General features: G+C 38.9%; 52 protein-coding genes and 3 pseudogenes. 30 read left to right on the top strand and 25 right to left on the bottom strand.

Features of this window, described 5'->3' with window-relative positions:
* Window positions 1–118: 118 nt before the first annotated feature.
* A pseudogene (locus WIW52_RS06895) lies at window positions 119–385 on the top strand (IS701 family transposase); the annotation flags it as partial.
* Here WIW52_RS06895 and WIW52_RS06890 read toward each other — a convergent pair.
* The 3 genes from WIW52_RS06890 to WIW52_RS11285 form a co-directional block, all read right to left on the bottom strand.
* Window positions 382–723 (bottom strand): hypothetical protein, encoded by a 342-nt coding sequence (locus tag WIW52_RS06890; protein WP_337709478.1) that lies wholly within the window; start codon window positions 721–723, stop codon window positions 382–384. The pseudogene WIW52_RS06895 and the gene WIW52_RS06890 sit on opposite strands and share 4 nt — an antisense overlap.
* Window positions 724–1,227: 504 nt before the next feature.
* On the bottom strand, window positions 1,228–1,701 hold the full coding sequence (locus tag WIW52_RS06885; RefSeq protein ID WP_337709476.1) for a hypothetical protein: 474 nt from the start codon (window positions 1,699–1,701) through the stop codon (window positions 1,228–1,230).
* Between the two features lie 45 nt (window positions 1,702–1,746).
* On the bottom strand, window positions 1,747–2,049 hold the full coding sequence (locus tag WIW52_RS11285; RefSeq protein ID WP_443295601.1) for a radical SAM protein: 303 nt from the start codon (window positions 2,047–2,049) through the stop codon (window positions 1,747–1,749).
* A 261-nt stretch (window positions 2,050–2,310) separates the two neighbouring features.
* Here WIW52_RS11285 and WIW52_RS06880 point away from each other — a divergent pair, with 261 nt between their 5' ends.
* From WIW52_RS06880 to WIW52_RS06870, 3 genes and pseudogenes are all read left to right on the top strand, one after another.
* On the top strand, window positions 2,311–2,484 hold the full coding sequence (locus tag WIW52_RS06880) for a TA0938 family protein (protein ID WP_337709474.1): 174 nt from the start codon (window positions 2,311–2,313) through the stop codon (window positions 2,482–2,484).
* Window positions 2,484–3,772, top strand: a pseudogene (merA, locus tag WIW52_RS06875) (mercury(II) reductase). Before WIW52_RS06880 ends, merA begins: the two are co-directional and overlap by 1 nt.
* 131 nt (window positions 3,773–3,903) lie before the next feature.
* Complete coding sequence (locus tag WIW52_RS06870; RefSeq protein WP_337709472.1) at window positions 3,904–4,440, top strand: PaREP1 family protein; 537 nt, start codon at window positions 3,904–3,906, stop codon at window positions 4,438–4,440.
* Between the two features lie 253 nt (window positions 4,441–4,693).
* Here the strand turns inward: WIW52_RS06870 and WIW52_RS06865 are convergent, their stop codons facing one another.
* Window positions 4,694–5,293 (bottom strand): hypothetical protein, encoded by a 600-nt coding sequence (locus WIW52_RS06865; protein ID WP_337709470.1) that lies wholly within the window; start codon window positions 5,291–5,293, stop codon window positions 4,694–4,696.
* A 127-nt stretch (window positions 5,294–5,420) separates the two neighbouring features.
* On the opposite strand from WIW52_RS06865, the gene WIW52_RS06860 reads away from it, so the two are divergent.
* A complete protein-coding gene (locus WIW52_RS06860; RefSeq protein WP_337701721.1) occupies window positions 5,421–5,885 on the top strand; it encodes a PaREP1 family protein in 465 nt (154 codons plus the stop codon).
* A 418-nt stretch (window positions 5,886–6,303) separates the two neighbouring features.
* On the opposite strand, the gene WIW52_RS06855 is transcribed toward WIW52_RS06860, so the two are convergent.
* The 3 genes from WIW52_RS06855 to WIW52_RS06845 form a co-directional block, all read right to left on the bottom strand.
* The gene (locus WIW52_RS06855; RefSeq protein ID WP_337701724.1) at window positions 6,304–6,492 is read right to left on the bottom strand and encodes a hypothetical protein; all 189 of its coding nucleotides are present in this window, start codon (window positions 6,490–6,492) and stop codon (window positions 6,304–6,306) included.
* Between the two features lie 197 nt (window positions 6,493–6,689).
* On the bottom strand, window positions 6,690–7,532 hold the full coding sequence (locus WIW52_RS06850) for an ABC transporter ATP-binding protein (RefSeq protein WP_337709468.1): 843 nt from the start codon (window positions 7,530–7,532) through the stop codon (window positions 6,690–6,692).
* Between the two features lie 162 nt (window positions 7,533–7,694).
* A complete protein-coding gene (locus WIW52_RS06845) occupies window positions 7,695–7,838 on the bottom strand; it encodes a hypothetical protein (RefSeq protein WP_337709467.1) in 144 nt (47 codons plus the stop codon).
* Window positions 7,839–7,983: 145 nt separating this feature from the next.
* On the opposite strand from WIW52_RS06845, the gene WIW52_RS06840 reads away from it, so the two are divergent.
* From WIW52_RS06840 to WIW52_RS06830, 3 genes are all read left to right on the top strand, one after another.
* Window positions 7,984–8,820 (top strand): hypothetical protein, encoded by an 837-nt coding sequence (locus WIW52_RS06840; protein ID WP_337709465.1) that lies wholly within the window; start codon window positions 7,984–7,986, stop codon window positions 8,818–8,820.
* Window positions 8,821–9,026: 206 nt separating this feature from the next.
* Window positions 9,027–9,518: a nucleotidyltransferase domain-containing protein gene (locus WIW52_RS06835; RefSeq protein ID WP_337709463.1), complete on the top strand. Its 492-nt coding sequence runs from the start codon at window positions 9,027–9,029 to the stop codon at window positions 9,516–9,518.
* On the top strand, window positions 9,508–9,936 hold the full coding sequence (locus WIW52_RS06830) for a HEPN domain-containing protein (RefSeq protein ID WP_337709461.1): 429 nt from the start codon (window positions 9,508–9,510) through the stop codon (window positions 9,934–9,936). Before WIW52_RS06835 ends, WIW52_RS06830 begins: the two co-directional genes overlap by 11 nt.
* Window positions 9,937–10,278: 342 nt before the next feature.
* Here the strand turns inward: WIW52_RS06830 and WIW52_RS06825 are convergent, their stop codons facing one another.
* Together WIW52_RS06825 and WIW52_RS06820 are read right to left on the bottom strand one after the other, a co-directional pair.
* On the bottom strand, window positions 10,279–10,830 hold the full coding sequence (locus tag WIW52_RS06825; protein WP_337701734.1) for a hypothetical protein: 552 nt from the start codon (window positions 10,828–10,830) through the stop codon (window positions 10,279–10,281).
* Window positions 10,785–11,078 (bottom strand): hypothetical protein, encoded by a 294-nt coding sequence (locus WIW52_RS06820; RefSeq protein WP_337709459.1) that lies wholly within the window; start codon window positions 11,076–11,078, stop codon window positions 10,785–10,787. The genes WIW52_RS06825 and WIW52_RS06820 overlap by 46 nt, the downstream gene beginning before the upstream one ends.
* Window positions 11,079–12,328: 1,250 nt before the next feature.
* On the opposite strand from WIW52_RS06820, the gene WIW52_RS06815 reads away from it, so the two are divergent.
* The 12 genes from WIW52_RS06815 to WIW52_RS06760 all read left to right on the top strand — a co-directional run bounded on the left by WIW52_RS06815 (window position 12,329) and on the right by WIW52_RS06760 (window position 21,387).
* The gene (locus tag WIW52_RS06815; protein ID WP_337709457.1) at window positions 12,329–12,973 is read left to right on the top strand and encodes a TenA family protein; all 645 of its coding nucleotides are present in this window, start codon (window positions 12,329–12,331) and stop codon (window positions 12,971–12,973) included.
* 277 nt (window positions 12,974–13,250) lie between these two features.
* A complete protein-coding gene (locus WIW52_RS06810; RefSeq protein ID WP_337709454.1) occupies window positions 13,251–14,375 on the top strand; it encodes a hypothetical protein in 1,125 nt (374 codons plus the stop codon).
* Window positions 14,376–14,486: 111 nt separating this feature from the next.
* Window positions 14,487–14,627, top strand: a complete 141-nt coding sequence (locus WIW52_RS06805) for a hypothetical protein (RefSeq protein WP_337709452.1) — start codon at window positions 14,487–14,489, stop codon at window positions 14,625–14,627.
* 286 nt (window positions 14,628–14,913) lie between these two features.
* The gene (locus WIW52_RS06800) at window positions 14,914–15,180 is read left to right on the top strand and encodes a GNAT family N-acetyltransferase (protein WP_337709450.1); all 267 of its coding nucleotides are present in this window, start codon (window positions 14,914–14,916) and stop codon (window positions 15,178–15,180) included.
* 129 nt (window positions 15,181–15,309) lie between these two features.
* Entirely contained in the window at window positions 15,310–15,534 is a 225-nt protein-coding gene (locus WIW52_RS06795; RefSeq protein WP_337709448.1) for an AbrB/MazE/SpoVT family DNA-binding domain-containing protein, read from the top strand.
* Window positions 15,503–15,688, top strand: a complete 186-nt coding sequence (locus WIW52_RS06790; RefSeq protein ID WP_337709447.1) for a hypothetical protein — start codon at window positions 15,503–15,505, stop codon at window positions 15,686–15,688. The genes WIW52_RS06795 and WIW52_RS06790 overlap by 32 nt, the downstream gene beginning before the upstream one ends.
* On the top strand, window positions 15,676–15,930 hold the full coding sequence (locus WIW52_RS06785) for a PIN domain-containing protein (RefSeq protein WP_337709487.1): 255 nt from the start codon (window positions 15,676–15,678) through the stop codon (window positions 15,928–15,930). The genes WIW52_RS06790 and WIW52_RS06785 overlap by 13 nt, the downstream gene beginning before the upstream one ends.
* 519 nt (window positions 15,931–16,449) lie before the next feature.
* Window positions 16,450–17,454, top strand: a complete 1,005-nt coding sequence (locus tag WIW52_RS06780) for a metallopeptidase TldD-related protein (protein ID WP_337709445.1) — start codon at window positions 16,450–16,452, stop codon at window positions 17,452–17,454.
* 391 nt (window positions 17,455–17,845) lie between these two features.
* On the top strand, window positions 17,846–18,376 hold the full coding sequence (rfbC, locus tag WIW52_RS06775) for a dTDP-4-dehydrorhamnose 3,5-epimerase (RefSeq protein WP_337709444.1): 531 nt from the start codon (window positions 17,846–17,848) through the stop codon (window positions 18,374–18,376).
* Between the two features lie 191 nt (window positions 18,377–18,567).
* Entirely contained in the window at window positions 18,568–19,392 is an 825-nt protein-coding gene (locus tag WIW52_RS06770) for an SDR family oxidoreductase (protein WP_337709442.1), read from the top strand.
* Window position 19,393: 1 nt separating this feature from the next.
* Window positions 19,394–20,428 (top strand): glucose-1-phosphate thymidylyltransferase, encoded by a 1,035-nt coding sequence (locus tag WIW52_RS06765; RefSeq protein ID WP_337709440.1) that lies wholly within the window; start codon window positions 19,394–19,396, stop codon window positions 20,426–20,428.
* On the top strand, window positions 20,425–21,387 hold the full coding sequence (locus WIW52_RS06760; RefSeq protein WP_337709438.1) for a dTDP-glucose 4,6-dehydratase: 963 nt from the start codon (window positions 20,425–20,427) through the stop codon (window positions 21,385–21,387). The genes WIW52_RS06765 and WIW52_RS06760 overlap by 4 nt, the downstream gene beginning before the upstream one ends.
* Window positions 21,388–21,899: 512 nt before the next feature.
* Here WIW52_RS06760 and WIW52_RS06755 read toward each other — a convergent pair.
* Both WIW52_RS06755 and WIW52_RS06750 read right to left on the bottom strand, forming a co-directional pair.
* The gene (locus WIW52_RS06755) at window positions 21,900–23,477 is read right to left on the bottom strand and encodes a hypothetical protein (RefSeq protein ID WP_337709436.1); all 1,578 of its coding nucleotides are present in this window, start codon (window positions 23,475–23,477) and stop codon (window positions 21,900–21,902) included.
* Window positions 23,478–23,724: 247 nt separating this feature from the next.
* A complete protein-coding gene (locus tag WIW52_RS06750) occupies window positions 23,725–23,907 on the bottom strand; it encodes a hypothetical protein (RefSeq protein ID WP_337709489.1) in 183 nt (60 codons plus the stop codon).
* A gap of 38 nt (window positions 23,908–23,945) precedes the next feature.
* Between WIW52_RS06750 and WIW52_RS06745 the strand changes: the two genes are divergently transcribed.
* On the top strand, window positions 23,946–24,086 hold the full coding sequence (locus tag WIW52_RS06745) for a hypothetical protein (RefSeq protein ID WP_337709434.1): 141 nt from the start codon (window positions 23,946–23,948) through the stop codon (window positions 24,084–24,086).
* Window positions 24,087–24,359: 273 nt separating this feature from the next.
* On the opposite strand, the gene WIW52_RS06740 is transcribed toward WIW52_RS06745, so the two are convergent.
* Both WIW52_RS06740 and WIW52_RS06735 read right to left on the bottom strand, forming a co-directional pair.
* Window positions 24,360–25,460 (bottom strand): MFS transporter, encoded by a 1,101-nt coding sequence (locus WIW52_RS06740; protein ID WP_337709432.1) that lies wholly within the window; start codon window positions 25,458–25,460, stop codon window positions 24,360–24,362.
* A 75-nt stretch (window positions 25,461–25,535) separates the two neighbouring features.
* Window positions 25,536–25,982, bottom strand: a pseudogene (locus WIW52_RS06735) (IS607 family transposase); the annotation flags it as partial.
* A gap of 257 nt (window positions 25,983–26,239) precedes the next feature.
* On the opposite strand from WIW52_RS06735, the gene WIW52_RS06730 reads away from it, so the two are divergent.
* The 6 genes from WIW52_RS06730 (at window position 26,240) to WIW52_RS06705 (ending at window position 30,754) form a co-directional block, all read left to right on the top strand.
* On the top strand, window positions 26,240–26,785 hold the full coding sequence (locus WIW52_RS06730) for a hypothetical protein (RefSeq protein ID WP_337709430.1): 546 nt from the start codon (window positions 26,240–26,242) through the stop codon (window positions 26,783–26,785).
* Between the two features lie 61 nt (window positions 26,786–26,846).
* Entirely contained in the window at window positions 26,847–27,020 is a 174-nt protein-coding gene (locus tag WIW52_RS06725; protein ID WP_337709429.1) for a hypothetical protein, read from the top strand.
* Window positions 27,021–27,023: 3 nt separating this feature from the next.
* Window positions 27,024–27,824, top strand: a complete 801-nt coding sequence (locus WIW52_RS06720; RefSeq protein WP_337709485.1) for a Gfo/Idh/MocA family protein — start codon at window positions 27,024–27,026, stop codon at window positions 27,822–27,824.
* 56 nt (window positions 27,825–27,880) lie between these two features.
* Window positions 27,881–28,810: a hypothetical protein gene (locus tag WIW52_RS06715; protein ID WP_337709428.1), complete on the top strand. Its 930-nt coding sequence runs from the start codon at window positions 27,881–27,883 to the stop codon at window positions 28,808–28,810.
* Between the two features lie 197 nt (window positions 28,811–29,007).
* A complete protein-coding gene (gene sfsA, locus WIW52_RS06710; RefSeq protein WP_337709427.1) occupies window positions 29,008–29,661 on the top strand; it encodes a DNA/RNA nuclease SfsA in 654 nt (217 codons plus the stop codon).
* Window positions 29,662–29,800: 139 nt separating this feature from the next.
* On the top strand, window positions 29,801–30,754 hold the full coding sequence (locus WIW52_RS06705; RefSeq protein WP_337709425.1) for a tetratricopeptide repeat protein: 954 nt from the start codon (window positions 29,801–29,803) through the stop codon (window positions 30,752–30,754).
* Between the two features lie 351 nt (window positions 30,755–31,105).
* Here the strand turns inward: WIW52_RS06705 and WIW52_RS06700 are convergent, their stop codons facing one another.
* From WIW52_RS06700 to WIW52_RS06660, 9 genes are all read right to left on the bottom strand, one after another.
* On the bottom strand, window positions 31,106–31,795 hold the full coding sequence (locus WIW52_RS06700) for a carotenoid biosynthesis protein (RefSeq protein WP_337709423.1): 690 nt from the start codon (window positions 31,793–31,795) through the stop codon (window positions 31,106–31,108).
* A gap of 479 nt (window positions 31,796–32,274) precedes the next feature.
* Window positions 32,275–32,499 carry a hypothetical protein gene (locus tag WIW52_RS06695; RefSeq protein WP_337709421.1) on the bottom strand — a complete coding sequence of 75 codons (225 nt, stop codon included), beginning with the start codon at window positions 32,497–32,499 and terminating at the stop codon, window positions 32,275–32,277.
* 294 nt (window positions 32,500–32,793) lie between these two features.
* Window positions 32,794–33,069, bottom strand: coding sequence for a hypothetical protein (locus tag WIW52_RS06690; protein ID WP_337701779.1), 276 nt, complete (start codon window positions 33,067–33,069; stop codon window positions 32,794–32,796).
* 337 nt (window positions 33,070–33,406) lie between these two features.
* Window positions 33,407–33,991 carry a prolyl oligopeptidase family serine peptidase gene (locus WIW52_RS06685; RefSeq protein ID WP_337709483.1) on the bottom strand — a complete coding sequence of 195 codons (585 nt, stop codon included), beginning with the start codon at window positions 33,989–33,991 and terminating at the stop codon, window positions 33,407–33,409.
* Window positions 33,955–35,157, bottom strand: a complete 1,203-nt coding sequence (locus WIW52_RS06680) for a hypothetical protein (protein ID WP_337709419.1) — start codon at window positions 35,155–35,157, stop codon at window positions 33,955–33,957. The genes WIW52_RS06685 and WIW52_RS06680 overlap by 37 nt, the downstream gene beginning before the upstream one ends.
* Before the next feature lie 218 nt (window positions 35,158–35,375).
* Window positions 35,376–35,795, bottom strand: coding sequence for a Zn-ribbon domain-containing OB-fold protein (locus tag WIW52_RS06675; RefSeq protein WP_337709418.1), 420 nt, complete (start codon window positions 35,793–35,795; stop codon window positions 35,376–35,378).
* Window positions 35,792–36,271 (bottom strand): Zn-ribbon domain-containing OB-fold protein, encoded by a 480-nt coding sequence (locus tag WIW52_RS06670; RefSeq protein ID WP_337709416.1) that lies wholly within the window; start codon window positions 36,269–36,271, stop codon window positions 35,792–35,794. Before WIW52_RS06670 ends, WIW52_RS06675 begins: the two co-directional genes overlap by 4 nt.
* Window positions 36,272–36,276: 5 nt before the next feature.
* Complete coding sequence (locus tag WIW52_RS06665; protein WP_337709481.1) at window positions 36,277–37,437, bottom strand: thiolase domain-containing protein; 1,161 nt, start codon at window positions 37,435–37,437, stop codon at window positions 36,277–36,279.
* Window positions 37,437–38,543: a thiolase domain-containing protein gene (locus WIW52_RS06660; protein WP_337709414.1), complete on the bottom strand. Its 1,107-nt coding sequence runs from the start codon at window positions 38,541–38,543 to the stop codon at window positions 37,437–37,439. The genes WIW52_RS06665 and WIW52_RS06660 overlap by 1 nt, the downstream gene beginning before the upstream one ends.
* A gap of 175 nt (window positions 38,544–38,718) precedes the next feature.
* Here WIW52_RS06660 and WIW52_RS06655 point away from each other — a divergent pair, with 175 nt between their 5' ends.
* The gene (locus WIW52_RS06655) at window positions 38,719–39,477 is read left to right on the top strand and encodes a dioxygenase family protein (protein WP_337709412.1); all 759 of its coding nucleotides are present in this window, start codon (window positions 38,719–38,721) and stop codon (window positions 39,475–39,477) included.
* A 49-nt stretch (window positions 39,478–39,526) separates the two neighbouring features.
* Here the strand turns inward: WIW52_RS06655 and WIW52_RS06650 are convergent, their stop codons facing one another.
* Window positions 39,527–39,874: a hypothetical protein gene (locus WIW52_RS06650; RefSeq protein WP_337709410.1), complete on the bottom strand. Its 348-nt coding sequence runs from the start codon at window positions 39,872–39,874 to the stop codon at window positions 39,527–39,529.
* Between the two features lie 261 nt (window positions 39,875–40,135).
* Between WIW52_RS06650 and WIW52_RS06645 the strand changes: the two genes are divergently transcribed.
* Window positions 40,136–41,599: an amino acid permease gene (locus WIW52_RS06645; protein ID WP_337709408.1), complete on the top strand. Its 1,464-nt coding sequence runs from the start codon at window positions 40,136–40,138 to the stop codon at window positions 41,597–41,599.
* Here the strand turns inward: WIW52_RS06645 and WIW52_RS06640 are convergent, their stop codons facing one another.
* Both WIW52_RS06640 and WIW52_RS06635 read right to left on the bottom strand, forming a co-directional pair.
* Window positions 41,600–42,406, bottom strand: coding sequence for an amidohydrolase family protein (locus WIW52_RS06640; protein WP_337709480.1), 807 nt, complete (start codon window positions 42,404–42,406; stop codon window positions 41,600–41,602).
* Complete coding sequence (locus WIW52_RS06635) at window positions 42,403–44,265, bottom strand: AMP-binding protein (protein WP_337709406.1); 1,863 nt, start codon at window positions 44,263–44,265, stop codon at window positions 42,403–42,405. The genes WIW52_RS06640 and WIW52_RS06635 overlap by 4 nt, the downstream gene beginning before the upstream one ends.
* 78 nt (window positions 44,266–44,343) lie before the next feature.
* Between WIW52_RS06635 and WIW52_RS06630 the strand changes: the two genes are divergently transcribed.
* Window positions 44,344–45,459: an acyl-CoA dehydrogenase family protein gene (locus WIW52_RS06630; RefSeq protein ID WP_337709404.1), complete on the top strand. Its 1,116-nt coding sequence runs from the start codon at window positions 44,344–44,346 to the stop codon at window positions 45,457–45,459.
* Window positions 45,460–45,671 lie beyond the last annotated feature (212 nt).

The raw sequence follows: 45,671 nt of genomic DNA, 5'->3' as shown, positions 1-45,671 counted from the left end.
TATTAATTCTTTTATTTTTTCCAGATTTATTCAATCCAGAGAATTTTACAATTAATGTAATTGAAACACTTATTTACACTATAGATTTATTATTAAGGAGGTGATTTTGGGTCTACCGAGCGAGGAGGAGATGGAGGAGGCTTGGAGGATGAGGTGGGAGATTGAGGAGCTCCACAGGGACGTGAAGGCCTTGGGACTGGAGGACTCCTCGTTCTGGAGGAGAGAGAGGCTTCAGGGTTACCTCACGATCTTCACCATCATGGTCAACGTTGTCAGGGAGCTGGTGAGGGCTCTTAACCTGAGGAGCGTGGAGGCGTTCCTCAGGTTCGTTGAACGTTATTTAGGTGGACCGCCGGGGCTGATGAAAATCTTTAAGTTACGTTAAAGTCCCATAACTGCTGTAAAAGTAAAAACTATTAAAGCGTAAATTGTCAATAAGCCAGAGACAACTCTTATTTTTGCAAGACGTTTAATCCCCCTCTTACTAATGACAAACTGGATAATCATGTAAATTGCAGTCTCTAACTCAACGCCTATTAGTATCAGAGAGCTGGGCATACCCATCATAACGCCGAGCTCAAAGACCATTCCCATCCAGAGGTATAGAAAGAACCAGTTGAAGGCTGCCAGTGTCGCAAGGGCCTTAGCTCTCTTGATTAATGATAGTTCTCCAGTGAAGAACTTCGGCTTAATTTCTGTCCTATTGAGGTAAGCAAAGTACAATAAAAAAAAAAAAGAATCCTAAGCTTGTAAGGATAGAGAGTATTATCAAGAAAACTAGTTTATTCTGAGTCAAATATGTAACAATAGGGGCCAGGAAGAATGCTAGGCCCTCTGATCCAGAAATTAGTGAGAAAAACTTTGAGGGATCTGATAAGCGCTTAGACCATGTAACTTCCAAACTATATACGTAACTCCCTGTGTACACACCCAATAGGGAAGAAACCAATATCCCAATAAGGTAAACCGTAATGTTGTCGAAGATTAAGGCTAGAGTGACCATTAGGAATAAGGCCAGTAAGTGAATGAACGGTAATGTTCTGAAGAGCCTTTTATTATGGAGAAATAGTGGGAAAAGCCCCCGTGTAACTATTACAATTCCGTAGATTGTGCCGAGGATTGGAGTTGCATTTGTATAAGCAATAAAGTTCGTTGAATATACGGCAAAGGCACCTATCATAGTGAGTAGTGTATCTAGATAGACTAAGTATGAAGTCAGATCCCTCATTAATCTTCCCACTTCATCGCGATTCTCTTAATCGTGTCTAAATATTCCTTGTTAAGGGCTTTACGTATATCATCTTTTCTTACGTTGTAGAAATATTTTACTCTACTAGGATCTTTTAATAGCTTAGGATAAACTGTTTCAAATGGTATTACAAATCCATCAGGTGTAATAACAATCTCAGTTATATCATTGCCTTCTCTTCCGTAATGAATAATTTCGACATCAGTATAATCCTCTAAATGTAGAAGAAGTGAGTTTAATAAGGGATCTCTATCTAAATTCTCATTTAAAATAGCTATCTCTAGAAGATCAATATTCTCAAAATAACCTTCCTTTCCTAATTTATCTATAATATCGAAAATAATAAAATCTTTTTTTGTGTTAATATTTACAGAGATTGCAGATATTCCAGAAGTTAATTTCTTATAATATGATAGTAAACTTAAGGTGTTACGGAATCTTTTTTCAATCATTGCATGATTAGGCATATAATAGAAATGAAAAGTAGCCAGTAACCCTTATAATCCGTTTTCGCCGAGTATATTGATTTTACTCATATTCAATAAAGTAGCATTCGATATCAATATTGATATTCTATCATGTTTTGAAAGTGAAGTAAGTATATGACTTAAAAGTTTGAAATTTAAGGTTGGTTCTCCGCCACTAATAAAAAAAGGAGTGCTCCTATTGAGAACTTCTGAAAGATTTTCGATTAAAGAGGACCATTCTTGAGATGTTAATAAATCTGAAATATATCTTAGATTATGAAGTTGACAATATGGGCAGTCTAAATTGCATTGATAAGTTAATACCAATGTCACTCTATCTACTAAGTCTATCAACCTTGATCACCAGAGTGTTAAAATTTCTCTCATATGGCAATTAAATGTTTCTCTACGTATCTAGTAGTTACAAAAAAAAAAAAAAAAAAAAAAAAAAAAAAAAAAAAAAAATCTTTTTATTTATCTCTTCTTTCGTTATTGTTTATCATTACTATCTCTTTTCTTCCTACTAGTTATTAAGTATATATGAACATATGTTCATATGAGAAAACTTTTTCAAGAAAAGAGAGTAAAGAAAGTTTGAGTAAAAATGAAAATAAGATAAAACAAAACGAATTGAAATGCGAACAATGTGGTGCACCTCTAAGTGAGGATAATATTTACGTTAGAGTGATAAATGGAGAAAAGCACTACTTCTGCTGTTCCCACTGTGCCGACAAATTTGAGGCCAGGTTAAAACGAAAGACCCAGTAATAATAGGCTACGGAGCGGCAGGTTTCGCTTCGCTTATTAAGGTAAATGAACTGGGAATTAAGTCGGTTTTAATAGGTTATGGCCCTATTGGAGGTACTTGCGTAAACGTAGGTTGCGTTCCTTCAAAGAGATTACTCCATTTGGGAGAAAAGGGAGGAGATTTTTTCTCATCTTTTGAGGACACAAGACAGTTCGTAAGGAAGGCTAGAAAAGAGAAATACGAGGACGTCCTCATTTATTATGACGTGGAATTAATAGAAGGTAAGGCTCACTTTATTTCTCCTCATGAGGTAAAAGTTGGAGATAAAGTAATAGAAGGTAAGAAATTCATTATAGCTACCGGGTCTCCTCCTTTTATCCCAGAAATTCCGGGATTAAAAGACTTGGAGTACTGGACTAACGTTGAGGCTCTAAACCCTGATGGGAGAATCTCCTCTTTAGTAATTATAGGCGGTAGGGCTGAGGCATTGGAGTTTTCTCAAATGTACAGAAATTTCGGCGTTGAAGTGGCGATCCTTCAGAGGAGTAAAACTCTTATCCCAGATTGGGAGCTGGAGATCTCTCGAGATACAGAGAGTGTTAGAAGAGGAAGGAATTTACGTAATCACAGACGTTAAGGTTAAGAAGGTAAAGTGGGGAGAAAGTGACAAGCTTGTAATTACGAACATGGGAGACATAGAAGCTGATTAGATCCTCATAGCTGCCGGAAGGAAACCTAACGTCGATTTGAATTTATCCTCAGCCGGAGTAGGACTAAACGAGAAGGGAGGAATAAAAGTGAATGACGAGCTTCAGACTACTAACCCTAACATTTATGCTGCAGGTGACGTAATAGAAGATAAGATGTTGGAAGCCTTAGCTGGTTATGAGGGAACTATAGCAGTGAGGAATGCAATTAAGGGAGAGCATAAGAAGATTGACTTCCTTAATGTTCCTCAAGTGATATTTACTCGTCCAAATTTGACAAGAGTGGGGCTTAATTCCTTTGATAGGGATTTTGATAGTAGAACTGTAAAGATGAAGGACATTGTAAAGGCTCAAATAATTGATGCAGAGAAGGGTCTAATAAAGATGGTAGTGGAGAGGCTCAAAGAGGATAATGGGAGTTCATGTAATGGCCTAGAACGGTGCAGAATTCATAGGCGAAGCAGCATTGGCAATAAAGCATAGGATGACAATAGATGATATTATAGATACAGTTCACGTGTTTCCTACAGTGGCAGAATCGTTAAGGATAGTTGCTTTAGCGTTTTATAAGGATGCGGAAAAGTTAAGTTGTTGCGTTTAATCAAGTATATGTTCGAAACAACTTAAAATACTTTTTATAGGGATAAAATAACTTCGATTTAGTGTAGAAATTCCTAGTTAGAGAAAATCATAAAATATGGCTTTTTTAAGTTATACGGAGTAAATTAAATTATGGAAGAGAAGTTATCTTCGCCTAAGATCGATAGAAAAGCTTACATAAGAGCTAGGATTTTAGAAATGTTAGATGATATTGACGTAGGAATAAACATGTGGCTTGCGGGAAGGACTAGGAATTCTGCTGGGAAAATATTTAATGCAGTTAAAGCTTTGTTATCAGCTTTAGTAACTAAAAACTTAGATAAACTATCGGCTAAAGACGAGTGGTATGCAAAAAGAGGTTATACTGCACCTACTCATGCATTAAAAGGCATTTCCATTGACCTGGCAAAGTTAGGCTATCGGGACGTTGAGAATATAACTAATTTAGCTTTTCTCCTTCACGATTATCAATATAATGGTTTTGATCCAGATTTTTCTAAATATAAAAATAAGGAAGAAGTATTGCACGATATAATTACGCTAGCGAGAGGCATTTTAGACAATATAAAGAAGGAGTGGTTTAAAGAGGAGTGGGATGAAAAGCTAGACGTTTTATATAGCATAGTTACGTCTGATTTAGAGAGAATGGAGAAAAACTCCGTAAAATAACCCTGTAAGCCAACTTGCATGAGAGAGTAACGCTACTTGCTGTTTATCTTTTCATTCAAGTCATATCATTTCGAGCTTAGAAGTTTTTATCTATAATTCTAATGTTTAAATATATGTAGTTAAAGCAACAATCCATAATATAAAGTCGAAGTTGAAGAAATAAGATCCTTGTATTATTCGATTTCATAAATAATTCCTATGTAGCCGAAGTCTGGAAAATCTATGAAAAATTCTGTAAGTCTCCTATTCACCTTTAAGAAGTCCAGAACCTAAAATTTTTAGGGAAACCTTTCTTGTTAAGGTATTTCGCCTCAATTGCCATTGCCTCTTTCAACCTTGGAAAGGATAAAGAGTGATGATATCTAAGGATAGGGGATAGCATAGCGTTAAAATTAATTGAAAATAGCCTTTTAGTACCGTAAACCTTCTCCTGAATTTCAAGGTATTTCTTAATATCTTTCAATAACTCGTTAGTGAAAACTACTTTGAATTCCAGTTCATAGACTTCCATCTCTTTTCCCTTACCGTTAAAAGTTATTTCTATTTCATTCTGAAAATTTCCCAAATCCTTGATCTTAACTTCACCTTTCCCTTCAGCGTTCATTTTAACTTGACTTTCCAATATTTTCGAAGAAGCTGATAGAAAGACCTTTTTAAAGGACAGACTGTTAAACAGTTTTAATCTAATGAATTTATAGTTTCCAGATGAGGTTACGCTTTCGGTATATTTTTCCTCGGAATTAAAGGAAATGACATATTGGATTGCTTTTGATGCCGATGATAATCTTTCCTCAATCTCTTCCTGTTTCATTTTACTTTCCTTAGAAAGTAACTTAATTAATGAAGCATCCATGAGTATATAATTTTTTTGAAGTTAGAAAAGTTTAACAAGAGTTATTAGTCAATAAAATCTTCTCGCAGTTTCTAAAGAGTACAAGGGTCTGAAAATACTTTAATTTCAGAACATCTAAATTTCATTCGTGGAGGAGTTAATTAAAAAGGCTGAGGAAGAAGGAATTGATGTTGAGGATATTATAATAAACGCTATTAGGAATAAAAGCGAAGATCCGTCAATTTCAATAAAGTTGAGAATTGAAATCGCCGAAAAATACATTAATGAAGCAAAGAAATATCTTGAAAACGGAGATATAACTCAAGCCTCGGAGAAGGCATATAAGTCTGCAGAAGAGGTAATAAAGGCACTAGGTGAGAAGCTTAATACTAAAGAATACCAGTTAGCAACTAAGGAAGGCAGGTGGTTTACTTATTATTTATCGTCTGTAGCTTCGTTAACGGAATGGAGTAGAAAGGGTTGGTCTTCAGCTTATATTCTTCACGTTTGGGGATTTCATGAAGGTAAATTAGATATAGATACCGTAAAACGTTATATTACAGACGTTGAAGAAATGGTTGATAAGGCTAAGAAGGAACTCCTAAAAGTATAAATTCCTCCTAACTAATCACATATGACAGTTAATCAGGCTGAAATTGAGGAGATACGCAGAGACTGTGATGCTTCTACGTAACTACTCGTTATTTTTAATTACTCCTAAATATCGTTTTTACAAGTTGTTTTTATATAGTATTACCGAAGTGGTTTTTATTGATGATCCCCCTAACTGATGACGGTCACTGCTCATGAGGATGGGAGTGATAAAAGTGTGGACGGGAGAGTAGTGGTGTTTCTCTCGACCAGCCCCAATGGGTGACTGTGTATGATCCCTTAAGAGGGGTGCCCTTGGTGGAATTAAAAGTAAGGAAAAGTTACGCCACGGGTAAACACATTTGCGGTGAACTAGTTAGAGTGTGTACGTCAGGTCTAAAGGGGGGTCAGACTTTCATTGAGGTTTCATGAATTTGTATTCAACCTCTCGTCCTCATTCCCCTTATTTCACTCCCCGTGCCGTCTACGGGAGCGGTAGTTAAACCACTCCCTTCAAGGACATAGGGAGCCTCATCGAACTCATCCTCCCCCTCACATTGCTCATCGAGTTCACTGTAGGGCTCTCTTCTACATGATAGTATGTAACTACAAAATTTATAAACTCTCATGAGAAGAGCTAGGAATGTTAAATAATATTATATGACATAAAATTCACGGTTTATCGTAAACTTTTGACGACGGCGAACAAGACACCCGTTAACAATTAGTACAGCGTTTTTCCAAAAAGCGTAAATACGCAATCAAGTTGAGTACCCGAGAATAACTGAACAGTGGGCAATCCCTTTAGTGAGCTCAAGGTCACTATTTAGACCCTCTCTTCCATTATCATCCTATATAACTCGTACATGTTTACCTCACTGACCTCTTCTATTTCACTACCGGAGTTTACCATTTCCTTAACAATTTCACTAATTTTCCCGTCGTACTTGACCAAAAACTTACCACCACCGTACGCCCTGATAATTTTCACTTCTTGAGGAAAGCTCTTAATGTTACCTTTAATATACACCAAGTTCTTTCTCAGTTCCTCTAGTTTGTTGTCCATTATGATTCTGCCGTCCTTAATGAAAATTATCCTTGTAGCGAAAATCGGTAAATCAGAGATGTCGTGTGTAGAATATATTATTATCCTACCCTCTTTAATCAAATTTATCTTATCGTATAACATCAACCTGAAGTTTACGTCCAAATTCGCTGTAGGTTCGTCTAGTATCAGAATTTTCGGGTTTTGGAGAAACACTCTGTAAAGGCTTAGGAGTTTCTTCTGTCCGCTACTCAACTTCTCGATCTTCATTTGGGCAGAAAGAGGAATGTCGATAGGCTGAGAGGACTCACCGTAGATTTCAGACCAGAATTTGATGAACTCCCCTACCGTGAGAGTGGTTGGCGGTGAATATTCAGCAGGCATATAGCCTATAAGTGTCCTCACCTTCTCCCCTTCTTTGGAGTAGAGGTCTATTCCGTCAACCTCTACCCTACCCTTAATCGGTCTCAAAACTCCGGCTAAACCTCTTAAAAGTGTGGTTTTCCCAGCACCGTTCGGTCCCACTAATGCGACGACCTCGTTCTCGTTCAACGTTAAGGAACTTACTGTAACTATTGTCCTTCCACGGTAGCCGATCTCGGCATCTATGACACTCACTTTCACATGCTCAATAACTTTATTTTAGTTATTTAAACGTTCCTTTAAAGACGATTACGGACTTGTAAGTTAAAATGAATAACTAACCGTCAGCGGCCGAGAGTCGTGAAGATGGAAAAGATGAAGGAGAAAATCTACGAACGAGGGTGAAAGAAGAAGACTTTTAAATTACGACGGTAAAGTTACGGTCTGTTGTGGGCGTATGATAAATGCAATGAGGAGAAATGGCTCGAGAGTGTCGGTAGTATCGAGAGAGAGTCTAAGTGAGATAACTAGTGAAATACATAACGTGCCCCCATCTAGTTCACTCATTCCGAAAGACCTCAAATACTAGCTAAAAGTAGACTATAAACGAAATAAAGTAGCTTACGCAGGCGTGTTATTTACTCACGATGAAGTCCAGGCTAGAAACATCAAGAACTAAATACAAATATGAGATAACCTACTATTACATGAAGTGTCGATGAAGTTATCAATTGACCCCGTTCTTAAGGTGTTCATTAAGAGAGCTTACTTGGAAAATTATGAAAGAAATTTTTACAACGTGATGACTCTAGTTACTGGAGTTGTAGTTTTAATTTTCGTCTTTTCGCTCTTACTCCTCCCTTCTAACGACCTCAACATCCCTAGTAACTCGGCACTATACTCGAGGATATTATACGAAACTTACGGAATCTTTTTACCCCCGTCTAAGGCTGTTGTAGTACTCACGTTAATACCAATTATCATATTCCTCCCTTCGCTATTTACTTTAATTTTATCCTCTTCTATTCCTTACTATTTTCTTTATAATCTTAGGATGAACAGCGAAATCGAAATATTTCTGAGTTACCTGGGAGGACCGAAAAGGGTATTTTCAATAATTATGAAAGCTTCACTAATATTCACCTTGTTCTATTACATGATTTATTACGGGGTAACGACGGTCTTAATCCTCCTATTTATCCCCGTTCTTCTCAGTTCAATTCAGTTCTTAATACTGTTCTACATAGGCGGACTCGTGATAATCTTGCTTACATTACTGTTAGTAATAATACTCAGTTTGAAATTCCCGTCACTGTCAAAGCCCTCCACGTCTTTCGGAAGAAGCGTACCACCGTCGTTATCTATAGCTTCTCTAGTGAGTGTCGCAGAGTATGTACTTTTTGAAATAATAAACGCTATGTTCGTATCCTACTCACAAATTACGACATTACTTATCATAGGCTTTAACTCGTCTATCGTGCTAATCTTAGCAGTGTTGTTCATGAAATTCCGAGGTAGCGTTACAGCAGAGGATTTCATAAGCAGGTAATAAGGTTCACCTCCTAAATTAGGACGAGTTAAATTAGGACGAGTTCTACTCTAGCTTTTGAGTCATATTGCTAAAGATAATGAGCCATACACGGGAATAACTGAAGTTTGTGAACGGGAAAGAAATCACGTGATGACACATCACGCCTTCACTCACAGTCAAACCCATTCGTAACGTTTATTACACCTTTAGGATTATAATATTACGTGATAAAGGAACCTTACGCTACTTTACTCAATAACATGCTTAAAATAATGAAGGAGGAGTTCAAAGACGACTTAATTTCAGTCGTAGTTTACGGAAGTGTTGCCAGGGGAGACAATAGAAACGATAGTGATGTTGACTTGCTAATAATTATGAAAAACCTTCCTAAAGACAGCATGCTTAAGAGGATAAGACTATTTGAGACCAAAGTAGAGGATAAGCTGAACTTAGACGAGCACTGGAAGATGGGGTATTACATATCGCTTTCACCCGTGCTAAAAACACCGGAAGAGGCTGAAAAATTCTCTCCACTTTATTTAGATATGGTTTATGATGCCGTAATACTCTACGACAGAAATTGCTTCTTCACAAGAATATTGCAGAAGTTAAGGGATAGGCTAAAGGAATTAGGTGCTGAAAGGGTCAGGATGGGTAAGAAGTGGTATTGGGTGCTTAAGAAGGACTCAAGATTTGGTGAAACGGTTGAACTTTGACCAATTCGCATATTCTTATATTTCACAAGCTGAAGAAAGAATAAACTTGGCTAGGGTAGAGAATGAAAGGAAGAAGTATAATATTATAGTGAGATTGTGTCAAGAGGCTGTAGAGTTATCACTTAAAGCCTGCCTTAGGCTTGTTAACATAGAACCTCCTAAATTTTACGATGTAGGTCCTATATTGAAAAACAATGCTGATAAATTTCCCCAGTGGTTTAAAGAGAAAATAGATCTTTTCGTTTCGTATTCTAGGTCTTTAAGGAAAGAAAGAGAGCTTTCCATGTACGGTGATGAGGAATCTAACACTCCACCGGAGTTACTGTATTCTGAATATGATTCACAACAAGCGTTAAAGATGGCTGAAAAAGTATTGGACTATGCTAAGAAATTATATGAGGAGAAGAGAAATAGATAGTTTCTACAAAAGTGGTTATTCGATTTAATGTCACTTGTCCTAATAATAGAGTGTACAAGAGTTTGGCCTCCATAATGACTAATGGTCAACCGGCTGATCTGACTTTCTTCCCGCCATAGAAGGGTTCCCTTCCAAAGTGGCTCATCATTCTCGCCATCGGCTCGGACTACATTTGGTGAGCAGTCGAGATGTGCAGAGAACCAAACTCCTTTACATTTTAAAGTACCTGAGGGATTAGTATCCTACGTATCGAGAAAAGGGCTTCTTTATTGCTGGCTCTCTTTATTAAATTTAGTGTCAAGGGAATACATTGTTTACCCATTGACTAAGCATACATCTTTTTCACGTGTTAGAGAGTAAAGCTAAACACAAATGTTCTACCCCATTTTCTCTACATTTTTTAAGAAAATACTCTTCGTTAAAGTCATTACGAGCTTTGGAATACTTTATGACGTCCTTAGCTTTTAGGACGTCTTTCACCCCCCTCTGTTTAGAAGATATTACGTAAAGTACTGCTAAATCTTCCGGTGAAGTTATGTAAATCCTTCCAACACCTTTGATTACGGCCTGCCTCCTCTTAGAGAGGAACTCTTTGGTTATGTTATACCCTGGAGGTTTAACTAAGTCAACCTTTATATCGTCGATAATCATTACGTATTGCCAATGTCCTACGTCATTGGGAGTTATTTTGTATTGTGAAGATATATACTCGATCAATTCCGCTAACCTCTCATAATCATCTAAATCTACCAAGAAGTCTATATCCAAGGTCGTCTCAGGCGGTGCATAAAAGTTCCTTGCAAACCTACCTATAAGTGCGTAATCCGGGTAGAACCTCTCTATTAGTCTCACCGCTTTTCTGAAAGCGTTTTTGTATTTCCATTCGATCTCCAAAATTCAACACCCAAGCTTAATGAAAGTAAGACGTACTCGACCTTGGTCATATTCGTTTCCCTATCTAAGTAATAGTTTAAGTAATCCCTTACCTCGTCGTCGCTAACCTTATATTCTCTCGCAATCGTAAACAGCTCTTCCCATTTCTTTAACCCCTCTTTTCTTCCTAGGTAATACCTCTTTGGTCTTTTACTTAATTTGTCCCACATTGTCACGTAAATGTAATCTCCTTTAACTTGGATTTTCATTACTAAAATATACTATGAATTCATAGTATATATGCATTCATAAACGATTAAAGCTTAACCACATATTGCGGAGAGTAAGCCAGTACGTGAAAATCACCCATGACGGAATATTATATCCGGAGTCCTGTAGTTTGGGGGATTTTAGTAAAAGAAATTAATACAAATAGAGACTGAGATAAGATAGGTTTTAAAGTTACTTTTTCTTATTTTTAAGAAGAGTAGGGATTATCCTCTATATGTCAACCATCATCTTTAGAATAATGAATTTACAAAAGTTCTAGAAGATATCGAGATGGCAAGGAATTGTTAGTATAGTATTAATGATGTTAACAACGACCCTCACCAAGTATGTTGAACTTAACAGAAGTTTCATTGGCATTACAATATAACCTTAATCAGATAAGAGAAGTAGTAGTACAAAATATAATATTGGAAGGTTAAAAAGGAACGAAAAAACCGGCATCTCTGATAAGTTCCCTATTAAAAAAGTAGGAATTGAAATAAAATCTCATTAGTTTTTCTAATAAGTATCCCGGTCTAACTAGTTAATTAATATTTAAGGTATGGAATTACAAGCTTCCACTCTACAAATTTTATGTTTACTTCAATTTTTACATTCTTATAATATATTAAGAATTACCTCAGACTGTGTAATACGTCATAAGATTAAGCTCGTTTATCTCCTCCAGAAAATATTGTATAACTATATCCCCCGTCTCGATAACGAAAAGATATTTTACAATTACTTCAATACAATTTATATAAATTATTTATAAACAATACTCTAACCTTTACAATTCGATATTATGATCACTAGTGGAAAGTATTAGAAAAAGCTTATAAATACTAAAAGCATAAATATATTAAAAATATGAGATTTCTAGATAAATAGTCCTAACCCACTTAATTTATATTACTTGATAAAAAAAGTATATTCACAATAAATTCTATTTAAGGTATAAATATCTCGTAGCTTAACTCTGAATACAATATTATGCATTCATGATTTATTGATCTGCTCTTGAGTATAAGGACTTTTAGAAAGATGTAATTGACGTTTATAACAACGTGAGACCGCTCTACGGGAGGAAAGATAAGGCTTGGATCGGAAAGTAAATAGAAACTAACTTGAGAAATTATTTATTTACAGTATAAGCCTAAATTATTATTATATAATTTTTAAGGAAATTAGACTCTGTAAATTACAACCTTAATTAACTATAAATACCTCTTAAACGTAAAGGCTTATTATGAAAACTTCTGAGATATTAAGGGAAAAAGTAAGAGAGCTATGGGAAAAATATGTTAAACATGAATTCGTCAAGCAAATGAGGGACGGTACCCTACCGTTAGAGTCCTTCCGTTATTATTTAATTCAGGATTCTAAGTACGTAGAGGTAATGTTAAAGAGTATAATGAGGGCCTCCTCATTTGCGCCTACTAACCAAGCTACTAAAGTCCTATCCTCTATACTTTCAACGAGGGATAAGGGAATGGAAGTACACAACTATCTCTTGGATAAGCTGAACATAACTCACGAGGAAATAATGAGGACTGGATATAACTTAGCAAATTATGTATACACTCGTCACTTGTATTATTACTCCACTAAAGGTTGGAAGGAGTTTTTATCAGCTTGGTCTCCTTGCATGTGGGGTTATTATGAAGTGGGAAAGTTCGTTATAGAGTCCCCAAACCAACTGTATTCTAAATGGGCTGAGTTTTATGCTTCAGAGGACTATAAAAGGAGAGTTGATGCGATCCTTGAAGCTTTAAACTCATATGAGTTTAACGAAAACTTGCTAAAACCTTTTTCTGCAAGTGTTAGGTTTGAAATACTGTTTTGGGACTACTCCTTAAGAAGGGAAGAAACACCTTTTTACGAGATCACGTAGTTTTGGTTAAGCCTATTTCCTCACCACACTAGAAAGGCTAGGGTTTCCCTCATCTATTCAGAGTTCCATGTATAAAACTATTCTTCATTAATACACGATACACCAGTTCTTTTTTAATTAGAGCTAATAAAAACTTACCGCGTAAAGATTTAGCTCTTAAGTGATTATGTGTTTTTAGGACAAGACGTAAATTAAGAAGTTAAATTTACGTAAAACTTCATGGTGATTATGACTTCACATAAGAAAAAGCTTAATAAAAAGAAATCAAGAAAAACACGTGGCTGTTAAGTTTTACTCTCATGAATTAAAGCTTTTCATAGTCTCTGTCCTCTCGTTCCTAACAATACATTATTCAACAACTTTTTACATAACATTGCCGTATATACATAACCTACCTTATCGTGAGGTGATAGACGTAATCGTAAATCTTGTGGTCTATTCTTTCGTTCTGTCCTTACTGACTTATAAGCTCTTTAGGGGGAACGAACTTGGAAAATACTACATCATCTGGTTCTGGTCTATATTCCTTAACTACTACTTTTTTAGTGTTTCCCTCTATTTCCCTTTTCATCTAGGTATATTTACCGGTGTAACGTCCGCTTTATTATACTCTATCCCGCCATCGCTAACAATGTCCGCAGTAAGGATCAAGAATAAGGCTTTTACTGGGTCTTTACCTACTCATCAATTATGGGCTGGTACAGTAATGTTCGCTTCACTGTTTTTACTCTCCCTTTATACTGGGATAATTATTAATACCTTTATTTATGGCGCACTAGCTGGGCTTTTACTGTCTTTCATAGCTGTGGGGACTAGGCAGACCATGATAAATCTTTCATTAATACCTTTATTCATTATAGCCTTTTATTATTCTGGCGACTCAATATATCACGTAACTCCTCTTACTCTCTTACTTGTTTTCGGGAGTTCTCTCCTTATCTTCTGGGTATCTATGAAGCCAGCACTCATGGTCAATCGCTTCACGGGTGAGGTTACTCCATTAGGAGTAGTATCTTCTATTTCTTTATCGTTATTCTTTCCCATATTAGTTCTAGCTTTGTGGTTTGTAACACGGATTGTAACTGTAGCATTTAAGCACAGTGATTACATTTCGCCCCTCACGTTGTCAACGATCCCTATAATCTTCTTACCTACTGTGATAAGTAGCACTGTAACGGACTATTTTAGGGGAAAAGAGCTTAATAAGATAACAAGGTATTACGGCGGTGAAGCAGGGACAGGGATAATTGGCGGAGTAGGTCTTGCCGACGGTTTATGGCTAGACTTAGTAGGGGTTCTGACATACTACTTAACGGTACTTAAATTCGGGTTCCTCGACGGCACCATACTTTATGCGGTAATAATAGTCCCAGCTATTGCAATTCTCTTACGTTTTGCTTAGCTGGGTTCCTTCCAGCCATGAAGGGACGAGGCTTTTCAACCTTTTGTAATAAGAGTATTACATGAGTTAGTTAAGCCAAAGAGTAAATAGTTTGCTAGAAGGGGTGTTAGGATGAGTAGTAAGAAATTTAGCATGCTAGGGAGAATGATAATGAGTCTAATCGAATCTCCAGTATCTCCAGAAGCTAGAGGAAAAGCTATTAATATAACATCTGGTACAAAAACTGACGTTGTTTTGTCCCTAAGACTGTAAATCTTTTACGTAACTACTCTCTATCTTTAATTACCTCTAATCCCCTTAAGAGAGTGTCCTAAGCGCAAATGATTGAATAAATCTATGTACAAGTTTATAGATAATTGTTGAAAAGTAAAGAAAATTAGCTGAGAAATTTTATGAGTATTTACAAGAGCTTAAGGACAACCCAGAAAATTATACCACAATATTGTATCAAGAAGTTAAGTTAGAAGATGCAAAGAAAATAAAGTGGTAAGATAATCCCATGTTTTTAGCCCTTGAAGGGAATAAGGTTGTTAGATCATTGCAAGTTATAAGAGGCAAATATTTTGGCATTGCTAGACAAAATCATGTTAGCGAATTGGCTTATTCAGTATCTAAGGAGTTCAGAGGGAAAGGATTAATTTACGCACCATTCTCACACGCTTTAGATAACGTGAAGTTAAAAATAATAACCGTTTGGGTTGATGAGAGGAACATAAGGTCACAGAAGCTTTTAGAGAAATTAAACTCCACTAAACTAGGTAAAATTGACGAGTTCATGTACTCCTTGAGAAAAGGATTTATGTAAACTTATTATTTTGTGTAGGGAACGAGCATTATGTACTAAAAAGAGCCAAAGAAGAGTTAGAAAGAAGGGGATTAAATATTTAGATAGTTAAGCTTAATTATTGGTAATTCGATTATCTTTTGGTAAAAGATGGAGAAAGTGGTAATAAAGAGAGTTGACAGCCAAGGAAGGATAGTTATACCAAAAGAATGGAGAGACAAGTTTAACACCGATGAGTTCATCCTAGTTCTAAAAGACGATAGGATTGAGCTTTACCCCCGTGCTTCAAACTTAACAAAACTTATTGATAGCATAGATGTTGAAGAATTACCAAGTGATTGGCATGAGCTTAAACGTAAAGTTTATAGACTCTAACGTGTTCATTTATGCAATACTGAAACCAAAACGTTCAGTTAATGAAAAGATTAAGAAAATGAAAGAGAAAGCGAAGGAAATACTGGCAAAAATTGATAACGGGGAGGAAAAAGTTCTAACTACTGTAGTCCACATCTCTAAATTGCTAACGTAATTGAGAGTTTATCTAACCTCACAACCTCAATTAAGGTTATTGAAAACATAATTAACAATGAGAATATTGTCATAAAACAAGTCACAGTACAAGATTATACCGAAGCTGTTAAAATAGCCGATGAGGAAAACGTTAGCATTAATGACGCTCTGGCTTATGTTATAATGATGAATAACGGTATTAACGAGATTTACACTTTTGATGAAAAACATTTTAAGAAATTAAATGTGAAGATTTTGTGAATATCTATAACATTTTTATGTAATTATTCATCATTTTTAATTATTTCTAATCTCCGTTGATGTGATAAGGTAAGCTAAAGTATGAGAACGTATTTCAACTCAACTACAAAAGTTTTACATTATAATACTGAACCCTGTATAGCATTTATTGGGAAAATCTTTGCAGTTTGAGGGATGCTTGAAAACTTTTTAAAAACATCCCTAGAGTGTTCAATGAAGTTCTTCATCTTCTTGGTGTACACTACAAAGTGATTAATTAACCTGAATTATTATTCTCCTTGATAGAAGACGGTGCTTCTTTAGCGAAGTTTTCGGCCCCATAAATCTCCCTTAATTTTCCTCAAACACAGTGTATTACCTCCACGTATTAATTATGAACCTTTTCTCATAAATACTTCACATTTGGTAAAAAGGTTTAATTTTAAGGTGCGAAAAAACTCTCATTATTTAACGTCATGAGAATCTCTAGTGACCATTACACCACGGTAAGCTTAAGTTTTCCGACACAAATAATATACCGTGCAGACTTTTACCGTGAAGGAGGTCATTTATCACATAACTCCTCACGGTAACTTTAAGGAGTACAGAGAAGTAACCGCGACTCGTTATTTCACGAGGCATGGATGGACTTTAACTAAGGTAGATGAGGACAAAGTCCCAGAACACGAACCATGTACTTCGTATAGGTCTTCAGCAGTAGATCAGTTTTCCAAAGCCGAGGGGATCAGAATTACGGAAGGTTATGCTATTTCTAAGTTACTCACTCGTGTAGTTGACCAATGCGTAGAAGAAAAAGTCGTTAACATCGTGGAATACAAAGGTGTTAAGTTCTCCTATGCTGGAGACCCCTCTGATATCCCCACAGTAATAGACTACCTAAGGGGCACGGTTAAGGAGACGGCACAGTCAAGGGTGTTTAGCTTAGAGCGGACTTATGGTATTTTAGACCCCGAGGTAACACTTCATCTTTTTCATCACGTTATATCTATGTTGAGGGCTGACAGACCTACGTTAAAGCTAGAAGAGAGGTTTTCACAGAGTGTGACTTTAATAGACGACCCGTTGAACCAAGAGCTCGTCGGTTTTTCTACATTTGATGACGAGGGGGTGAGGACTAGGAGAAAAGAGGTCATTGGAGACGGTTACGTATTGAGTTATTTAGGAACACTAAGTAGAGGTCAGCCGGGTAACGGCCGAGGGGTGATCCCTAAGCCAGATTACTTCAACCTAGTCGTTAAGAACGGGGACTGGAGTTTAGAGGAGTTAAGGGAGGAGACGAGAGAGGGATTGATTATAACCGGCGTTGAAAGGAGTGAGTTAGTAAAGAACAGTATAAGGATCTTTCCAAGAAGAGTAACGCTGATAGGAAAAGGGGATATACTGGTCAGAGAGATAGCTATCCCTTTACAAGAGCTCGACACTATTGATGCGTTGACTAAAGAAGTTAGGAGCGGTTATATTGATGACCAGCACGGAGGTATAGCCCCTTATCTGAGGATGAAGGTCAGACCAATAATATATTAAATGATAATGCCACAAAACTATAAATGAGTGACACTGGTATATTTAATTAAACTGGTATATTCAATCAAAATACACTACGTTAGTTTAGAATCTCTCTAATCCTACTTGTGTAGCTTCTACTAATCTACGTTGACTTGGCTGTAGTTACATCAATTCTTTTTCCTTCCTTTTTAAATGTTATCCTTTACTCATTAGAGTAGGCATTAAAGCTACATCAGTACCTGAGAGTTCAACCTAAGGCGAACGTAACGGGTTTATGGACTTTACACGGTATAATTGATTAAGTTTGGAGTAGCATTGAAAATTGCAAAGAAGAGACTTAGAAAATGAGTTATATGTGGCTACTTTATTAAAAAAATCCTTTTATATATACGAAAGTTAATTTCCTATCATGCCTTTTGATTTTGAAGACCTTGATATGGGAGTACTCTTAATAAAGCCAAAGGTCTTTCCTGACAAAAGAGGGTTCTTCCTTGAAGTGTTTAAGTCTACAGATTTCAGTAAACATAACATTCCGATACCCCTCCAGGTTAACATGTCCTTCTCAGTCAGAGGAGTAGTGAGGGGTTTACATTATCAGATAACACCAAAGGAACAAGGAAAAATTGTGTTCGTCCCTAAAGGGAAAATATTGGATGTCGCAGTTGATATCAGAAGGTCTTCCTCAACTTTTGGAAAGTATATAAGTGCAGAATTAAGCGAGTCAAACCACTACATGCTATGGATTCCTCCGGGGTTTGCCCACGGTTTTCAGGCGCTCGAGGACTCTCTAGTTGTTTACTTCGTTACTCATAACGAATATTCACCTCAACATGAGAGATGCATTAACTTTTCGTATATTGACTGGGCAATAAAAGAGATTGTAATAAGTGATAAGGACAGACAATGTCCTCCTCTTGATAAGGCTGAAGTGTTCTCTTAAACTCTCCAGTGTTCTTGTTAATTTATTATAAATAAAAAGATACATAAGGGTCTCCTATCATTTTCACAGTTTAATTAATTTTCCTTATAATCAATTTTATTTAGCACTTTATTAATTATTCTACAAGATCATTTTTTCTATTTCATCAGTTGTGAAAAAAGATTTATAATTTCTATTGAATAATAAGTACAATGCGGGTATTACTAATAGGAGCCTCAGGTCAGTTAGGCGTTGAAATAGATAAATTACTTTCTAAAAAACACCAAGTCATCAAGTTGTACAACTCATCGGAAATCCCTGACGGTTATAAGATGGATATAACCGATTTTACACATCTGGAAGATTTTATAATCAAGACCAGACCCGAAGTTATAATAAACACTGCAGCTATGACTGACGTAGACAAGTGCGAAACAGAAAGAGAGAAGGCGTATAAAATAAACGCTGAAGCAGTAAGGCACATGGTGAGGGCAAGTAGGGTAATAGATGCTTACTTTATTCACATCAGTACGGACTATATTTTTGACGGAATAAAGGGCAACTACAAAGAAGAGGACTTACCCAACCCGATAAACTACTATGGACTCACCAAGCTATTAGGAGAGACCTTTGCTTTATCATATGACGACAGCCTTGTTATAAGGACTTCTGGAGTGTTCAGGCATAAGGGATTTCCAGTCTACGTGTATAAGACATTGAAAGAGGGAAAGACAATCTTCGCATATAAAGGTTATTACTCGCCTATTTCCGCGAGGAAACTCGCTTCAGCTATAGAAGAGTTGTTAACCCTTAGAAAAACCGGTTTACTAAATGTTGCAAGCGAGAGGATATCACGTTATGAGTTAGCATTAAAGATTAAAGAAAAGTTCAATTTGGCAGGAGAAGTGAGGGAAGTAGATGAGGTTAAAGGGTGGGCAGCTAAGAGACCCTTCGACTCCTCTTTAGACTCCTCAAGGGCTAGGAAGTTCTTATCCGTTGATTTTTACAGTTTAGACCTAAACGGTATGGTGGTATGAAATGGAGGCAGTAATTCTACACGGAGGACAAGGGACAAGACTTAGACCGTTAACCCACACCGGTCCGAAGCAGTTGATAAAAGTAGCAGGGAAACCGGTTTCACAGTGGGTTTTAGAACAGATCAGAGACGCTGGGATAAAGGACGTAATAATTATCTTAGGTGATAACACGCCCACACGTGTTGTAGACTATTACGGAGACGGTAGTAGGTTCGGAGTGAGGATAACTTACGTTTACCAAGGTAAAGCTAGAGGACTAGCTGATGCTGTTTATAAAGTGAAGGACGTAGTGTCGGATAGGTTCTTAGTTTACTTAGGGGACAACGTAGTTCCTTACGATCTGAGTAAGTTCTCCTCTTTTAAAGGCTCGGCTTCAATCCTACTCGCTAAGGTTGATAACCCTAACAGGTTTGGAGTAGCCGTGATAAAGGACGGGAGGATCATAAAACTAGTCGAGAAGCCTAAAGAACCGATTTCTGACTTAGCCTTAGTAGGTGTTTACGGGTTCACGAGGGAGATCTTTGATGTTATTGAATCGTTAAAACCAAGCTGGAGAGGCGAACTTGAGATAACAGATGCATTACAAGGACTAATAGACAGAGGTAGGGAAGTGGATTACGAAATAGTTCAGGGTTGGTGGAAGGACACGGGAACTCCAAGGGATATCTTAGAGGCCAACGCATTCTTGTTAGATAGATATGCTGAAAGGAAGGTTGAAGGTGTAATAGAGAACTCTACAATTGACGGCAGAGTAATAATCGAGAAAGGAGCTGTAATAAAGAACTCTGTGGTAAGAGGGCCAACTTACATAGGAAGGGACACGAAAATTGTCAACTCCTATGTAGGACCTTTCACTTCTGTTGGCGAGCAGAGCGAAATAACAGACAGTGAGATAGAGTACAGTGTAATCCTTGACCGCGTTAAGATAAGGGGAGTGACACTAATGGACTCTTTAATAGGAAATAACGCTACTGTTGAAAAGGGTGGAAGGTGGCAAAAATTAATTATAGGCGAGAACTCTTCGGTGATACTATGAAAATCATCGTAGTTGGGGGAGCGGGATTCATAGGTTCTGCTTTCGTGAGGGAGTTAAACAAGAGGGGGATAAGACCCCTTGTAGTCGACCTATTAACCTACGCTGGGAGAAAGGAAAACCTTAAAGAGACAGACCACGATTTTATCCAAGCTGACGTAAGGAACGAGCAAATACACGATATAATTAAAGACTATTCTCCTGATGTAGTGATAAATTTCGCAGCTGAGACTCATGTAGATAGATCGATTTACAAACCCCAAGATTTCATAACCACTAACGTGCTTGGTGCCGTAAACCTACTTGAGGCTTCAAGGAAGTTCGGTTTTAAATACATCCACATTTCAACAGACGAAGTCTACGGCGAGGAGTGCGGAGATGAGAACTCACCTTTAAGGCCATCATCGCCTTATAGTGCCTCTAAAGCATCAGCTGACCTATTCGTAAAGGCTTACGTAAGAACTTACGGCATTAACGCGATTTTAGTGAGACCGTCTAATAACTATGGTCCTAGGCAGTTCCCTGAAAAGTTAATACCTAAGGCTATAATCAGGACACTGCTAGGGATGCATGTGCCGGTGTACGGTGATGGCAAAGCTGAAAGGGACTGGATATTCGTAGAGGACACTGCTAGGATAGTTTTCGACGTGATGAGAAAAGCGGAGTGGAAAGGAGAAGCTTATAACATCCCGGGTGGACAGAGATATAACGTGCTCGAGATACTGAAGATGTTGGAGGAAGTGAGTGGCAAAGAGGTTAGAATAAAATTCGTCTCAGATAGACCTGGTCACGACAGAAGGTATTGTATGATAACAAGGATGAAGTATGAAGTAACACCCTTCAAAGAAGGACTGAGAAAAACTTACGAGTGGTATTTAAATAACAGATGGTGGTGGGAGCCGTTAATTACGGATAAGTTCTTCGTAGAAGATGAGCCGTGGTTAGCAGTAAAGGGTAAGTAAACATTTAGGTAGTTTAAGGGAAGTAGAGTTTTAGATAGCACCTACCACACTGTAAATCTTATATTAGTTTTTAGCCTTCTTGACAACCTCCCTGATTATCTCTAAGTCTATCTTGATGTCATATTTAGACTTCTACAATACTTTCTTCCACTTCTGCAATTCCTCAAATATCATTTAATATAACATTTTAATGATTAAGAATCTTCATCTTATTCTATTGTCGATTAAATCTAGAACCCATATATCATCATCTGAAGTGAAGGATAATAGGTTACCCCTTATGTCTGGATACATATAATAGCCTTTCATGGCTGTAAAATACCATTATTACTTAATAAATCATTTGTAAATTCTGTTTCATTTTCTAGAATTAAAAATCTTTACCTTTAGGCCTAATATCGTTTATGTCTAGGTAAAATATAAGCTGAATAAACTAGATTTAAAAATTTTAATATATTAATGCCTAACAATGGCAAATAGAACTATAGAATACTTAAGAAAATGTCTTTACTTCATTTCCTCTTCAACAGTAATAGAACTGCTCCTACTACCACTAACACGACTATAATTCCCACAATTATAAGTGTAATTATATGACTCGATATTATGCCCGAACTTGCGTTAGTATAACCGTAAACTACATAATATGTCGTAGATGGATCGTCTACGACCACTACTTTACCCTGATAAACGAAGTAGTCTTTAGGATTAAGCTGAACAATACCGTTTGCACTCTGCTTGAATACTGCAAAACTCTCGTTGTGTAACAAACTAACGTTAAACATTATGTATCCACTCCCGCTGACATTGACTACTTGGGCTGTATAGGACTTACCTCCGATCGTCACATTACTTACACTGACAGATTGAGGAGTTACGACACTTACAGATACGTAAGAGCTGTTGGGATATATAATCACGTACTCTCCTGAGTCGCTAACGTTTACGTAAACCAGTGATGCAGGGTAAACAATGTACACAGGGTGATAGAAGTTTACATTAGCAGTACTTTCCACTCCGTTGTTAGTTATACCCACCACGGCTATATTACCGTTAATGTTAACCATACTCATCGTCTTTGCCTCGGCATAAGGCACCCCTTCATTTATTACTACCCTTATGTGGGACTCAACTTGGTTAAGCGTCACATTAAAGATGAAACCCTGATGGGATAAGTAGCTTGAGCTGAACGCGTTCTCTACATACGCTACTATGCTACCGTTAATGCCGAAGAATTCTATTGCACTGAATTCCACATTTCCGCTCTCTACATACGCTACTACTATGCTACAATTAATGCCGAATAAATCTAATGAACTGAATTCCACATTTCTTTCAGCTTGTAAGCATGGCGATGAGACAGAACCCTGACCCTCTCCCTCCCAGATCATCGCGGGAACATAAGTGCCATTATAGTATGCTACTGTTACGTTATATGGTGCCTCAGCTTGTACTCCCTGAGACTCAAACTTGAATTTTTGATACCTCTCTGGGGTAGCCGAACTCACAGTTAGTGTGAACGAAGCTTCACTTGGTTTCTGCAAAGTCACTTTCACTAATGGTAAACTCTCGCTCAAAATATAATGTGAGTTCTTATGGGAGATCGTTAAAGTCACGTTGGCAAAACTGCTACCGTTAAGGAACTGTAGAATCAGTTCTGCACTTGAGTTGAAATAGGCTAAACCAGAGATAGTGCCAGTAGTATTAAGAAAGCCCGCCCACACCACTTCTTTTATTACGTTAGGCTCAATTAAGAGGACTCTTGCTAATTGCGGTATTTGGGAGGTAACAGTAACGGAAAACGGTGAGACCTTCACCACTATATTTCCGGTATAGGCTTGTAGGTTGCCGGTCTCCACAACGTAGTGGAAAAAGGTATAAGAAATTATAGACTGTTGTTCATTAGTCGTGTTATATACAGTATAAGAGTAATCGTAGGTTATCCCTGAACGTGTTGTTATTAGCCTTGACAAGTACTGTTGGTACATAACTATGTGTTTAGGGGTCTGTGCTGTAGGAACTAGTGAGAATATCGGAATTAAAAATAGGACGAGTAAAAGAGACGAGACGAATTTTTTCTTTCCGTTCATTAAACGATACTTGGAGCTCCCAGCTAAAAATTTTCTCGTAGTAAATAGAAAACCAGTAATACAATACGTTTAGTAAGATAGAGGAAAGTAAGAAAGAACTGACTAAACTGAGTCTTTATATAGAAAGTTATAATGTATTGCTACTATAATTAAATCTTAATTACGTCGACAATCACATTCTCTAGTTAGCGAGAAAGGAGCTGGGAGTTCAGAGAAATACTTACTAACTTAGCTCCCGTTTGTCCCCCTACACTTTCATTTCAATCATTTTATGATTATTCATGATTGAGTATGGGGACTTAGCCCTCAACCACCTACTTACTGTAGGTGGGTCATGGGACTCCTTAGAGCCCAACGGCACGGGGCTCACATCTCTGTAATCACTCCCATACTTTTGCCCACATCGCCGTGAGAGATCATCATATAGCAACGAAAATTCTTTATAAACAGATAAAAATTTCTATCAACGTGAAAAAGGATTCACCCCAATATAAAGGTCATGATTTATTAATAAACGCAAAGGATGCAGCTCAGCGTTTTGAATCTAACGAAGATATTTTAAGGAATAATATTTTAAAATTAATAAAAATTTTAAATACTAATAGTTAATCATAACTCTTTAGCCTAAGGATTCCAAAAAGTTTCTGAATAACATCATAGCTCCTATTAAAAAGCAACTATTACCTTCCTTAACGCTAACTTATGAATGTTATTATTCCAGACAATAATAAATTAAAAAGAGGTATCGACACGACAATACTCTGTGACTCCATGAAGCTTAAGATCTGAGTATTAATATCAAATATTTACGAAATCTAAATAGTAAAGTATAATTACAGTAATGAAGACAATACTATAGTGAGCACTAATTAATACTAGCTTTTATTTTATAAAAATAAGACAAACTATTGAAACTAAAGAAAAAATAAAGGATATGAAATAAGGTAAGATAAGGCTATTAGAGGAGCCCAATAATAAAAGTAGTAGTGAAATAGCTGAATTATATATGAATGATGAAATAGACAATATGGGTAGCCTATAATCACTTCGAATTATAATTGATGCTAATAAGTTCAAATTTGGCGATATAATTCCCCATGCAAATTCAAAAAGTAAGACTCCTATGAAAATACCATTAACAATAAGGATAAAGGATATTGCGAGTATGGAAAAAGCTATATACAATTTATTTTTAGTATCTAGATTAATTTTATAAGAGAACAAAGTACCCAAATTTAATATTATAATCATAATAGAGAGAAATAAACCTAAATCCTTTTCATGAAATCCCAAATTCTTCATAAATATCGGCCAAGTATATATAAAATAATTAAAGGAAAAATAAATTAGTATATTTATAAAAATGTATAAGATAACATTTCGAGAAAAAATTGAAAATACATTTTGTTTTAATTTTTCAATATTTAATATATTAATGGTATTATAAGTATTAATTATTTCTTCTTGATTTCTAGAATATAAAGTTAGAGTTAGTGAAGTTAAATACAGCACAATAGAAGCTGACATTATTATTGTTAATGGCGATGAAACAAATGATCCAACCATTCCTGCCAGAACTCCAGCAATAGAACTGAAAACTCTACTTAGGTGGAATGCTTTATCTCTTTCTTTTATTTCAGCTTCACCTATATATACAAATAGGTATATGGAAATCAATGCGTCACCGGTTCCGATTAGAATGAATGAAAATAGAGAAGGATAAACAAGTAATAGCGAAAAACCTAATGCATTAAGTAAAATACCCAAACTAATTAATAAAAGTTTATTATGTTTGTATGATATAAATCCTATAAGCAATCTTGAAAAAGTATTACTAATCAATTGTATTGATCTGAAAGTTGAAAGTGTGTACAAAGAAATACCTTGATCTATTAAATAAATCGGATAGTAAGGACCTAAATACTGAGTAATGAAATAAAGTAACGTAGATATTGCAATATAATTTTTGGCTTTTACATCCATCTTTTACTGTCAATTAAATATTCCGAAAACTATTTTAATCTTAACTCCCACGGTCGAGAAGAACTCCTCAAGCTATTCAAATCCAAAACGCGTTAGTCTGTCTTTGTATGTTATTAATACGACGTCTACACTCCTTCCCTCAACCAGTTTGAATAGTTTGAGCAATCCTTTTCTTTGTGTGTATAACCCGGTAGCTATATCTTTCAGTACTTCAACTACCTTGTAACCTTTTGCTGTTGCGTAATTTGTTAGGTAGTCTATTTACCTTTCCAAATCCTCTCTCTGGTTAGCTGAGGACACCCTTGCATAAATTACAGCCTTCGTCTCTTCCCTGCTTTCTAAGTACTTCTTTATCTCACTGTAAGGTATCCTATACTTCCCTCCTTCAGTTGTTACCGCCCTTATCTTCCCTTCTCTAATCCACCGTAGGAGAGTTGAGTATGAAATGCTGAGCAGTTGGCAAGCCTCCTTGGGTCTCAGTAGTCTCTCCGCAGAATTAGTTGATAATAAATATAAAAAGATCTCTGTTAACGTGAGAAAAGATTCACCCCTATTCGACAATTCCGTTAATATGAAATAAGTTAATGACCTTGAGCAGCTGGTTCTGCATATGAATGTAGAATCATCTCTCTTCTAGAGACCTTTAGAGACTCATAAAGTGACGATTCCGCTATGATATGCTTGCTAACGAGATCATACTAAATAAAATATAATTAAGCGAAGTTAACACGGGGTTCTCAGATTAAACATTTTAATACACCGAAAGAGAAAAATATCTCGTGGAAGCAAATCACGGAACACTCATTACTTCACTCCCCGCAGAAGTAACGTACCACGATAGAAAAAAGTCGGTATTGCCGAGGAAATACGTCCAAAAGGAGGGTAATTTGAGACTTTTTGTTCCTCCTTATCTCATCGATAGTGTGGCAGAAGTTCTGAGAAATCACGGGTTTAAGGATTTAAGGCTCACTTTTCACAAGGGCGAGAAATACTCCTTGTCGAAAAAGCTCTTGAAGATTTGGGAGCTTCATGTTAGAATTTTTTCCGACGGATTTATTGATGCCCACTTTGAGATAAGTAGGGATTTCCTCGAACATCTACATCACTCTACCCTACCCTCTCTATACGAAGTCTTCGATATTTATAAAGAAATATACCCTAAGATCCACATTTACGATGCAGGGAACAAGAAGTGGATTTCTGAAGTAATAAGCAAATATACGTTGAGTTTGAGGGCTCCTAAAACCGTTACTAAGTGGAAGCCGTTATTTTACACATCCTTAATATTAATGTTTGTGGGAACGGCTCTCATCCTGAAACATTGAACTAAATATGTTCACTCCCTTTTCGGCTAAGGCTAAATAAGACGTTGTTGAATACTTATCTATGAAAATAGCCGTAGTCGGGTGTAGAGGTTTCGGCAGAGTCCACTTAAACGCTCTATCTGAGTTGAGAAGAGACCGTGAACTTGAAGTGTACGTTTTCAGCAGGACTGAGAAGTATGCAAAAGAGTGTCACAAGGAGCTCGACGCTGAAGGCTATTTCACAAGCTACGAATAAGTCCTGAACTCCAATGTAGACATTGTAGACTTAGTTGTAAGTCATGACGCTCACGAACCTATGGGAGTCTCAGCTACGAGGAGTAAGAAGAATGTTATGTTAGAGAAACCTATCGCCAGGAATGAGGAAGAGGCGATAAGGTTAATTGAGACAGCAAAGACAACTGGGGTAAAGTTCATGGTGCTAGAGAACCACTACTTTGATCCGTCAGTCTGGAAGGCAAAGGAGCTAATGGAAATGATGGGAGGTATTTCGCTAATCTTGTTGAGGAACACGAGGTTTAATTCGCCTCAGGGGTGGAGGAGAGTAAAGGATTTGATGGGAGGTGGAGCACTGATTGACGGAGGTATACATTTCGTAGACACGTTGTTGAACCTAGGGGGAGACTACACGAGTGTTAATGCATTGTGTAATTCAACATTTTCTGGACTTGAGGGAGAAGATACTACGGTTGCCGTGTTTAAATTTAAGAACGGGGCTGTGGGGAACTTAGTCTACTCTTGGGCTTCGCAGTCGAGGTGCGAATTCCCCCACTTCGAGATATATGGCAAAAACGGAACTATTAAAGAGGATTACAGAAGCAGGGTTAGGATCAAACCTTACGGTGATTTAATCGTGGAGTGGAAGAACGGTGACATCCAAGTTATCTCGACCGAGAAAGTAAACGCGGTTAAGGAGGAGATGAGGGGTTTTATTAACACGGTTGAAAGAGATAGTGAAGTACCGATGGATCCCATGATAGCGTTAAGAGACTTAAGGGCTGTGAGGAACATACATAGAAGTTGCGGAGAAATAAAGAAATAGTTACCGTCCTTGTCCTCTCGATCAACTTTTATTACCATGTCGTAACTCCATTATTTGTGGGTAATATTAAGGAAATTAAGCCTTGGGGAGTAAACGTCCCTTACATGATCCTCGCCGTGATCTACTGGACTATAGGAGGTTTTTCTCTGACGGCTAGCCCTTCTGATCACCCCTATTTCATGCTTTTGGGAGCTTACTCGTTATTTTTCGGCATGATCCAAAGGCTCTTCTTTCCTGCAACTAAGTATTTTGCCCTACAAATACTGACTTTAATTCTTTTGTCGATCCCGATCTCCTATTTTCAGGTACTAGCGTCAATTAGCCTCACTCTGACGGAAATATGGGCACTAAAAGATGTAATGACTTACGGTGGTAAATTCCCGGTGAACCTTCTCGTCCTTTCCTCTCCCTTCTTGTCTGTAATAGCTTGGTCTTTATACCCCCAATTTTGGTTGTTAATACTCCCTCTACTCACCTACTCGTTAGGTGTAAATATCGGTGTTTTCACGGCTACTTTGAGGACTAAACCGGTTTTCGGCAGAGACCAATTACCCCTTTTGTTCTTCTTAATACTTTCGGTAATTATTCGACCTTTATACTACTTTGTGGGAGTTATATATTTGCTAATGATCGTTAGGACAAGGTATAAAATGAATCTGAGTGCCTCTGTTACCCTTTTCTCCGTCTTCGTAACCCCTCTATTAGCATTGTTTCTGGGGGACACTCTGCACTCCTTCTTCTTAGGCGTTATGGCCCCCCTCTTCTTTTCGTGCATAGTGTACTCGACGAGTAAATATAATTACGATTACGTGTGGTTTCCCGTTTTGACTTCTTTCCTTTCTTACCTGATCAGGGGGATTAGTATCGAACTCTCCGGAATAGTTTGGGCGATTTCGTTGCTTTCTTTTCTTTACTTAGTTAAGGATAACTTTTCTTTAACCACTCTGAAGACCGGACTCTCCTCAAGGTATCTTAGGAGACGATAAGAGAAGTTTTTCCAAGTAGTCCTTATTGACTTTTCTCGTTATACTCACATTTCCTTCCTATATACTTTTAATCTAGAGCGAAAAACTCTTTTGTAAAATTTTTATCTAAAAACTTACGCATGATGATTTACTCCGTGAATTCTACGGGAAGATGTATATAATAAAAACTTTAAAAGGAGACAACAATTCACTCGTTAGTGATCGTTTACACTTTTCCGCCTTTAAAGGAGGAAGTGGTAAAGGAGAGACCTAACCGCTTTACAGTGATAACAGCCTCGGGAAGAAGGTGTCATCTCCACGATCCCGGTAGGTTAAAGGAGTTAATTTACCCGGGTAATAGAATCCTTATAAGAGAGGCTAAGGGTAATAGGAAGACAGACTGTCAGGTGACAGCAGCTTGGAGCGGGAAGGAATGGGTCATCACAGACTCCAGTATTCACAGCGAGGTAGCCAGAAAATTCCTCCCTACTGATGTTAAGAGCGAGGTTAGGGTAGGAGGGAGCAGGTTAGACTTCACTTACGACGATACTTTTGTAGAGGTAAAGGGATGTACTTTAGTCAAAAACGGCGTTGCATTGTTTCCTGACGCCCCAACGGAGAGAGGTAGAAGACACATTGAGGAGTTAATAAAGCTAACGGAGGAAGGTCATAATGCCGTTATCCTAATCTTGGTAATGAGGAGCGACGCTATTTGTTTTTCTCCGAACTTTGAAACTGATGAAAAGTTTTCTGAAACTTTTCTAAGAGCGTTGAAGAAGGGAGTTAAGGTCGAGGTAAAGACCTTTCATTTTGACGGTAAAGACCTCGTCTACAAGGGTGACATCCCAGTATGTAGAGACCTTCTCCATTAGGAGATAGTTAGTACTACAAACACCAGAAATAAGGATTTAATACTCTTAAACAAGTTGTCAACGGCAACTTAACACAAGCTTCTCTTGTCGTGACAAGAGATGGTTTTACCTTATTAACTCGTGAATCCTATCGTATTATGTGCTTTGGATAAGCAAAAGGAAGGCTGAGGACTTTTATAAGCTAGCGATGACGTCCTTGAAAGCTGGAGACCTTGACGAAGCTTTGAGAAACCTGAGGCAAGCCGTAAATTTAGATGGTAACAACGTAAAGTACCGAAAATCACTTTTAGACATTTACGTTAAGTTAGGATTGTGTGAAGAAGCGGTAAAGGAAGCTCAGAAGTTAACGGAGCTAGCTCCTAATGATCCTGAAATTCACTACAAATTCGCTTTATGTCTTCATAAAATGGGGAAGGAAGAAGCCCTAAACGAGGTGGAGAAGGCTATAAAGTTAAACTATAATAACCCGGAATATCACGCCCTAAAAGCAGAAATCCTTAACGACGAAGGATACCATGAAGACGCACTACTTGAGGCAGAGAAGGCAATTAGGCTAGGTAAGGACGACGAATATATTCATTATTTAAAGGCAGAGATTCTGAAGGAAGAGAACAGGCTTATGGAAGCTATTGAAGAACTGGAGAAAGCCTCTTCGTTCAACCCTTCGAGCACATTTTATTATATAGAAAAGGCAAGGATTTACACACAATTAAAGTGGTATGAGGAGGCTCTGGAAGAGTATGAAAAGGCTTGTAATTTGAACGACTCCAATGACGAGTGTCATTACGAAAAGGCTATAGTGTTAATGACGTTACACAGATGTGACGACGCACTTACAGAATTGAACAAAGCAATAAGGCTTAACCCAAGTAGGACAGAGTACCGTTTAGCTAAGGCTAAACTCTTAATAGTTACGGGTATTTACGAAGAAGCGTTGGATGAGTGTGACCAAGTGTTAAAAAAGGATCCAAATAACTTTGAGGCTCATGAGCTGAAGGCGGAAGCGTTAGAACATCTAGGGAAAAACGAAGAGGCTAAGAGGGAATTCGAAGTAGTTTATAGATTGACCCACGATAAGGAGGTTTTTGACTAAGGTTAGGTAAGACCTCTCCTTCTTAACGTTTCGGATTATCTGAATTATATAATCCAAGGCGAAGTTAGCTTTTATCAATACGTTGATCTCATCGCGTATGTTAGATATCGAAAAACGTTAAAGGAGCTTATTATGTGTTTGTATCGCTTAAAAATCGGAATAATGATATACGAGCTATAACAACATTAATACTATTTTTACGCTATTAGGAGAGTGTTATACCTTTGTTAGGAGACTGTATAGCCCTAGAATAAACTTCTTCGGAGGAGTGACCGTGGAGGAATTAGAAATAATTAAAAGTTAAGGATAAGTTACACAACGGATAGACACAGTGTTTAAGAGCAATAATTACTAGTGTAAGTTTTCGCCTATTCTTTTCTCTACTACATATAGTACAAGGGATATAACACCGGCTAAAGTGGTAGCCTCCAGTAAAGGCACGAACAGCTGGGGCTTAGCGAAAACCAGAAACTTTAGGGAAAAGAGAAAGTATGTTATGATAAACCGGTATTCTTTCGTGGTATACTGAGAGCTTTTCAGGAAGCTTAGGGAGATCACTAGGGAAACGATATACCACCCTAAGAAGTTAGTCACCGGAATTCCGTACCATTCCAATCCCGAGGAATACCAGGTCCAGTAATGGGCTGTAACCATTATTGGATCGACTGACATGTCTATGATAACCATCATTAAGGGAAAGAAGATGACCTTATACTTTAAGGGAAAGTCCATTAACGGTAAATAGGATATGTAACTGATTATCCCCCATGCAAGGATTACGAATATAGGGACACCTAAAATGTAAGGAGGGAAATTATAAGCATAATGGCCGAAAGGTATGCCCGTATGTATTCCTAATTCTTCGAATGAGAAACCGATTAACATGGCTCCAAAGAATATTCTAAAAATATCCCTCCTATGCAATGAAATCAAGATAAGAGAAACAAGAGATAGTGAGAAGAAAATGAAAAGTATACCGTCAAGAATTATTCCTACCAGAAGTATAATAAAGGAGATGGTTATGAGTTTATCACGTTCCATAACAAAATAATGTTAGTAAAAAGGAATATAGAGTTTGTTAAAATTTATCTGAAGTTGTCGTTTAAAAAGCATCTAACCGCCACTACTAACTTTTTATGCCCATTTAACATCTTGTTATTTACCTTCCCTTTTTCGATAACCTCTCCGAACCTCCTAACCGGTGGGGGATATCTTAGCACCTTTTCTACTATTTTTTACTGAGGTGGAGCGAGATACCCTAACCCATACGTGGATAAAATAAAGGAATGGTCAGACCTAATTATGCTGAGTCTAGGAAAACCCACGGAGATATTTAGAGTACGGAATAGGTACCTGCCATTAGTATTCTCTAAACAAGTTTAGAACGCTCTGATTCTCCCCTAGTTAGGACACAGCTAGTTCTCAGTTATCAGACGTCGAGAAGAGCGAGTATATAATATTGCTAATAATAGCCGGAAATTAAACTAATACTAACTAAATAGGGAACGTAGTGGAAGCCCTTACTTCTCTAGGGATGTGGATATTCTTAGCAATTTTGATATAACAATTAACGGCGAAGAGACTGCTAACAAGCCTATGACGTCAAACTCATTCTTAACGTTACTTAAGAATTGTTTAACGATCTCACGTAATACTATTTTCCGATCTCTGAGTATTACGAGATCAAAGATAGGAGAAGAGACCCTCCTTAGCTCTTTATGAAGTGGATGATCTGAGATTAACATTGCATAACGAGTCAGGGGTTCAAAAAGTCAATAAGCTTATCCTAACTTCTGTACCTTTTCGTTGTAACCAGTAAGGTTGAAGTAAAAGATCTCTCATGGATGTTTGATACAGTCTTACAGTCCGTGTACTCGAATGAATTCCATAACTTCCCCGTCATAGTATACAAGGAATTTTATCATTTGCTTAAACCATTCATATTTTAATTAAATTGTGAAACTCACCGATAAAACTTTATTACATGTATCTAGTAACTAAAGGATGATGGTGTTAAAGAAAAGGTAAAAAAATTCCATTTACAATATTCCTTTGTGCTCGTATAATACCTGAGGTGTAAAGGCTTTAATTCTCCAACTTATGTTAAACTGCTTTGCAGCCTGCATCAACATGTCCATGTTTTCGACATCCCACTGGCAAATCGCCGTCTTATTTTCATGAGAAATTTCTACTTTTTCAAGCTTCATTCCCTTAGGAAGTTTCTTGTCCTTAACCATTTTGACTAACTGGTCGAAGAAGTTTGTAACAGCGTCTTTTTGGCTATCTTCCCATTCATGAACTACTACTACTTTCATAACAACCCACCATCTATAATTTATCTTAGAAACTAATAAATCTACTTGTTGGAAACATTTTCAAGATTATAAAAATAATGTAATAAAATAATAATAATAATTAGTTAAATTAAGTTTTATCAAATTACTCCAAAATAGTTTAACTATTACACACAATGTTTAAGTCTAGCATAATTCATACGATTATGTTCCCCTAATAACCAAGGGATTGTATCTCTAACCCATAAGTAAATAGGATACTAAAACGACATCAATGAACTCTCCAAGTCCATGTGATAAGTACCTAACGTGAGGCCAGCCTGAACTATTTTCACATTAAAGACTTTTATTTGATGAGTCACTTTAAACATTCTTCTATGAAAGCTGTGACATAACTGTATTCCTTAGCCAAGGTCTCTGGATCAGTTAGTGAATGACCGCTATCATTTACAAACAGTAACACGTCATTTCCTAACTTCCTCGCTTTCGCCACGTATTTCAGCGCATGGGCTGGATGAACCCTATCGTCGTTTATCCCCGTATAAACGAAGGTTTTTGGCAACCCGCCTTTCAGGTTGTGGTAGGGGCTATAAGATAATAAGTAGTCCTTGAACTCAGGGTCATCTGGATCCCCGTACTCTTCAATCCAATATTTCCCTACGTACATTTTATGATATCTCATCATATCTAGAACCGGATGACCGATTACCGCGCAATCCACTAGTTGAGGAGTCTTGTTAAGTACAGCTCCGACCAATAACCCACCGTTGCTCCCTCCCATTGCAACTGTCCTACCTCCAGCAAGTTTGACCAGGCTCAGGAAATGCTCAAAGTCCCTGAAGACGTTTTTCTTGTTCAAGAGCATCCCTGCCTTATGCCATTCCTCCCCGTTTTCATAACCTCCCCTTAAGTTAGTGACAAGAAAGGAGTATCCATCCTCCAGTAAGACCTTAAGGTAGTACGGTGAAAAAGGTAATAAAGAAATACGAAAACCCCGTATCCGTAAACGATTACCCCTTTCGACTTCTCGTGTTTATAAAGGAGGAAACCATGAAGTAGTACATCACCTTTTATATATATGTCTTTAACGCCTACTTCGTATTTTCCCGTCTCGATAATTGTCTCGCTATTAGTCAACACTCCTCCTTCAATCCTTCTCCTTGTCACCTTAGAAATGAAGGAAAACGAGGTCTCGAGTAGGAAAAGTGAACTTCCTCCTCCGTCCATCATAATTACGTTATCGTGAGGCTCCTCTCCTATCTTTTTACCTGAGAGGTCATAATATTCTACTGGAGTTCTATAGTCCTTTATCAAGGATATAGCTATAAAGTCTCTACCGCTTGCCACAGCGTTTATAGGTTTTTCAAAACCCAGTGTCACCCCGTTCAGGATCACATTATCGTTCTTGCGATATATTATGTAGTCCTTATAATCAACTACGCCTATCAACTCTGCCTCATCTACCTTCCTCAACTTATCAAAGCTTTCACCTACGTACAGTTCTGAGTATCTCCAACCCTTCGTTTTCACTAAGGTTATAACGTCTCCGAACACGTCAATCGATATGAATTCACCGGGCTTTAACTCCTTACCGTAAACTATATCGTCACCACAAAAGACCCTATATGTTGGGTACTCTCCACCGTCCGGGGGAGGAGATGTCCTATAGCTCTTGACGTAACAGACCTCGTTTCCGTGGTAAAAAGGTTGTGAGACCCAGTTACCTAAGTCCCTTATAACCCTACCTTCTTCTGATAGAATAAAAGTCCTAACCTCGTCACTACCCTTCTTTCCCACACTAATGCCAAGTTCCCTGAAGCCCCTTATCTTCCATATATATTGTATTACCTCGTCACTCTGGGCTGCATATAACTCCTTCCGCCCTAAGTTCACTGACCTTTTCTTTCCGTAAATCAGCATAACGGGTGTGTTTTCATCGAAGGCGAAAAGCTGGAGGACGCGTGGTTCGTAGAGAATCTCCAGAAGCTTGGGGTAAAGTTCATCAGCCCTTTTGCCGAGAAGTAATTTAGTCCTCTCGGTCTCCTCCTTTATGAACTGTACTGTTCTCTCGTCTTTTAAGTCCTCAAGGTAGATGAACTCGTCTTCCATTATCAGAATTTGGTTCAATGAGGTTATTAAACTGTACAAGAAAATTTAGGGATCTAGAAAGGATTAGCCAATAGGTGTCAGCGACAAAAGGATATTCTATAGTTTTCGGCATCTCTATAAAAGACTATAACCACTCCACTCATACGTACGAAAACTTCAAGAATCGACTTGTTATAGATCATGGGCTGGTAGGAAAAAGTGTCTTACCTCGGTCTTCATCATTCTACTATTAACGGTATTTGATATCTGAGTATTCTGACCTTTTTCCCTATTTTCACTTCGCCTTCGACTATAGCTAAAAGCCCTCCCTTTACTCCCTCAAACCTAACCATCGCTATTTTCTGAGGTGGGTCTACCTTATTACCCTTATCATCCCTGTAAATCACCGTATAGGTGTCTATGTACGGTGCAGACCCGACCTCAACGAACTCAGTCTTACAGAAGCACTCCTCGCAGTAAAGACGCGGAGGGACGTATGTCATACCACACCTTGGGCACTTACTCCCAATTATCTTGCCAGCCTGAATCCCCTTTACGAATTCCTCTCCCGCTATCCCTACCGTATAGAGGTATTCCTCAGCACCCATCTTATCTATTAAAGATAAGGGCTTATCCCCGTCACCCTTAAACCAGCTCATCCCTCGACCACCTTAAAACACTCTATATCGTTTATACTGCCTTCTCTCTTTTCCCTCCACACAGCTTTCACCTTTTTTCCGATTAACCGATCCACGTCCACTTTACCGCATATTCTGTGAAAGAGACCCGGGAATATCCAGTCCTTCTCTCTCCCTCCTAACCTTATCACGGCGATTACCTCTGGCTCTTCCAACTTGTCCCTAGTCCAAGAAATATAGCTCGCACTAGCTGTTTCTATTACACCCTCATCACTCACTTCGACCCACTCGTCTGTAGGTCTGAAACAGTCGTCACAGTACATTCTTGGCGGTACGTAAACCCTTCCGCAACGGTAGCACTTCCTACCTATAATCTTCCCTTCTTTCAGACCGTTGAGAAACTTCGTATAAGCTATCCCTGCTGAGAAGGAATAGTAGGCTTCAAGCTTATACCTTATAGTCACAGCTTCTTCGCTCTTCTTTATCGGAGTTACCACAGCCCTCACCTCCTCATGATCACTACAGCTGACATCTGCATGAGGTCGCCCCAGTTCTGAGCCAGACCGGTATATACGGGTTTCTTCACCTGCATCCTCCCAGCAATACCCTTTAACTGCCAGTAAATGCTTATGACCTTTAGAAGACCGGAAGCACCTATCGGGTTACCGCAACCCATGAGTCCTCCCGAGGGGCTACTGGGTATATCACCGTCAAGATCGAACACTCCCTCCTTAAGGAGTTTGGGGGCTTCTCCTCTCTTTGCGATCTTCAAACCCTCGATGTGGTGGAGCTCTTTGTAATCGAACGGGTCATGGGGCTCTATCACGTCGATCTCCTTATCAGGCCTTTCTATCTTAGCCATTTTGTATGCCATCATAGCCGATTCTTCCACATATCTGGCATAGGCTAGTTCTCTGTTACTCCACTGAGGATTGTCCATGTTCCATCCTACACCTACGATCCATACCGGGGTGTCCGTAAACTGTCTAGCAACATCCCCGTTAACTACCACTATAGCCCCCGCACCATCGCTCACCGGGCTTACGTCCAACCTGTTGACGGGCCACACTAAGACTTCGCTGTTCAAGACGTCATCGACCGTGATGTTAGCTGCTGCCTGAGCGTAGGGGTTATTCAAAGCGTTTCTCTTATTCTTTACTGATACAAGTGCTATTTCCTCTTTGGACACGTTATATGTCTTCATATATCTATACATTTCCATTGCGAAAATCCAGATGAGGTTAGGGTTTAGGGGCTTTTCTGTTATCGGATCCCATATGTAACGGAAAACAGACTGGGGATGAGGTAAAGCGTGGCTCATCTTTTCCTCACCGATCACTAAAACCTTATCACAAAGCCCGCTAGCCACGTGATACCATGCTGAGATGGTAGCCATGCCTCCAGTAGCTCCACCAGCATAAACTCTGCTTACAGTCTTTCTAACTCCTCCCGAGTGGGCTATATGCTCTCCCCTCATGTGAACCCCGTCGTAAGCATCAAGAGCTGCACTAGTTATAACGCAGTCGATATCCTTTAGTTCGAGCCCAGCCTCATCGAGGGCTTTTCTAGCAGCTTCCCAAGCCATTTCCTGAGGAGTCTCCTTAAGTCTCCTCCTGAAGAGTGTTAATCCCGCCCCTATTATAGCTACTTTCCTCAACATCATCACCTCTCCAGTACTGCTACCCCTCCCGTAAAGCTCGGGACTCCTCTCCACGAAGCTACAACTGCTTTGTCGAACTCACCTCTCCTCATAAATTCCACAGCGTCCAGTAGAAGTGCCAGACCACTGGCGTCCAACGGTCTTCCTTCTGACAGATGCCCTCCGAGAGGGTTTACCGGTGTTTTTCCGTCCGCATAGAGTTCTCCTTCCCTTAACTTTTTCACGGGGTCTTGAACCTTTAATGCCTCTAAGTGTTGTAACTCTTTGTAGCTGTAAGTGTCATCGACAAAAAAAGCTACGTTTTCCAGCCTATGTAGTCTCGCGATTTTGAACGCTTTGTCAGCAGCCAACCTGAGGTATGTAGACCTTCCGAGATCGGATAACTCCATAGTTGAATCGTAACCTACACCTACACCGGTTATCCATATGGGATCGTCTGTGTATTTTCTAGCGACTTCCTCGTTAGCTAATACGATTACTACGGCTGCATCTGTAAATGGGGATATGTCGAGGCTTGTTAGGGGGTAAACTACGTAAGGCTGCTTGACTACTTCTTCTATGCTCAAAGATGATGAATATGACCCTCTCGGGTTTTTCAACCCGTTTCTTTTGTTCTTTACAACTACTTCAGCTAGGTCTTCTTTGGTCGCTTTAGTCCTTTCCATGAACTTCACAGCGTCTAGTCCCGCCAAGAAATGGAAGTTCCTTGCACCTATTCTACCGTACAACGGGTCGTAGGCGAACTCCATTATCTTTTCCATTGTTATAATATCGCTGGGTTTTGCGTGTGACTCCACTACAGTTACCTTAGATATACCTGATTCAATGTGCATAACAGCGTGCATTATTGCCTGAACCGAGTCCCCAGGTACTGTCATTACGGGCCTAAGAGTACCTCCGATAGGGTCTGGAGCGAACTCACCAGAAATGCTTATCCCTTCCCAGAAGTCCTCCTGGCACGACACAAATGTGTCCACGTCTCTTCTTGGGTTTACATGAGCGTCTTCATAAGCCCTTAAAGCCGCCTCAAATACCATCTCCCTGAAGGAGAGCTCGGGAGTCGATGGAGTGAAGCCGTACCAACCTACTCCTATTATACCGACTCTCATATTTTCTCAGATGTTATCAATATTATTAAATCTTTCTTTTTATTCCTGTTTTTCCAATTTTATTGACTAAATAAAATTAACTGAACAGTAGAAAAGAGTTTCAGAGATATAACAAGAATTTTCAGTTACCGTAAAGTAAGGTAATGGTTTTAACTTCACATTACGATATTCAGTAGTGTTAGGGCTACTGGTAAGTCACGGCTCTCCTACTATCCTAATAGAGGACTTGCCTTGGAAGAAAGAACTGAGGGAATTAGGAGAGAAAATAAGGAGAGAATATGAGCCTGATCTGGTCGTAGTCTTGTCTCCCCACTTTATGAACTGGGGTGAAGACAACTTAATAGAAGCCGGAGAGAAGCTTAAATGTATTCAGGACTATTACGGGTTCCCTGAGGAACTTTACCGCTACTGCTATGAAATGCCTAATGATGTTGAGGTGGCGGAGAAGCTTTCAACTTTTCTCAGAAAGGACTACCAGTGGGGGCTTGATCACGGCGGCTGGATCCCGTTATATTATATGTTCCCGGAGGGAGGTATTAAGTGTGTAACTATATCCATTAGCAACCGTTCACCTGAAGAACACTATCGTTTAGGTGTTAAGATAGGTGAAGTACTAAGAGAAACTGGTAGAAAACCATTAGTCATAGCTACAAGTTCGCCAACCCATAGGCTAGACTTATATTCCCTCAAGGTCGGCAGGGACACATTCTTCATATTCGACCATATACTTCAGGACTTAATCGAAGAGGGTAGGTTTGAGGAAATAGTCAAAATACAACAACTTTTCCCGAAGGAGTTTAAGAACTCTTCACCGGAGGGTGACCTGAAGCCACTGTACGTTATGTTAGGTATAGTAAGACCTACTTTGGGTAAGGTGATTTATTACGACGTACCATGGCCCGGAGTTAGTATGATGCTAGCGTCTTTTCAGTAAGTAGATTAAAGAAATGTATAGCTTGGCGAGAAAAAGCGTAGAATTAGTTTTAAATCTTCTTGTTCAGGAACGCGTTCAGGAATTCCTTTTCGACCTCATCAAATTTTACTTGGTTGTCACCGTGTATGTACTCCCAGACCTTGACTGCTGTGCTCAGAACTACACCTTGTCCGAAGTGGTTAACGTACCCGTTGAAGTGTTCGCACGAACCTACGAAGACACCGCTCGTATCACCTTCGTAGATCACCCCCTTTGAAGTCAAGGCGAACTGAGATATGTCATAATGATTCTTAATCGCGAAGAGGAAACTCAACGCGTCCGCTATATACCTATCGCCGATCGAAGTCCTCATACAGTGTACGAACCCGCCGAAATCGAAACCCTGAACTGATAACATGTTATATATATTCTTGTCGGATGATACTATATTAGAACTCAGGTCGTTATTCCCCTATATACACAGTAATCCAAAAGGGAGAAAACGTTAAACCACACCTTACGCTTCTTGCCTAAACATTTTTAAAGTTTCAATGTTTTCCTTGACAAACGTGTTGTAATCATACTAGCTAGTTAAGAACTCTGATGTGCTTTCCCAGTGTAGAATCATGTCCTTCTTTTTGTATATAACTTTTTAAATAAGGCCGTTGTTCTCACGAATATGAAATTCCTCCGTGAGTCCACCGGTTTCGTTAAGGAGTTCAATGCTTTTGACGCTTTCGCCCTTAATTTCTCCTTTCTGGGTCCTGCAGCAGGCGTAGCCTATCCACTCTTCATAGCGGCCTTCTTACCCGAAGCCAGTTGGACATTAGCTGTGATCATAGGCTCATTATTGATGGTACCGGTCGTCATTAATTACTACCTCTTAACAATGTTGATCCCCAGAAGTGGAGGGGACTACATATTCGTATCTAGGGCTATGGGACCGTTCATCGGTAGTGTTCTAGGTATGTCACTCATCATGGCTTTTACTATGGGTTTCCCAGTATTGGCCTTACTAGAGGTCGTTATGGTAATTACCCCTGGTCTACAGTCACTAGGGTACGTACTAGGTGTTAGAGGTCTAATCAGTCTTGGGGAGGGAATAACTTCTTCTCCCTTAGAGCTTTTCGCAGTCACTACATTAGTCATCTTCGCTGTTTTTTCCCTCTCGTTATCAGAAAGACTATACGTTAGGGCGTTCCGTTATCTCACTTTGCTTCAAATTGCCGGTACGGTTTTTATGGTAGTAGGTCTGTTCACAGTTAACGACCAACCGGTCTTCACTTCACCGTACGTAAACTTACAAACGTTGTCTCTTTCCTCAATATTCGTTCTTTCCATGTTTGCCTTCACTAACGCTCCAGCGTTCTTTGCAGGTGAGATAAAGAGAATTAAAAAGAGTTTCATATCGGGTTATCTTATCTCATACGCTGTAGCAACGTTGTTCGCGTTATTGTTAGTGATAGGGATCGAGAGAGGATTCGGTAAGCAAAACTATATTAATTACGTACTTAATGGGTGGAGCCTACCAATGTCCACTTCGTCCATTCTCTCCTTTGCCGTATACGCGTTTTTGAACGTCCCGTATATTGTGGTATTCTTAGCGATCTCAGCCCTAAGTTGGTACGTGCTATACGCGATGATAAATGTGGGAGCATCATCAAGGATACTTTTTTCAATGGCCTTCGACAGGTTACTTCCCTCATTCTTTGCCGAGGTCAGGAGAGGTATACCTATATACTCGCTTATATTCACTCTAACCCTTTCAATGCTTTTCAACTTCTTGGAGGTATATCTGAGTTACTCCGTTAGCTTTGCAGTTGACGGCCTTTGGTTCGTAATTTGGAACTACTTAATCGTGGCAATAGCTTCGATAAAATACGGAAAATCCGACAGGAAAATTCTTATTACGTCTCTTCTATCGGTTTTCACGTTGTCTCTCGTAGTAGTACTAACAGTGCTTTACGGATTACTGAATAGCTCCTTCGGAAGCATAATATTCCAAGGTAATACAGCCTTTGACTTAGCTACGATAATAGTACCACCCATGACCGGGACAGTGACTTACTTAATATCCAAAGAGATAAGGAAAAAACAGGGTATTGAACTGTCGGAGATATACAAGGAAATCCCTCCAGAGTAATCATTTTATCAAACGCTCTGCGTTGTCCTTCAGTATCTTCTTTTTTATCTCACCGTCGATAGGTATAGCGTCAAACTCCTTCAACCACCTCTTCGGGCTGATAAGGGGGAAGTCAGAACCGAAGATGAGCTTGTCAGCTAGCCTTTTGGCGTTATCCCACAAAACTCTAGGAATGTACTTTGGTTCCCAACCGGATAAGTCTAAATAGACGTTGGGTTTGTGTAGTGAAACAGCAATGGCCTCTTCAGTCCACGGCCAGCCGAAGTGGGCTAAAACCATTTTCAAGTCCGGATACATCACCGCAATCTCATCGAAATATATCGGCCTACCGTAATCGAGCCTTATGTTCGATCTTACGCCAGCCTCTATGCCTGAAGTGCCCGTATGAAATACAGCGATTAGGTTGTATCTTTCGACAACCGAGTATAGCTTCATAGCCCTCTCGTCTAAGGGATGAAAGCCTTGTAACTGAGGGTGGAATTTGACACCTTGAGGTTCTACTTCCTTTATCGCCTTTTCGAGTTCCTCTACCGAATTTGGCTTCAGGGGATCTACTGAGATGAACTTTATCACTCGTGCATCTCTAATCCCTGCGACTAATTCATTTGGAATCCTTCTTCCCATGAAAGTGGTAGAGTCTATAGGCAATATAACGACTCTTTCAATGCCTAATGTTTCAACTTCATCTAAAATAACCTTTAGGTCTTTTATCTCGACCTTAGCGTTGAAATATCTTAGTGCAGGTTCAGCATACTCACCGAGATATCTGAGGAACTCCTTTACTGGGGCGTGAAAGTGGAAATCTATTGCCCCAATGCTTTTCTCAACTCCTCTATTATTGAGGGGTCATCTAACGTAGATACATCACCTATTTCTTCTCCCCTGACTAGAGCCCTCAGCAGTCTCCTCATTATCTTACCGCTCTTAGTCTTAGGTAGACGCCTAACAAATACTACTCTATCAACAATATAACCGCTGTTCCTTAAGTACTCCTTGATCATGTTTTCCAGTTCTTGGCTCTCAGACACACCCTTCTTAGGTACTGCTACTACTAATATCCCTTCGCCTCCGTCTTTCTTGTAACCAACTGCTGCAGCCTCAGCTATTGCCGGGTGTGTGACTACCACACTCTCTACCTCCATAGTCCCTATTCTTTCCCCTGCTGTTATTACGTCATCTGCCCTACCTAACACGTACAAGTAACCGTCTTTGTCCACATATCCGTAATCACCGGTGTAGAAATAACCTTGAAACCTAGACCAATAAGTCTTAACTACTCTTTCACCGTTATGATCTTTATGCATCTTTGCCAAGGCCGGGCTACACGGTTTCAACACGATATAGCCCTTACTCTGAGGGGGTAGAGGTTTACCCTCATCGTCTACTACTACGTATTCTGACCCTGGGAACTTAGTCCCCGCGGAACCAGGCTTATAGGGAATCTCGGCTATTCCGAAAGGAGTAGCCGCGACTGGGTAGAGGTGTTCCGTCATCCAATACGCACCTGCTATATACACATTAGGAATGTGTTCTCTCAACCACATCCACGCCCCAACATTTAATGGTTCTCCAGTGTTGAGTATCATTCTTAAAGTAGATATGTCCCCTAATTTTACCGACTCCTCTCCTAAGCTCTTCAATGTATATAACGTCGTTGTTGACGACCAGACCAACGATACTCCGAATCTCTCGACAACTCTTGAGAATATGTCGGGTTTATAACCGATAAACCCCTCGAAGAGCACTCCTGTTAATCCCATGACCGGAATCACGTATACGTTTGCCATAGGCCATACTGGCCAACCAAGCTCTGAAATCGTCCACCACACGTCGTTCTGTTTTGGGTTAAAAATCGATTTGAACGCTGTGTTTAATGCCACCACGTAACCGCCGTTGGTGTGAGTTAGACCTTTCGGTCTGCCTGTTGTCCCTGATGTGTAATATATCGTGGCGACTTCGTTAGATTCTACGGCTACTGGCTCAACTTCCACCTTACCTCTGGGTTTAACCTCCTCGTATATTATGTCCATCTTGTTTACGTTAAAGTCATCATAGCCTCGCTTCACGACCAGAACCTTCTCTACCGGAGTCTTATACTCGTTAAGTAGTTTATCGACGAAGTCTTTTATCCTTATTTCGTTCCCGTTCCTGAAGCCCTTACTAGCTACTACCATTACTTTCGAGTCACAATCGTTAAGCCTATAGGATAGTGTCTCAGGACTTAACCCTACGTAATGTATGACTAGAGTAGCACCTAATCGGTGAACGGCTAAAGAGAAGTATAAAGCTTCTGGGATGCTCGGCATTAAGAGCGAGACCGTGTCACCCTTTTTCACTCCCAACTCCTTCAATACGTAAGCTGCCTTGTTCACTTCACAGTATAGGTCTCTGTAGGATATTGCCTTACTCTCAAGCCTCTCATTAACCCAATAGAATGCTACCTTCTCTCCCTTTTCTGGTAAATGTCTATCAACGGCGTTATAAGATATATTCAACAACCCGTTTACGTACCACTTTTCGAAAGGTGGATGACCTTCAATAATCTTATCAGGTCTCTTGAACCATGTTATCAGCTTCGCTTTTTCCGCCCAAAATTTCTCAGGGTCCTTTTTAGCTTCCTCCCATTCTTTGATCACTTTCTCTAGACCGTAAAACTTAGCGTCCATAAAATTATATTACATAAATTCTCATATATATTTTACTTTGCACATTTATTTATTAACAATTATTTCAAAAGATAACATATGAGCGAACTGATCTTGGACTCCATAAGGGAATTCGTGAAAAAACATGTAGAGCCCTTGGCAGTAAAAATTGACAAAGAGGACTGGTACCCCAGAGAGTTAGTAAGAAAAATGGGGGAAATGGGGTTTTTAGCACCTATGAGCGAAGGGCTTAGCCTACTTGACACAGCGTTGATCTTGAAGGAAATTGCTAAGGTTAGCGGTTCCGTAGCTCTCATACAAGACGCTCAGGGCGAACTGGTAACAGAACCACTGAGAGTTTATGAGGGAGATAAATACACTGTGGAGATGCTTTCCAAAGGCGAGTTAATAGGGGGGTTTGCCCTCAGTGAACCTCAGGGGGGAAGTGATGTAGCTTCAATTAATACTAGGGCAGAGAAAGTTAACGGAAAGTGGGTGATCAACGGGAAGAAGATATGGACTACCCAAGGTCTTTATGCCGATGTATATCTCGTTACAGCAAAGACCGGAGAAAATGGCCTTAAGTCTATAACTACTTTTCTAGTACGAAAAGGGGAATGTGTAAAGGTGAATAAGATAGAAGTGATGGGAAATAGAGGCACTGGTACGGCTGAAGTTGAGTTCAACAACTGTGAAGCTGACAATATCGTAGGTGAAGTTAACAAGGGCTGGGAGGTAGTCAAGTACGCCCTTCTAGTGGGAAGGGTTGCGATCTCAGCCATAGCTCTGGGTTTAGCTGAGGGAGCTTTAGAGGAAGCTCTCGAGTGGGCAAAGAGTAGGGAACTGTTTGGAACCAAACTCGTGGAAAAGCAAGGTATACAGTGGTATTTGGCAGAAAGTGTAGCTCAGATAACTTCCCTCAATACGTTGTTAAAGTCTGTAGCCGAGACTAAGGACGTTTTCAAGGACGAAGGAAAAATTGCGGTGTTGAAGTATTTGTCAACAAGAATTGCGACTGAAATTGTGGATAAAGCTGTACAAATCATGGGTGGAATGGGTTATGCTAAAGGGACTAAAAGCGAGAGGGCTTACAGAGATGTAAGATTAGGAAGAATAGGGGAGGGAACCGATGAAGTGCAGTTAGGGATAATCTTTAAGATGGTTAATAAAGAGGGACTCCGGTACTTTACAGAATGGGGAGTTAAGAGGGTATGATAATCCCTACTCTTTAAAATGGTTCTCTAAGCCACATGTCTACTACCCACCTAATATGACCTCCTGAACCAATGGCGAGAACTAGTGGAAGGGAACCCTTGCCCTTTCTGGATTTATGTATTTAGATTGGGTTATAGTAACTTATGGAGTTGCTTACGTTGCGAGTGTATCCTAAAAATTGTTAAAAAATTAGTTGGAAGGATTATATACTT

It is taken from the genome of Stygiolobus sp. RP850M (assembly GCF_037389295.1).
Taxonomy (GTDB): domain Archaea; phylum Thermoproteota; class Thermoprotei_A; order Sulfolobales; family Sulfolobaceae; genus Stygiolobus.
The sequence above is the reverse complement of the archived record's forward strand: the minus strand, read 5'-3'. Positions and strand labels throughout refer to the sequence as shown.

Bases quoted from the DNA above. Each gene is read 5' to 3' on its own strand.
- WIW52_RS06820 (WP_337709459.1), bottom strand. From the start codon at position 11,078: ATGAAAATCCAAGTTAAAGGAGATTACATTTACGTGACAATGTGGGAC.
- WIW52_RS06855 (WP_337701724.1), bottom strand. From the start codon at position 6,492: ATGAGAGTTTATAAATTTTGTAGTTACATACTATCATGTAGAAGAGAG.
- WIW52_RS06695 (WP_337709421.1), bottom strand. From the start codon at position 32,499: ATGTTAATCTCAGATCATCCACTTCATAAAGAGCTAAGGAGGGTCTCT.
- WIW52_RS06690 (WP_337701779.1), bottom strand. From the start codon at position 33,069: ATGAAAGTAGTAGTAGTTCATGAATGGGAAGATAGCCAAAAAGACGCT.
- WIW52_RS06650 (WP_337709410.1), bottom strand. From the start codon at position 39,874: ATGTTATCAGTTCAGGGTTTCGATTTCGGCGGGTTCGTACACTGTATG.
- WIW52_RS06870 (WP_337709472.1), top strand. From the start codon at position 3,904: ATGGAAGAGAAGTTATCTTCGCCTAAGATCGATAGAAAAGCTTACATA.
- WIW52_RS06815 (WP_337709457.1), top strand. From the start codon at position 12,329: ATGAAAACTTCTGAGATATTAAGGGAAAAAGTAAGAGAGCTATGGGAA.
- WIW52_RS06675 (WP_337709418.1), bottom strand. From the start codon at position 35,795: ATGAGCTGGTTTAAGGGTGACGGGGATAAGCCCTTATCTTTAATAGAT.
- WIW52_RS06795 (WP_337709448.1), top strand. From the start codon at position 15,310: ATGGAGAAAGTGGTAATAAAGAGAGTTGACAGCCAAGGAAGGATAGTT.
- WIW52_RS06765 (WP_337709440.1), top strand. From the start codon at position 19,394: ATGGAGGCAGTAATTCTACACGGAGGACAAGGGACAAGACTTAGACCG.
- WIW52_RS06845 (WP_337709467.1), bottom strand. From the start codon at position 7,838: ATGAGTGAACTAGATGGGGGCACGTTATGTATTTCACTAGTTATCTCA.
- WIW52_RS06680 (WP_337709419.1), bottom strand. From the start codon at position 35,157: ATGGAAGACGAGTTCATCTACCTTGAGGACTTAAAAGACGAGAGAACA.
- WIW52_RS06760 (WP_337709438.1), top strand. From the start codon at position 20,425: ATGAAAATCATCGTAGTTGGGGGAGCGGGATTCATAGGTTCTGCTTTC.
- rfbC (WP_337709444.1), top strand. From the start codon at position 17,846: ATGCCTTTTGATTTTGAAGACCTTGATATGGGAGTACTCTTAATAAAG.
- WIW52_RS06790 (WP_337709447.1), top strand. From the start codon at position 15,503: ATGAGCTTAAACGTAAAGTTTATAGACTCTAACGTGTTCATTTATGCA.
- WIW52_RS06885 (WP_337709476.1), bottom strand. From the start codon at position 1,701: ATGATTGAAAAAAGATTCCGTAACACCTTAAGTTTACTATCATATTAT.
- WIW52_RS06805 (WP_337709452.1), top strand. From the start codon at position 14,487: ATGAGTAGTAAGAAATTTAGCATGCTAGGGAGAATGATAATGAGTCTA.
- WIW52_RS06725 (WP_337709429.1), top strand. From the start codon at position 26,847: ATGAAAATAGCCGTAGTCGGGTGTAGAGGTTTCGGCAGAGTCCACTTA.
- WIW52_RS06700 (WP_337709423.1), bottom strand. From the start codon at position 31,795: ATGGAACGTGATAAACTCATAACCATCTCCTTTATTATACTTCTGGTA.
- WIW52_RS06865 (WP_337709470.1), bottom strand. From the start codon at position 5,293: ATGGATGCTTCATTAATTAAGTTACTTTCTAAGGAAAGTAAAATGAAA.
- WIW52_RS06635 (WP_337709406.1), bottom strand. From the start codon at position 44,265: ATGGACGCTAAGTTTTACGGTCTAGAGAAAGTGATCAAAGAATGGGAG.
- WIW52_RS06630 (WP_337709404.1), top strand. From the start codon at position 44,344: ATGAGCGAACTGATCTTGGACTCCATAAGGGAATTCGTGAAAAAACAT.
- WIW52_RS06665 (WP_337709481.1), bottom strand. From the start codon at position 37,437: ATGATGTTGAGGAAAGTAGCTATAATAGGGGCGGGATTAACACTCTTC.
- WIW52_RS06755 (WP_337709436.1), bottom strand. From the start codon at position 23,477: ATGAACGGAAAGAAAAAATTCGTCTCGTCTCTTTTACTCGTCCTATTT.
- WIW52_RS06740 (WP_337709432.1), bottom strand. From the start codon at position 25,460: ATGGATGTAAAAGCCAAAAATTATATTGCAATATCTACGTTACTTTAT.
- WIW52_RS06770 (WP_337709442.1), top strand. From the start codon at position 18,568: ATGCGGGTATTACTAATAGGAGCCTCAGGTCAGTTAGGCGTTGAAATA.
- WIW52_RS06645 (WP_337709408.1), top strand. From the start codon at position 40,136: ATGAAATTCCTCCGTGAGTCCACCGGTTTCGTTAAGGAGTTCAATGCT.
- WIW52_RS06660 (WP_337709414.1), bottom strand. From the start codon at position 38,543: ATGAGAGTCGGTATAATAGGAGTAGGTTGGTACGGCTTCACTCCATCG.